Source organism: uncultured Psychrobacillus sp. (genome assembly GCF_938022135.1).
In the GTDB taxonomy this organism is placed as follows: domain Bacteria; phylum Bacillota; class Bacilli; order Bacillales_A; family Planococcaceae; genus Psychrobacillus.
In genome coordinates this window covers 1-57,360 of the sequence record NZ_CALIED010000075.1, presented here as the reverse complement: position 1 = coordinate 57,360, position 57,360 = coordinate 1, and the positions used below count along the sequence as shown (strand labels likewise).

Annotated in this window: 72 protein-coding genes and 2 other annotated features (1 of these 74 only partly in view); all 72 genes read right to left on the bottom strand. The window is 39.2% G+C overall.

Features of this window, described 5'->3' with window-relative positions; all coding sequences use genetic code 11:
• Window positions 1–432: the beginning of a P-loop NTPase gene (locus Q0371_RS15410; protein WP_169359341.1), read on the bottom strand. Its footprint begins 621 nt before the window's first position; 432 of the gene's 1,053 nt are visible here — the first part of the coding sequence; its start codon is at window positions 430–432; its stop codon lies off the left edge, out of view.
• A gap of 77 nt (window positions 433–509) precedes the next feature.
• Entirely contained in the window at window positions 510–1,223 is a 714-nt protein-coding gene (locus Q0371_RS15405) for an N-acetylmuramoyl-L-alanine amidase (RefSeq protein WP_169359429.1), read from the bottom strand.
• 51 nt (window positions 1,224–1,274) lie between these two features.
• Window positions 1,275–2,459, bottom strand: coding sequence for an MFS transporter (locus Q0371_RS15400; RefSeq protein ID WP_169359342.1), 1,185 nt, complete (start codon window positions 2,457–2,459; stop codon window positions 1,275–1,277).
• Window positions 2,460–2,476: 17 nt separating this feature from the next.
• Window positions 2,477–2,980 (bottom strand): GNAT family N-acetyltransferase, encoded by a 504-nt coding sequence (locus Q0371_RS15395; protein WP_298472574.1) that lies wholly within the window; start codon window positions 2,978–2,980, stop codon window positions 2,477–2,479.
• Window positions 2,981–3,172: 192 nt separating this feature from the next.
• On the bottom strand, window positions 3,173–3,595 hold the full coding sequence (locus Q0371_RS15390) for a GNAT family N-acetyltransferase (protein ID WP_298472572.1): 423 nt from the start codon (window positions 3,593–3,595) through the stop codon (window positions 3,173–3,175).
• A 279-nt stretch (window positions 3,596–3,874) separates the two neighbouring features.
• Window positions 3,875–4,267 (bottom strand): 30S ribosomal protein S9, encoded by a 393-nt coding sequence (rpsI, locus tag Q0371_RS15385; protein WP_144512714.1) that lies wholly within the window; start codon window positions 4,265–4,267, stop codon window positions 3,875–3,877.
• Between the two features lie 22 nt (window positions 4,268–4,289).
• Window positions 4,290–4,727 carry a 50S ribosomal protein L13 gene (gene rplM, locus Q0371_RS15380; RefSeq protein WP_151112062.1) on the bottom strand — a complete coding sequence of 146 codons (438 nt, stop codon included), beginning with the start codon at window positions 4,725–4,727 and terminating at the stop codon, window positions 4,290–4,292.
• Between the two features lie 171 nt (window positions 4,728–4,898).
• A complete protein-coding gene (gene truA / locus Q0371_RS15375; protein WP_298472562.1) occupies window positions 4,899–5,645 on the bottom strand; it encodes a tRNA pseudouridine(38-40) synthase TruA in 747 nt (248 codons plus the stop codon).
• Between the two features lie 14 nt (window positions 5,646–5,659).
• Window positions 5,660–6,457: an energy-coupling factor transporter transmembrane protein EcfT gene (locus Q0371_RS15370; protein WP_298472559.1), complete on the bottom strand. Its 798-nt coding sequence runs from the start codon at window positions 6,455–6,457 to the stop codon at window positions 5,660–5,662.
• The gene (locus Q0371_RS15365) at window positions 6,451–7,326 is read right to left on the bottom strand and encodes an energy-coupling factor ABC transporter ATP-binding protein (protein WP_298472556.1); all 876 of its coding nucleotides are present in this window, start codon (window positions 7,324–7,326) and stop codon (window positions 6,451–6,453) included. Before Q0371_RS15365 ends, Q0371_RS15370 begins: the two co-directional genes overlap by 7 nt.
• Entirely contained in the window at window positions 7,302–8,150 is an 849-nt protein-coding gene (locus Q0371_RS15360; protein WP_298472553.1) for an energy-coupling factor ABC transporter ATP-binding protein, read from the bottom strand. Before Q0371_RS15360 ends, Q0371_RS15365 begins: the two co-directional genes overlap by 25 nt.
• 325 nt (window positions 8,151–8,475) lie before the next feature.
• Window positions 8,476–8,856, bottom strand: coding sequence for a 50S ribosomal protein L17 (gene rplQ / locus Q0371_RS15355; RefSeq protein ID WP_169359348.1), 381 nt, complete (start codon window positions 8,854–8,856; stop codon window positions 8,476–8,478).
• A gap of 52 nt (window positions 8,857–8,908) precedes the next feature.
• Window positions 8,909–9,853, bottom strand: coding sequence for a DNA-directed RNA polymerase subunit alpha (locus Q0371_RS15350; RefSeq protein WP_169359349.1), 945 nt, complete (start codon window positions 9,851–9,853; stop codon window positions 8,909–8,911).
• Between the two features lie 136 nt (window positions 9,854–9,989).
• Window positions 9,990–10,379 (bottom strand): 30S ribosomal protein S11, encoded by a 390-nt coding sequence (gene rpsK / locus Q0371_RS15345; RefSeq protein WP_169359350.1) that lies wholly within the window; start codon window positions 10,377–10,379, stop codon window positions 9,990–9,992.
• 25 nt (window positions 10,380–10,404) lie between these two features.
• Window positions 10,405–10,770: a 30S ribosomal protein S13 gene (rpsM, locus tag Q0371_RS15340; protein WP_090567879.1), complete on the bottom strand. Its 366-nt coding sequence runs from the start codon at window positions 10,768–10,770 to the stop codon at window positions 10,405–10,407.
• A gap of 23 nt (window positions 10,771–10,793) precedes the next feature.
• Window positions 10,794–10,907 (bottom strand): 50S ribosomal protein L36, encoded by a 114-nt coding sequence (gene rpmJ, locus Q0371_RS15335; RefSeq protein ID WP_003247619.1) that lies wholly within the window; start codon window positions 10,905–10,907, stop codon window positions 10,794–10,796.
• Between the two features lie 38 nt (window positions 10,908–10,945).
• On the bottom strand, window positions 10,946–11,164 hold the full coding sequence (gene infA / locus Q0371_RS15330) for a translation initiation factor IF-1 (protein ID WP_016429904.1): 219 nt from the start codon (window positions 11,162–11,164) through the stop codon (window positions 10,946–10,948).
• 452 nt (window positions 11,165–11,616) lie between these two features.
• Window positions 11,617–12,270, bottom strand: coding sequence for an adenylate kinase (locus Q0371_RS15325; protein WP_169359351.1), 654 nt, complete (start codon window positions 12,268–12,270; stop codon window positions 11,617–11,619).
• Window positions 12,271–12,335: 65 nt separating this feature from the next.
• Window positions 12,336–13,628 carry a preprotein translocase subunit SecY gene (gene secY, locus Q0371_RS15320; protein WP_169359352.1) on the bottom strand — a complete coding sequence of 431 codons (1,293 nt, stop codon included), beginning with the start codon at window positions 13,626–13,628 and terminating at the stop codon, window positions 12,336–12,338.
• Window positions 13,628–14,068, bottom strand: coding sequence for a 50S ribosomal protein L15 (gene rplO, locus Q0371_RS15315; RefSeq protein ID WP_169359353.1), 441 nt, complete (start codon window positions 14,066–14,068; stop codon window positions 13,628–13,630). The genes secY and rplO overlap by 1 nt, the downstream gene beginning before the upstream one ends.
• A gap of 32 nt (window positions 14,069–14,100) precedes the next feature.
• A complete protein-coding gene (gene rpmD, locus Q0371_RS15310) occupies window positions 14,101–14,283 on the bottom strand; it encodes a 50S ribosomal protein L30 (RefSeq protein ID WP_142538201.1) in 183 nt (60 codons plus the stop codon).
• Window positions 14,284–14,297: 14 nt separating this feature from the next.
• The gene (gene rpsE, locus Q0371_RS15305; protein WP_144541001.1) at window positions 14,298–14,798 is read right to left on the bottom strand and encodes a 30S ribosomal protein S5; all 501 of its coding nucleotides are present in this window, start codon (window positions 14,796–14,798) and stop codon (window positions 14,298–14,300) included.
• 21 nt (window positions 14,799–14,819) lie between these two features.
• Window positions 14,820–15,179: a 50S ribosomal protein L18 gene (gene rplR / locus Q0371_RS15300; protein ID WP_169359354.1), complete on the bottom strand. Its 360-nt coding sequence runs from the start codon at window positions 15,177–15,179 to the stop codon at window positions 14,820–14,822.
• Window positions 15,180–15,209: 30 nt separating this feature from the next.
• Window positions 15,210–15,749: a 50S ribosomal protein L6 gene (rplF, locus tag Q0371_RS15295; RefSeq protein ID WP_298472514.1), complete on the bottom strand. Its 540-nt coding sequence runs from the start codon at window positions 15,747–15,749 to the stop codon at window positions 15,210–15,212.
• Between the two features lie 30 nt (window positions 15,750–15,779).
• Window positions 15,780–16,178: a 30S ribosomal protein S8 gene (rpsH, locus tag Q0371_RS15290; protein ID WP_169359356.1), complete on the bottom strand. Its 399-nt coding sequence runs from the start codon at window positions 16,176–16,178 to the stop codon at window positions 15,780–15,782.
• 30 nt (window positions 16,179–16,208) lie between these two features.
• The gene (rpsN, locus tag Q0371_RS15285) at window positions 16,209–16,394 is read right to left on the bottom strand and encodes a 30S ribosomal protein S14 (protein ID WP_169359357.1); all 186 of its coding nucleotides are present in this window, start codon (window positions 16,392–16,394) and stop codon (window positions 16,209–16,211) included.
• An 18-nt stretch (window positions 16,395–16,412) separates the two neighbouring features.
• Window positions 16,413–16,952, bottom strand: a complete 540-nt coding sequence (rplE, locus tag Q0371_RS15280; RefSeq protein WP_169359358.1) for a 50S ribosomal protein L5 — start codon at window positions 16,950–16,952, stop codon at window positions 16,413–16,415.
• A 23-nt stretch (window positions 16,953–16,975) separates the two neighbouring features.
• A complete protein-coding gene (gene rplX / locus Q0371_RS15275) occupies window positions 16,976–17,284 on the bottom strand; it encodes a 50S ribosomal protein L24 (RefSeq protein ID WP_169359359.1) in 309 nt (102 codons plus the stop codon).
• 36 nt (window positions 17,285–17,320) lie between these two features.
• Entirely contained in the window at window positions 17,321–17,689 is a 369-nt protein-coding gene (gene rplN, locus Q0371_RS15270; protein ID WP_053591327.1) for a 50S ribosomal protein L14, read from the bottom strand.
• A gap of 43 nt (window positions 17,690–17,732) precedes the next feature.
• Entirely contained in the window at window positions 17,733–17,996 is a 264-nt protein-coding gene (gene rpsQ, locus Q0371_RS15265) for a 30S ribosomal protein S17 (protein WP_169359360.1), read from the bottom strand.
• 18 nt (window positions 17,997–18,014) lie between these two features.
• The gene (gene rpmC, locus Q0371_RS15260; RefSeq protein ID WP_053591325.1) at window positions 18,015–18,215 is read right to left on the bottom strand and encodes a 50S ribosomal protein L29; all 201 of its coding nucleotides are present in this window, start codon (window positions 18,213–18,215) and stop codon (window positions 18,015–18,017) included.
• Window positions 18,205–18,639, bottom strand: coding sequence for a 50S ribosomal protein L16 (gene rplP / locus Q0371_RS15255; protein ID WP_144540987.1), 435 nt, complete (start codon window positions 18,637–18,639; stop codon window positions 18,205–18,207). Before rplP ends, rpmC begins: the two co-directional genes overlap by 11 nt.
• A gap of 1 nt (window position 18,640) precedes the next feature.
• Window positions 18,641–19,297 (bottom strand): 30S ribosomal protein S3, encoded by a 657-nt coding sequence (rpsC, locus tag Q0371_RS15250; RefSeq protein ID WP_169359361.1) that lies wholly within the window; start codon window positions 19,295–19,297, stop codon window positions 18,641–18,643.
• Window positions 19,298–19,300: 3 nt separating this feature from the next.
• On the bottom strand, window positions 19,301–19,645 hold the full coding sequence (rplV, locus tag Q0371_RS15245) for a 50S ribosomal protein L22 (protein WP_144540983.1): 345 nt from the start codon (window positions 19,643–19,645) through the stop codon (window positions 19,301–19,303).
• A gap of 20 nt (window positions 19,646–19,665) precedes the next feature.
• Window positions 19,666–19,944: a 30S ribosomal protein S19 gene (gene rpsS, locus Q0371_RS15240; protein WP_090567829.1), complete on the bottom strand. Its 279-nt coding sequence runs from the start codon at window positions 19,942–19,944 to the stop codon at window positions 19,666–19,668.
• A gap of 60 nt (window positions 19,945–20,004) precedes the next feature.
• Window positions 20,005–20,835 carry a 50S ribosomal protein L2 gene (gene rplB / locus Q0371_RS15235; protein ID WP_169359362.1) on the bottom strand — a complete coding sequence of 277 codons (831 nt, stop codon included), beginning with the start codon at window positions 20,833–20,835 and terminating at the stop codon, window positions 20,005–20,007.
• 41 nt (window positions 20,836–20,876) lie between these two features.
• Window positions 20,877–21,161, bottom strand: a complete 285-nt coding sequence (rplW, locus tag Q0371_RS15230; protein ID WP_144512677.1) for a 50S ribosomal protein L23 — start codon at window positions 21,159–21,161, stop codon at window positions 20,877–20,879.
• Window positions 21,161–21,784, bottom strand: a complete 624-nt coding sequence (rplD, locus tag Q0371_RS15225; protein ID WP_169359364.1) for a 50S ribosomal protein L4 — start codon at window positions 21,782–21,784, stop codon at window positions 21,161–21,163. The genes rplW and rplD overlap by 1 nt, the downstream gene beginning before the upstream one ends.
• A gap of 26 nt (window positions 21,785–21,810) precedes the next feature.
• Window positions 21,811–22,440 carry a 50S ribosomal protein L3 gene (gene rplC / locus Q0371_RS15220; RefSeq protein WP_144540976.1) on the bottom strand — a complete coding sequence of 210 codons (630 nt, stop codon included), beginning with the start codon at window positions 22,438–22,440 and terminating at the stop codon, window positions 21,811–21,813.
• Window positions 22,441–22,485: 45 nt separating this feature from the next.
• Window positions 22,486–22,794, bottom strand: a complete 309-nt coding sequence (rpsJ, locus tag Q0371_RS15215; RefSeq protein WP_042478628.1) for a 30S ribosomal protein S10 — start codon at window positions 22,792–22,794, stop codon at window positions 22,486–22,488.
• Window positions 22,795–23,173: 379 nt separating this feature from the next.
• Window positions 23,174–24,490 carry a Na+/H+ antiporter family protein gene (locus tag Q0371_RS15210; RefSeq protein ID WP_298472476.1) on the bottom strand — a complete coding sequence of 439 codons (1,317 nt, stop codon included), beginning with the start codon at window positions 24,488–24,490 and terminating at the stop codon, window positions 23,174–23,176.
• A 176-nt stretch (window positions 24,491–24,666) separates the two neighbouring features.
• On the bottom strand, window positions 24,667–26,646 hold the full coding sequence (locus Q0371_RS15205; protein ID WP_298472473.1) for an ABC transporter permease: 1,980 nt from the start codon (window positions 26,644–26,646) through the stop codon (window positions 24,667–24,669).
• Window positions 26,636–27,397, bottom strand: coding sequence for an ABC transporter ATP-binding protein (locus Q0371_RS15200; protein ID WP_298472470.1), 762 nt, complete (start codon window positions 27,395–27,397; stop codon window positions 26,636–26,638). The genes Q0371_RS15205 and Q0371_RS15200 overlap by 11 nt, the downstream gene beginning before the upstream one ends.
• A gap of 98 nt (window positions 27,398–27,495) precedes the next feature.
• Window positions 27,496–28,527: a sensor histidine kinase gene (locus Q0371_RS15195; RefSeq protein WP_169359368.1), complete on the bottom strand. Its 1,032-nt coding sequence runs from the start codon at window positions 28,525–28,527 to the stop codon at window positions 27,496–27,498.
• Window positions 28,524–29,213, bottom strand: coding sequence for a response regulator transcription factor (locus Q0371_RS15190; protein WP_169359369.1), 690 nt, complete (start codon window positions 29,211–29,213; stop codon window positions 28,524–28,526). The genes Q0371_RS15195 and Q0371_RS15190 overlap by 4 nt, the downstream gene beginning before the upstream one ends.
• Window positions 29,214–29,303: 90 nt before the next feature.
• Window positions 29,304–30,491, bottom strand: a complete 1,188-nt coding sequence (gene tuf, locus Q0371_RS15185; protein WP_298472467.1) for an elongation factor Tu — start codon at window positions 30,489–30,491, stop codon at window positions 29,304–29,306.
• Between the two features lie 116 nt (window positions 30,492–30,607).
• Complete coding sequence (gene fusA / locus Q0371_RS15180; protein WP_298472463.1) at window positions 30,608–32,686, bottom strand: elongation factor G; 2,079 nt, start codon at window positions 32,684–32,686, stop codon at window positions 30,608–30,610.
• 50 nt (window positions 32,687–32,736) lie between these two features.
• Complete coding sequence (gene rpsG, locus Q0371_RS15175) at window positions 32,737–33,207, bottom strand: 30S ribosomal protein S7 (RefSeq protein WP_169359372.1); 471 nt, start codon at window positions 33,205–33,207, stop codon at window positions 32,737–32,739.
• A 41-nt stretch (window positions 33,208–33,248) separates the two neighbouring features.
• Window positions 33,249–33,668 carry a 30S ribosomal protein S12 gene (rpsL, locus tag Q0371_RS15170; protein WP_169359373.1) on the bottom strand — a complete coding sequence of 140 codons (420 nt, stop codon included), beginning with the start codon at window positions 33,666–33,668 and terminating at the stop codon, window positions 33,249–33,251.
• Between the two features lie 97 nt (window positions 33,669–33,765).
• Complete coding sequence (locus Q0371_RS15165; protein ID WP_169359374.1) at window positions 33,766–34,014, bottom strand: ribosomal L7Ae/L30e/S12e/Gadd45 family protein; 249 nt, start codon at window positions 34,012–34,014, stop codon at window positions 33,766–33,768.
• Window positions 34,015–34,144: 130 nt separating this feature from the next.
• Window positions 34,145–37,747: a DNA-directed RNA polymerase subunit beta' gene (rpoC, locus tag Q0371_RS15160; protein ID WP_298472457.1), complete on the bottom strand. Its 3,603-nt coding sequence runs from the start codon at window positions 37,745–37,747 to the stop codon at window positions 34,145–34,147.
• A gap of 134 nt (window positions 37,748–37,881) precedes the next feature.
• Window positions 37,882–41,436 (bottom strand): DNA-directed RNA polymerase subunit beta, encoded by a 3,555-nt coding sequence (rpoB, locus tag Q0371_RS15155; protein WP_169359376.1) that lies wholly within the window; start codon window positions 41,434–41,436, stop codon window positions 37,882–37,884.
• 228 nt (window positions 41,437–41,664) lie between these two features.
• Entirely contained in the window at window positions 41,665–42,267 is a 603-nt protein-coding gene (locus Q0371_RS15150; protein WP_169359377.1) for a class I SAM-dependent methyltransferase, read from the bottom strand.
• A gap of 77 nt (window positions 42,268–42,344) precedes the next feature.
• Window positions 42,345–42,707: a 50S ribosomal protein L7/L12 gene (gene rplL / locus Q0371_RS15145; RefSeq protein ID WP_169359378.1), complete on the bottom strand. Its 363-nt coding sequence runs from the start codon at window positions 42,705–42,707 to the stop codon at window positions 42,345–42,347.
• 70 nt (window positions 42,708–42,777) lie between these two features.
• The gene (gene rplJ, locus Q0371_RS15140; protein ID WP_169359379.1) at window positions 42,778–43,278 is read right to left on the bottom strand and encodes a 50S ribosomal protein L10; all 501 of its coding nucleotides are present in this window, start codon (window positions 43,276–43,278) and stop codon (window positions 42,778–42,780) included.
• Window positions 43,279–43,310: 32 nt separating this feature from the next.
• Window positions 43,311–43,454 (bottom strand) — a sequence feature (ribosomal protein L10 leader region).
• Window positions 43,455–43,496: 42 nt separating this feature from the next.
• Entirely contained in the window at window positions 43,497–44,189 is a 693-nt protein-coding gene (rplA, locus tag Q0371_RS15135) for a 50S ribosomal protein L1 (protein WP_169359380.1), read from the bottom strand.
• A 128-nt stretch (window positions 44,190–44,317) separates the two neighbouring features.
• On the bottom strand, window positions 44,318–44,743 hold the full coding sequence (gene rplK, locus Q0371_RS15130; protein WP_169359381.1) for a 50S ribosomal protein L11: 426 nt from the start codon (window positions 44,741–44,743) through the stop codon (window positions 44,318–44,320).
• Between the two features lie 165 nt (window positions 44,744–44,908).
• Window positions 44,909–45,442, bottom strand: coding sequence for a transcription termination/antitermination protein NusG (gene nusG / locus Q0371_RS15125; RefSeq protein WP_169359382.1), 534 nt, complete (start codon window positions 45,440–45,442; stop codon window positions 44,909–44,911).
• A gap of 101 nt (window positions 45,443–45,543) precedes the next feature.
• Window positions 45,544–45,729, bottom strand: coding sequence for a preprotein translocase subunit SecE (gene secE / locus Q0371_RS15120; protein WP_169359383.1), 186 nt, complete (start codon window positions 45,727–45,729; stop codon window positions 45,544–45,546).
• 40 nt (window positions 45,730–45,769) lie between these two features.
• Entirely contained in the window at window positions 45,770–45,919 is a 150-nt protein-coding gene (gene rpmG, locus Q0371_RS15115) for a 50S ribosomal protein L33 (protein ID WP_298472447.1), read from the bottom strand.
• 74 nt (window positions 45,920–45,993) lie between these two features.
• Window positions 45,994–46,665 (bottom strand): RNA polymerase sporulation sigma factor SigH, encoded by a 672-nt coding sequence (gene sigH, locus Q0371_RS15110; protein ID WP_169359385.1) that lies wholly within the window; start codon window positions 46,663–46,665, stop codon window positions 45,994–45,996.
• Between the two features lie 44 nt (window positions 46,666–46,709).
• The gene (locus tag Q0371_RS15105) at window positions 46,710–47,219 is read right to left on the bottom strand and encodes an NYN domain-containing protein (RefSeq protein WP_298472443.1); all 510 of its coding nucleotides are present in this window, start codon (window positions 47,217–47,219) and stop codon (window positions 46,710–46,712) included.
• Between the two features lie 4 nt (window positions 47,220–47,223).
• A complete protein-coding gene (gene rlmB, locus Q0371_RS15100; protein WP_169359387.1) occupies window positions 47,224–47,985 on the bottom strand; it encodes a 23S rRNA (guanosine(2251)-2'-O)-methyltransferase RlmB in 762 nt (253 codons plus the stop codon).
• The gene (locus Q0371_RS15095; protein ID WP_169359388.1) at window positions 47,985–48,422 is read right to left on the bottom strand and encodes a Mini-ribonuclease 3; all 438 of its coding nucleotides are present in this window, start codon (window positions 48,420–48,422) and stop codon (window positions 47,985–47,987) included. Before Q0371_RS15095 ends, rlmB begins: the two co-directional genes overlap by 1 nt.
• On the bottom strand, window positions 48,407–49,807 hold the full coding sequence (cysS, locus tag Q0371_RS15090) for a cysteine--tRNA ligase (protein ID WP_169359389.1): 1,401 nt from the start codon (window positions 49,805–49,807) through the stop codon (window positions 48,407–48,409). Before cysS ends, Q0371_RS15095 begins: the two co-directional genes overlap by 16 nt.
• On the bottom strand, window positions 49,788–50,462 hold the full coding sequence (cysE, locus tag Q0371_RS15085; protein WP_169359390.1) for a serine O-acetyltransferase: 675 nt from the start codon (window positions 50,460–50,462) through the stop codon (window positions 49,788–49,790). The genes cysS and cysE overlap by 20 nt, the downstream gene beginning before the upstream one ends.
• A gap of 250 nt (window positions 50,463–50,712) precedes the next feature.
• Window positions 50,713–50,930: a binding site (T-box leader), on the bottom strand.
• A gap of 54 nt (window positions 50,931–50,984) precedes the next feature.
• Entirely contained in the window at window positions 50,985–52,448 is a 1,464-nt protein-coding gene (gene gltX, locus Q0371_RS15080; RefSeq protein ID WP_169359391.1) for a glutamate--tRNA ligase, read from the bottom strand.
• Window positions 52,449–52,594: 146 nt separating this feature from the next.
• Window positions 52,595–53,074, bottom strand: a complete 480-nt coding sequence (gene ispF, locus Q0371_RS15075; protein ID WP_298472439.1) for a 2-C-methyl-D-erythritol 2,4-cyclodiphosphate synthase — start codon at window positions 53,072–53,074, stop codon at window positions 52,595–52,597.
• A gap of 1 nt (window position 53,075) precedes the next feature.
• On the bottom strand, window positions 53,076–53,768 hold the full coding sequence (gene ispD, locus Q0371_RS15070) for a 2-C-methyl-D-erythritol 4-phosphate cytidylyltransferase (RefSeq protein WP_169359393.1): 693 nt from the start codon (window positions 53,766–53,768) through the stop codon (window positions 53,076–53,078).
• Window positions 53,769–53,834: 66 nt separating this feature from the next.
• The gene (locus Q0371_RS15065) at window positions 53,835–54,926 is read right to left on the bottom strand and encodes a PIN/TRAM domain-containing protein (RefSeq protein ID WP_169359394.1); all 1,092 of its coding nucleotides are present in this window, start codon (window positions 54,924–54,926) and stop codon (window positions 53,835–53,837) included.
• 229 nt (window positions 54,927–55,155) lie between these two features.
• Entirely contained in the window at window positions 55,156–56,529 is a 1,374-nt protein-coding gene (radA, locus tag Q0371_RS15060; protein WP_298472435.1) for a DNA repair protein RadA, read from the bottom strand.
• 197 nt (window positions 56,530–56,726) lie between these two features.
• The coding region (locus tag Q0371_RS15055; protein WP_298472433.1) for an AAA family ATPase at window positions 56,727–57,360 on the bottom strand (634 nt) is incomplete at its 5' end.

Genomic DNA, 57,360 nt, shown 5'->3' with positions numbered 1-57,360 from the left:
ATCTACTAATGCAACTTTTTTACCTAATCTTGCTAGAGCAACAGCAAGGTTTACGGAAACTGTAGATTTACCTACTCCACCTTTACCCGATGCAATCGAGATGATTTTTACTTTACTGTTTGGAGAAAGAATATCTTCGCTATCGCTTTCTTTCCCTTTTCCTCTGAACTGCTCCAATACTTCTTTAGGAAGCTCCTCAAAACGAATACCTACAGTATTTGCACCAGCGTTTTTTAAGACTTCAACCACTTTTGTTTGTAATTGCATCTGCTCCGCAGAGTTGATCTTAGCGATTGCAAGCTTAACGCTAACATGATTCTTTTCTTCTTTTATTGAAACTTGAGAGATACCATTCGTTTCTTCAAGCGTTCTATGTAAAAACGGATCGTTTAATTCCCCAAGTAATGTACGAACTTGATTCTCATTAATCATTGTGTAGACACTCCCCTTTAGTTAACTATTCGCAATATAGTATACCATATACGAGTGTCTACCATCCCATCAACGGCTCAATAAATGCTTTCTTCTACAAATACACCTATCCCTTTAGCTATAGCATTTACCATCTCATTTTGATATTTGTCTGATGTAAGTAACTCTCTTTCCTCTGTATTACTTATAAACCCTGTTTCTACTAATACCGCTGGGGCTTTTGCTTTCTTTAAAATGTATACTTGTTTAATAGCTAGAGCTTCTCGTTCTGTGTTTCCTATATTTGTTCTAATGGAAGATTGAATAGATTTAGCCAACAGCTGACCACCCTCATGTCCTTCTGCATGGTAGAAAACTTGAGCACCTCTCCATCTTTCCTCTGGCACCGCATTCACGTGCATACTAATTACCATATCCGGCTCAGAGTTATTCATTATCTCCTCGCGAAGCAGAAGGTCAGCTCGTTTTCTAGCTCTTGTAGTTGGAAAGTCCTCATCTGGTGAATGTTCAGCTACAGCGTCTCCTTCTTTAGTTCTTGTCATAACAACGGTTGCACCTTGAGACTTCAATAACTTCTCTAGTTTAAGAGACATAGCTAATGTAATATCTCTTTCCACTATTTCTCCATAACTAGCGCCGCCATCCATACCACCATGGCCTGGATCAATCACAATCTTTACCCCACTCAAAGGCTCTGGCAGGAAGAAACCAATATCACTTGCTCTCGTACTGTACGTTACAGCTAATAGAGTGACAAAAAATAAAACCCCAATTGTTAACCATTTCTTCAGAATAATCGCCCCTTTTTCACTCATTATACGTACGAGGGACAAAGAGTATGATTAGATTCTAGGCTTCATTTTAGAACTTATCCAAAACGAGGGAACTGATAAAACTGTAATAATAGATATGATAAAGAACACGACTGCTCCAGCTCCTATGTTGTCTAAAAGTATGCCTCCCAAACTAGGAGCAATTATTCTTCCTATAGACTTAACTCCGGTTAGAGCGAAGTAAGTTCCTTTCTCATGATCCTCGCACATACTGTCTATATGTATATCTACCATTGTAAATACGAGCACCTCTCCAGCAGTGAAGATTATCATTGCTCCAATCAAAACAATAATATTAGGACTTTGGCCAAATATTAATAACCCTAAGGATAACATCCCACTTCCTATCATGAGAGAAGTAGTCGTACTAATCCGCTCTCCAAGCTTATAAACAAAATATTGAATGATAAGAACCGTAATAGCATTCGTAGTGATCAACCATGCAAAATATTGTACAGCAAGCTCAGCGTCAAACGTCCTTCCGAGATATTGGCTGAAGGTCGAATCAAACTGACTGTATCCAAAGGTTACAAAAATAAGAGCTAGTACAAAAATGCTAAACGCATAATCTTTTTTAAATACATAAAAAGATTGAAAAATAGATGATTTACTTGCACTAGCCACTGGCCTCACCATTGGATACTTCTTAAACAACACTAAAAATGTAATAATGTTAATTAAAAAGATAAAACCTACTCCAAAGAATATATTCTCTAGCCCAAAACGCTGAAAATAGACAGAAGTAAGGGGAGCTACAGCAGCAGAAATATTAATCAAGAAATATCGGATATTAAAAATTAGTCTTCTATTCTCTGGCTCCGTATAAAGACTCAATAGAACACGATAGGTCGGTTCTACAATCGATTGACTCATCCCAAGAACAATAGCAAAAATGATAAATCCTGCGTATTGATCTATAAATGGAAAATATATATAACACGCAAGATACCCAGCTAAGCCCGTAATGATTACTTTATTTTTAGGAAATTTATCAATATAAGGACCAATAAAAAAACTCATAATAAGTCCTGAAAATGCAAGAGTGGAAAGTATAGCTCCAATTTGCATGCCCGTATAGTCAAACTCATTCAATAAAAATAAAGTTAGGTATGGAATAACTAAAAATGTTCCAAATCTCGCTAAGAAAATGCTCACCAAAATGGTGGAGGTAACAACATTAAATTTTTTTCTCATTTCAACCCTGCTTCTCTCTATTTTTCGTATTCATATAAGCAAACTTGCTTGTCACCCAAGATTATTTCTTTTGCTAGTCTCATTCCTGTCTTCTCTGCTACCTTCCTAGATGCTAGGTTTCCCTTCTGAACAAGCGATATATATCTATCTTCTCCTAGCTGGCTCAACCCTCTTTCTAACAAAGATTTTGCAGCTTCACTTGCATAACCATTTCCCCAATGCTCTCTAGCAATCCAATAACCAACTTCTAATTCTTCTCTTCCCTCTATCACCTGTGGGACAATTCCTGCATGCCCAATAGGTACTCCATCCGTTTTACGGACAAGTAGCTTTAATCCATACTCCTTGTTTAGCTCATAATGTTGGAATATCCATTGTAAGAAATTTACGGATTCCTCCCGGTTTCTTGGCTTTCCACTCCCTATAAACCTCATCATTTTCTCATCCGATAGCATCGAATATAGAAATTTAAAGTCATCCTCTGTATAAGAACGGAACATTAATCGTTCAGATGAAAACAATTCCCCCACCTCCAATATGTATAATTGCTAACTTAATATACACCTTCGCAATTTATGCTACAATCACTATTTCGGCAGAAGATAAATTTTTCTTAATAATTTGTTATTAAATAATAATTTCCCAGGTAATAAATTTTTCCATTATGATAAAAAGGTAGATTAAGGTGCTGAAGACCCAATCTACCTTTCTCGTTAACCTATTTTTTTTACTAAGTAATATTGTTTACTATCCTTCGTAGGAAAATCATCCACAATCCCAATTTCTTCGTAACCAAATTTTTTATAAAAATTCGGGGCTTGAAAGCTAAAGGTATCTAATTGTATAAGCTTACAGCCATGTTCTATCGCAAATTCTTCTATCCTAGTTAGCAGCTCTTTACCGTGACCCTGCCCTCTCAATGAGTCATCCACCCATAGGAAGTCTATATGAAGGTGGTACCAAAAAATTGTCCCTGTAATTCCTCCGAGAATTTTTTGATGTTCATCACGCAGTATGTAACTGATCTGTTGTTTCGGGTGCTTCACTTCTTCAGGAACATTAACCATATTATGCTCGATAACCTTTTGTCGTATATAATCACTATCCGCCTGATTCCATTGCTTTATAATTTCCATGCCAACATTCCCCTCTCCACGTTCTTTGTTTTGTTTCATTTTATTTATATAATTACCTTTTTATATAAAACAATATAACAAGATTCCACTGGTGCTACTTCACGAGCATCTGACTCTGCTGTGTTGCGGTCAGTATATCAACAATTATTTTATTTGTCTCTAATTTATATTCTCCATCTTTAAACTCTTAGCATTCGTCCATACCTGTCGAATACGCCAATGTTTATTTTTCCACGAAAAAACCCTCTCCCAAATTGGGAAAGGGTTGTAAATTCGATATTAACGTTTTGAGAACTGAGGTGCACGACGAGCGCCTTTAAGTCCTGGTTTTTTACGTTCTTTCATACGTGGGTCACGTGTTAAGAATCCTGCTGATTTTAAAGCTGGACGGAAATCAGGATCTACTGTAAGTAGTGCACGTGCAATACCGTGACGGATTGCTCCTGCTTGACCTGTGAATCCACCACCATTAACGTTTACATGAACATCGTAGCTACCTAAAGTTTGAGTAGTTACTAATGGTTGTTTAATGATTTCACGTAAAGTTTCGTATGGTACGTAATCTTCTACGTCACGTTTGTTGATAACGATTTTTCCTTCGCCTGGTACTAAACGTACGCGTGCTACTGAGCTTTTACGGCGACCAGTGCCGATATATTGAACTTGTGCCAAGTGTATGTCCTCCTCTTAATTATTATCCGCGAAGCTCAAATGCTTCTGGTTGTTGTGCTGCATGTGGATGTTCTGCTCCAGCGTAAACGTGAAGTTTTCCGAACATTTGACGACCTAAAGTGTTTTTAGGAAGCATTCCTTTGATCGCTAATTCGATCATTTTTGTTGGGTACTTAGTACGCATTTCTAAAGCAGTACGTTGTTTAAGTCCACCAGCAAATTGAGTGTGACGGTAGTAAATTTTGTCGTTTAACTTGTTCCCAGTTAAATGAATTTTTTCTGCATTGATAATGATCACATGATCACCAGTGTCAACATTCGGTGTGAATGTTGGTTTGTTTTTTCCACGTAAAATAGCTGCTACTTCAGAAGCAAGACGACCAAGAGTTTGGCCTTCAGCGTCGATAACTAACCATTTACGTTCTACTTCGTGACCTTTAGCCATGAATGTTGTACGCATGTATTTTGTCCTCCTAATTCAATCATAATCGATCTATAATTTTCTATATCCTCATAACAATAAGTTTCGGGGCTTATATTGTGGGGCTAATGAAAATACCATACATCATCATAACCCGCCGTCGCTTAATAGTCAAGTATTTTTCCATAAACACCTGGAAAAGTTGCTATATCATGAATACTCTACTTTTTCTAGGTATAAACCGTGTGCTGGAGCGGTTTTCCCAGCTTTTTTTCTATCGCAAGATTGAAGAATTCCCGGTAGCTCGTCTACATTTTTTTTTCCTATTGCCACTTCCCATAAAGTGCCTGCAATAATTCGGACCATATTATATAAAAAACCACTGCCGTTAATCACCATATGCAGCTGATTAGATTCTTCTTTCCATTCAAAGTCTATCGATCGTACCGTTCGAATAAAATCTTTCACACTAGTTTTAGATGCACAGAAGCTTGAAAAATCATGCGTTCCTAAAAGGTGAACAGAAGCTTCCTTCATCAATTCTACGTTAGGCTTATATCTATCTACATGGACCGTATAGTTACGCTCAAAGGGACTTTGAATCTCTTCAAGCGACCATTTATAACGATACGTTTTACCCGCTGCATGGTATCTAGCATGAAAGTCGGCAGCCACTTCTTCTACGAAAAGTATTCGGATATCCTTTGGGAGTTGAACATTCAAAGCAGTTCTCCAGCTGTCCATAGATAAAGTAAAGGGACTATCAAAATGGATTACCTGCCCTGTAGCATGAACCCCAGCATCCGTTCGTCCACTTGCTACTACCTTTACTAGCTCTCCTTTATGGATTGTTTGTAGAACTCGTTCAAGCTCTAACTGTACGGTTCTTTTTCCCGGTTGGATTTGATAACCCGAAAATTGACTCCCGTCATAGCTTATTACAGCTCTTAAACGCATACGGTTACCTCCATTTACTGTCTAAAATAAACAAGGATAGCAGCCAGTAGGACAAGAACGACTAAAATTGACGTATCCTTCTTCCTCCACTCAAGCTTGCGATATCTTGTCCTTCCTTCTCCACCTTTATAGCCGCGAACCTCCATAGCTGTTGCTAAATCTTCTGCTCGCTTAAATGCACTCACAAATAGTGGAATGAGCAGCGGTACAATAGCATTCATGCGCTGCTTCATACTTCCTGACGTCATATCCGACCCTCTTGCCATCTGTGCTTTCATAATCTTGTCGGTTTCATCCATAAGAGTTGGGATGAACCTTAAAGAGATTGACATCATAAGCGCTAATTCATGCACTGGGAGCTTCCATTTCTTTAGGGGATTCAGAAGTATCTCTAAAGCATCTGTAATCGATATAGGGGTTGTAGTGAGTGTTAGAATGGACGTTAGTATAACAAGGACGAAGAAACGAATAGATATAAATATCCCTTGCTTCAAGCCTTCTTCATAAATCTTTATAAACTTCCATTCAAAAATAATAGCGCCCTCTCGGGTAAATATCATGTGCAGCAGGAACGTAAAGATAATTAGAAAAACGACCGGCTTTAATCCGTTGATTAAAAAGTATAATCTAATTTTGGACATACGAATGAATAAAAAAGTAAATAACACTAATATCCCATATGTAATCCAGTTATTTGCGATGAAAACTACGGCAATAAAAAGAAAAACAAAGATTAGTTTAGCTCGAGCATCTAAACGATGGATAAACGAATCTCCCGGAATATATCTTCCAAAAATCATTTTTTCTAACATTCATCCTCACACCCTTCCTTTAACAGGTGTGCCAATTCTTTCGCTAACACTTCCTCCGTTAAGCAGAGGTTCGGTAGCCTTCTACCCATCATTTGTTCTAGCTTCCGCTGAAACTTTACTGTTTGAGGTAGCTCTAAACGGTAGTCCTTTAATTGAGTTTCATTTTGAAATATTTCTTCTGGAGTTCCTTGAACTACACATTTCCCTTTATGCATAATTGCTATTTGATCTGCATATCTAGCTGCATCCTCCATGCTGTGCGTCACGAGGATGGTCGTGAGCCCCGTCTCTTGATGGATTTGATAGAAGAGGTCCATAATCTCTTTCCGGCCTCTAGGATCAAGTCCTGCAGTAGGCTCGTCTAACACAAGGACATCTGGGTTCATCGCCAGAACCCCCGCTATAGCAACTCGTCTCATTTGGCCTCCTGATAAATCAAATGGAGACTTATCCATGACTTCATCTGGTAGACCTAATAGTCGAATTAATTCGATGGCCCGAGCTTTGGCTTCTGCTTCTGATACTCCGTAATTCATAGGCCCAAACATAATATCTTTCAGAACAGTCTCATCGAATAATTGATGCTCTGGAAATTGAAAAACAATGCCTACCTTTTGTCTGACTGAGCGTAGCTGCTTATTTTTCTTGTCTGCCTTCACTTCTACGTTTCCTATTTTAACTGTGCCATCCGTAGGCTTTAACAATGCATTCAAGTGCTGTAATACAGTTGATTTGCCCGACCCTGTATGCCCTATAATTGCTTGATAAGAGCCAGATGAAATATGCATGTTTACGCTAAACAGGGCTCTCTTTTCAAAGGGCGTATCTTTAGCATAAGCGTAGCTTACTTGTTGAAGTATGATGTCCATAAATCATTCACCAACTCTTCTTCTGTCATATGTTCTGCAGTTAGGGATATCCCTTCAGCTTTTAGGAGCTTGGACATTTTCATGGCGAAAGGTAAATCTAAACCTAAATCCAACAATTCTTGACCGCGTTCAAAAATCCCTTTAGGAGTATCCTCCACATACTTTTGTCCTTGATTCATCATTATTACTCTATCCGCAAGCAATGTTTCCTCTAAATCATGGGTGATGGAGATAACAGTTAAATCTGTTTCTTCTCTTAACTGTCTGACAGTCGTTAGCACCTCTTCCTTTCCTTGCGGGTCTAACATAGAGGTTGCTTCGTCTAACAGTAAGATTCGAGGTTGCATCGCAATAGCGCCTGCTATCGCCACTCTTTGCTTCTGACCGCCGGATAGATGATGAGGTTCGCTATTCATAAAATCTTGCATATTGACCTTTGCTAGCGAATATCTAACTCGTTCTACCATTTCCTCAAAGGGGATTCCGTTATTCTCAAGGGCAAATGCTACATCATCCTGAACAGTAGCCCCGACGAATTGGTTATCAGGATTTTGAAAAACCATCCCCATTTTCGATCTTGTTTCCCAAAGATTGTCTTGTGACAAGGAGTCACCAAAAACACGTACTGTTCCCTCCTGAGGAAATAGAAGACCATTCATTAGTCGGGCTAACGTCGATTTACCAGAACCATTATGACCTACAATGGCGACCCATTCACCTTCCTTAATAGAAAATGACACATTATGTATAGCTGGCCGTATAATAGACTCCTCTTCAGCATATGTAAAGGTTACATTCTGTAAGGATATAATTTCTTTTTTCAACCACTTAACCTCCCTTAACTAAACTCTGCTCGGCTTAACTCTATCCTAACAAATTTTATGGACAAATTAAAAAAGCGCGCACCTCATTTGGAGAAATGCGCTCTTCTATAACTTATTTCTTGACTGGTTGCTCAAGACCAGTCAGAAAATGAGGTGCGTAGAGCTAGACGAGACGCCACTAATGAAAGTCCGCTCATCATAACACTCTGCTTTTATAATGTCGTATAAATCTGTTTGAAAAAAGAAGAGGGTGGTAGCAACACCAACATCCCTCTTCAGCTTTGGATTTTAATTTAGCAATCGATCAAACGACTGATCCATTAAATTAAACTAACTCAATTACTACAACTGGTGCTCCGTCTCCGCGACGAGGTCCAACTTTCATAATACGAGTGTAACCGCCTTGGCGATCTGCATAACGTGGTGCAACATCATCAAACAATTTTTGCAAAGCAAAAGTTGTTGATTCTTCGCCTTCTTCGTTTGTAGTAGTAACTACTTCACGACGAATGTAAGCAGCTGCTTGACGACGAGCATGCAAGTCTCCGCGTTTACCTAAAGTGATCATTTTTTCAACAACAGAACGTAATTCTTTTGCACGTGCTTCAGTTGTTTGAAGACGCTCATGAATAATTAGGTCAGTCGTTAAGTCACGTAACATCGCTTTACGTTGAGAACTTGTACGTCCAAGTTTTCTGTAACCCATGGATGTTTCCCTCCTTTGGTGAATATTCATATCTAGCTATATCAAAATTCGCTTAGTCTTCTTTACGTAATCCTAAGCCAAGCTCATCTAACTTAGCTCTTACTTCTTCTAAAGATTTACGTCCAAGGTTTCTTACTTTCATCATGTCGTCTTCTGACTTGCTAGCTAGCTCAAGTACTGTATTAATACCTGCGCGCTTCAAGCAATTATAAGAACGAACAGAAAGATCAAGTTCTTCAATAGTCATCTCTAAAACTTTTTCTTTTTGATCTTCTTCTTTTTCGACCATGATTTCAGCAGTTTGTGCCTCATCTGTCATCCCTACAAAAATGTTCAAGTGCTCTGTTAGTATTTTTGCTCCAAGAGAAATCGCCTCTTTTGGACCGGTGCTGCCATCTGTCCACACATCAAGAGTTAATTTATCGTAGTTAGACATTTGTCCAACACGAGTGTTTTCCACTTGAAAATTAACGCGTGAAACTGGAGTATAAATAGAGTCGATCGGGATTACGCCGATAGGAAGATCCTCACGTTTGTTTTGATCAGCAGGAGTGTAGCCACGGCCTCTCCCTGCGTACATACGCATACGGAAATGACCATTTTTGCCGATTGTAGCAATATAAAGCTCAGGATTTAAAATCTCCACATCGCTGTCATGAGTAATGTCAGCTGCTGTAATCGTTCCTTCTCCTTTAACATCTATCTCTATGACTTTTTCTTCATCAGAGTAGATTTTAAGAGCTAGCTTTTTCACATTCATAATAATAGATGCTACATCTTCCACTACGCCTTCAATAGTTGAAAACTCGTGTAAAACGCCATCGATTTGAATAGAAGTAACTGCAGCTCCTGGTAAAGAAGACAGAAGGATACGACGTAAAGAATTACCCAAAGTATTTCCATAGCCACGTTCAAGCGGTTCTACAACAAATTTACCAAATTTGGCACTTTCGCTGATTTCTACACTTTCAATCTTTGGTTTTTCAATTTCGATCATTCCAATTTACCCTCCCTCAAAACATCGAATGTATAGGTTCTTTCCATCATGAATTCGATCGTTTAACTGATTGCTGTGTTGCACAACCTCAGTCTGTACAATAAATGATGTTCTCAAACATATTGAGGATCACCTATTAAACGCGACGACGTTTTGGTGGACGGCAACCATTATGTGGTACTGGTGTTACGTCTTTAATTGCTGTAACTTCTAGACCTGCAGCTTGTAGTGCGCGGATTGCCGCTTCACGACCAGCACCAGGACCTTTAACAGTTACTTCTAAAGTTTTTAAACCATGTTCCATTGAAGTTTTAGCAGCAGTTTCAGCAGCCATTTGTGCAGCGAATGGAGTAGATTTACGAGAACCTCTGAATCCAAGAGCTCCAGCACTTGACCAAGAAATTGCATTACCTTGCATGTCTGTTATAGTCACAATAGTGTTGTTAAATGTTGAGCGAATGTGAGCAATACCGGATTCGATATTCTTTTTCACACGACGCTTACGTGTTTGTTGTTTACGTGCCATGTTAAGAAGAAACCTCCTTTACCGATTATTTTTTCTTGTTAGCTACTGTTTTACGTGGACCTTTACGAGTACGAGCATTGTTCTTCGTGTTTTGTCCGCGTACTGGTAAGCCGCGACGATGACGGATTCCTCGGAATGAACCGATTTCCATCAGACGTTTAATGTTTAGTGATACTTCACGACGAAGGTCACCTTCTACTTTGTATACACCGATTTGTTCACGGATTTTGTTAAGCTCGTCTTCAGTTAAATCACGAACGCGAGTCTCTTCAGAGATCCCAGCTTCCGCTAATACTTTTTGTGACGTAGTTTTACCAATTCCGAAAATATATGTTAATGCAATAACAACGCGTTTATCGCGTGGAATGTCAACACCAGCAATACGTGCCATATGTGTCGTGCACCTCCTTCTTATTATCCTTGTCTTTGTTTGTGTTTAGGATTTTCACAGATTACCATTACTTTACCGCGTCGGCGAATTACTTTACATTTTTCGCAGATCGGCTTCACAGATGGTCTCACTTTCATCTAACCCAACCTCCTTAGTAGTCCGGAGTGCAAAAGATTTATTTAAAACGGTACGTGATACGACCGCGAGTTAAATCGTAAGGAGAAAGTTCAATTGTGACTTTATCTCCAGGTAAAATGCGGATAAAGTGCATACGAATTTTACCCGATACATGCGCAAGTATCGTATGACCGTTTTCTAATTCTACCTTAAACATCGCGTTTGGCAAAGTCTCAACAACTGTTCCTTCGACTTCAATTACATCATCTTTCGCCATCAACCCTGTCTCCCTTCTATATACAAATCAGGTTCTCAACAATAATCAAACGTAATTTGCTGTAGTATAGCCTCAAAATAAACGAAACTATTCGTTTTAAGCATATGTTTGGAAATCATGAGAGATGTTCGAAAGACACTCGTAAGGTTTCGTTTAACGCAATCCACCGAGTAGACTGACTGGTAGAAACCTGTCTCCCTCATGTCAACATGTTCGTACGAATGTGTTGGATGAGTTCCATAGTACCCGTTCGATTAATGCTTTCCACGAAACCCATTATACCCTTTCAGAAATCAAAATGCACGTGGACTAGGGGGTCCTCGCTGTTAACACATTTTAAAATCATCCAGTTCGTATACCGGGCGCAATATGCTTTTGCAGCTCTCGAAAAAAACGTTTACGTTCTTTGCATACTACCCGGATATTCAGTCGTCTGCGACGGGCACCGGGCTTTAGATGCGGTTGCCCTGTAACAGAGCATCGATGTCAGCAAATACTACTTTAATATCCTGCTGGCCATCTAAATTACTTAAAACACCTTTGTTCTCATAAAAATCAAGCAAAGGTTGTGTTTGCTTCATATTTACTTCCAGACGGTTCGTCACCGTTTCGGGATTATCGTCCGCACGTTGATAAAGCTCTCCTCCATCTTTGTCACAAACACCCTCCTTAGCAGGTGGGTTGAACAGTAGATGATAAGCAGTGCCGCATTCTTTACAAATACGACGACCTGTTAGACGTTTAATCAATTCTTCTTGTTCTACTTGAATATTAAGCACATGCTCAATAGATTTCCCTAGATCCGAAAGTAAAGCATCTAATGCTTCAGCTTGAGGAACCGTACGCGGGAAGCCATCTAATAGGAATCCTTGATCGCAATCTGGTTTACTTAATCTTTCACGAACAATACCAATCGTAACTTCATCGGGTACTAATGCACCTTGATCCATAAACGATTTTGCTTTTAAACCAAGCTCCGTGCCTTCTTTAATAGCTGCACGAAACATGTCGCCTGTAGAAATATGAGGGATTGCGTACTTCTCAACAATTTTATCTGCTTGAGTGCCTTTACCAGCACCAGGCAGACCCATTAAAACGATATTCATACGAAAATGCCCCCCAGGACTATTTGTTGATTTTTAGGAACTCTTATCGTTCCTAAAAACCTACATTATTTCATAAAGCCTTTATAGTGACGTTTAACTAATTGGGATTCTAGTTGTTTCATTGTTTCAAGGGCTACCCCAACAATGATAAGCAGACTTGTTCCGCCAATTTGTATCGATTGTGGTAAACCAGCAAACTTTACAAATAATAGAGGCATAATAGAGATTACTGCTAAGAAAATAGCTCCAACAAAAGTTAAACGGTATAAAACGCTTGTTAAGTAATCTTGTGTGTTTATTCCTGGACGAATCCCTGGAATATATGCACCTTGCTTTTTCAAGTTATCTGCTACATTTTCCGGATTCACCTGAATGAATGCGTAGAAATAAGTAAAGGCAGCTATCAAAGCAACATAGATGATCATACCAACTGGCTGTGTGTAATCTAGCGTGTTTCTAATAAATTCTGTTGTTTTGTTTTCACCAAAGAACAAAATGATAGACTGCGGAGCCATAAGGAACGCAGATGCAAAGATTACTGGGATAACTCCCGCAGCGTTAACTTTTAAAGGTAAATGTGTTTGTTGGCCTCCAGTTTGTGAAGAACCAGCAACACGTTTTGCATATTGAATAGGAATTTTACGCAACGCTTGTTGAATATAAATAACTCCTACTGTAACAGCAATGATTGCCAATAAAAGCAAGATGATAATCACGATGTTGATGAATAATGCATCACCAGCATCTTGGATTTGTTGAGCATACAATTGGTTAACTCCGTTAGGGATAGCAGCAACAATACCTGCAAAGATAATGACAGAAATACCATTACCAACGCCTGAAGCAGTGATTTGTTCACCTAACCACATTAAAAATGCAGTACCGGCAGTTAATACAACCGCAATAGTTAGATACGTTAGAATACCATCGTCTTTTATCAAAGAACCACTATACATTTGGTTGAAACCGTATGACATGGCGATCGCTTGGATAAAAGCTAACACAATTGTGAAGTATCGAGTGAATTGAGCAAGTTTCCGTCTTCCGACTTCCCCTTGTTTTGCCCACTCAGTAAACTTCGGAACAACGTCCATTTGTAACAACTGAACGATAATTGATGCTGTAATGTATGGCATGATACCCATTGCTAAAATAGAAAAGTTAGCAAGAGCTCCACCACCGAATGTATTTAAGAAACCGATTAAACCTAGTTCATCTGTTTGCTTTAATACATCTGCATTAACGTGAGGTACTGGAACAAATGTCCCAATACGAAACACGATTAGCATTAATAATGTAAAAATGATTTTATTTCGAATATCTCTCACACGCATAAAGTTGGAGATTGTCTGAAACATTAAACCACCTCTGTTTGTCCGCCAGCATTCTCGATTGCTTCTTTTGCTGTTGCAGAGAATTTGTGAGCTTTTACTGATAGTTTCTTCTCAAGAGTTCCATTACCTAAGATCTTAATACCAGACTTTTCGTTACTCACAACACCTGTTTCTATTAATAGAGCAGGTGTAACTTCTGTGCCTTCTTCGAAACGATTTAATGTGTCAAGGTTTACAATTGCATATTCTTTACGGTTGATGTTAGTAAATCCACGTTTTGGTAAACGACGGAATAAAGGGTTTTGACCCCCTTCAAATCCTGGACGTACTCCTCCGCCTGAACGAGAATTTTGACCTTTATGACCTCTACCTGCAGTTTTACCGTTACCAGAACCGATACCACGACCTACGCGGTTACGTGTAGAACGAGATCCTTCTGCTGGTTTTAACTCATGAAGTTTCATATGGTGGCACCTCCTTATTCTTAAAATAAACCTTAAATTTCTTTCAAAGTTACTAAGTGAGCTACTTTGCCAACCATTCCGCGGATAGCGGCGTTGTCTTGGTGCTCAACTGTTTGATGAAGTTTACGTAATCCAAGAGCTTCTGCTGTTTTGCGTTGATTTGGTTTAGTACCAATCAAGCTTTTAGTAAGGGTGATTTCTAATTTAGTTGCCATTGTAATTTCCCCCCTTATCCTAACAGTTCTTCTACTGATTTACCACGTAATTTAGCAACGTCCTCAGCACGTTTTAGTTGATTTAAACCTTGTACTGTAGCACGAACCATGTTAATTGGTGTGTTAGATCCAAGTGATTTCGATAGAATATCAGTAATACCAGCTAACTCAAGAACCGCACGAACTGGTCCTCCAGCGATAACTCCAGTACCTGGTGCTGCTGGTTTAACTAGAATAGATCCAGCTCCAAAGCGACCAATTACTTGGTGAGGAGTAGTTCCGCCAACTCTTGGTACTTCGATTAGATTTTTCTTCGCATCTTCAACTGCTTTACGGATAGCATCAGGAACCTCTTGAGCTTTCCCAGTACCAAATCCTACATGTCCGTTTTTGTCTCCAACTACTACTAATGCAGTAAAGCGGAAACGACGTCCACCTTTTACAACTTTAGCAACACGATTAATTGTTACTACGCGTTCTTCAAGTTCAAGTTTGTTTGGGTCAATACCACGCATGAAATATGTCCCTCCTTCTTCTTAAAATTCTAAGCCGTTTTCACGTGCAGCTTCAGCTAACGCTTTAACACGTCCATGATATAAGTAACCGCCACGGTCGAATACAACAGATTTAATGTTCTTTTCAGTAGCGCGTTTAGCGATTGTTTCACCGATCAATTTAGCAGCTTCAACGTTTCCAGCTGTTCCATTGAAATCTTTGTCCATAGTTGACGCACTTACGATTGTTACACCTTGTGTATCATCGATAAGTTGAGCGTATAAGTGTTTATTAGAACGGAATACATTTAAACGAGGACGTTCAGTAGTACCCGTGATTTTTGTACGAACACGTGCATGACGTTTCTTACGAACTTGATTTTTGTCTTGTTTCGTAATCACAGTAGTCACTCCTTTCTAATGCGCAATGCATTATTTACCTGTTTTACCTTCTTTGCGGCGTACAACTTCACCTTCATAGCGAATACCTTTACCTTTGTAAGGCTCAGGTGGGCGAACTTGACGGATGTTAGATGCTAATGCACCAACGCGTTCTTTGTTAATACCGCGAACGATAATTTTTGTATTAGAAGGAACTTCAACTTCAAGTCCATCTTCAGGAGTGAATTCAACTGGATGAGAGTACCCTACGTTAAGTACAAGTTTCTTACCTTGTAATTGTGCACGGTAACCAACCCCAACTAATTCAAGTCCACGTGCAAATCCTTCAGAAACACCAGTAATCATGTTTGCTAATAAAGCACGAGTTGTGCCATGGATTGTACGGTGTTCTTTAGAATCTGAAGGACGAACTAAAGTAATAACATTACCTTCTTGTTCAATCTTGATATCTTGGTTAAAAGAATTTGTTAATTCACCTTTTGGTCCTTTAACGATCACAGAGTTATCAGCGTTAACTGTAACTGTAACGTTAGCAGGAACCTCTATTGGTTTTTTACCTACTCGAGACATTTTGTTGCACCTCCATTCGTTTGTTGATTATTACCAAACGTAAGCTACGATTTCTCCGCCAACTTGTTTAGCGCGAGCTTCTTTATCTGTTAATAAACCATTTGAAGTAGAAACTAAAGCAATTCCTAAACCGTTCAATACTCTAGGTACTTCGTTTGTTTTAGCGTAAACGCGTAGACCAGGTTTTGAAATACGTTTCAAACCAGTAATAACGCGCTCGTCATTTTGACCATATTTTAAGAAGATGCGGATGATTCCTTGTTTGCTATCTTCTACATATTCAACATCACGTACGAAACCTTCGCGTTTTAAAATTTCAGCGATTTCCTTTTTCATGTTTGAAGCAGGAACTTCTAATTTCTCGTGACGAACCATGTTAGCATTACGAATGCGTGTTAGCATATCTGCAATTGGATCTGACATTGTCATTACATTTACCTCCTTCCCAGTTATAGGGGATTACCAGCTTGCTTTTTTAACGCCAGGAATTTGTCCCTTGTATGCAAGTTCACGGAAACAAATACGGCAAAGCTTAAATTTACGATATACAGAGTGCGGACGACCACAACGCTCGCAGCGTGTGTACTCTTGCACTTTGAACTTTGACGTACGTTGTTGTTTAACGATCATTGATTTTTTAGCCACGTTTTCGCCTCCCTTATTTTACTTTTGGAATGGCATACCGAACTGTGTTAATAACTCACGAGCTTCTTCGTCAGAGTTCGCAGTTGTTACAATTACGATGTCCATACCGCGTACTTTCGAAACTTTATCATAATCGATTTCAGGGAAGATTAATTGCTCTTTTACTCCTAGAGTGTAGTTACCGCGACCGTCGAATGCTTTTTTAGAAACACCGCGGAAGTCACGTACACGAGGAAGTGAGATAGAGATTAATTTATCCAAAAAGTCGTACATACGCTCACCACGTAGAGTAACTTTTGCACCGATTGGCATACCTTCACGTAGACGGAATCCAGCGATCGATTTTTTAGCTTTCGTAACTACAGGTTTTTGACCTGAAATAATTTGTAATTCTTCAACAGCAGCATCAAGTGCTTTTGTATTAGATACAGCATCACCCACACCCATGTTGATAACAATTTTATCAACTTGAGGAACTTGCATTACTGAACTATATTCAAACTTGCTCATTAGAGCAGGAGAAACTTCCTTAAGATACTTTTCTTTTAGGCGGTTCATGTGTGTACCTCCTTTCTCTTTACTTATTTAATAATTTCACCAGATTTTTTCGCAACACGAACTTTTTTGCCATCTTCTACTTTATAACCTACGCGAGTCGGCTCGCCAGTTTTAGGGTCGATTAACATTACATTCGATACGTGAATTGCAGCCTCTTGGCTTACAATTCCTCCTTGCGGATTAGCTTGGTTGGGCTTAATGTGTTTTTTGATGATGTTTACACCTTCAACTAAAACACGGTCTTTCTTCGGGTAAGCAGTTAGGATAACACCTGTTTTCCCTTTGTCTTTACCTGAGATCACCATTACTTTGTCGCCTTTTTTAACATGCATTCTGTCGCACCTCCTTGATTGGCACTTTCATGATAATTAAAGAACTTCTGGAGCTAAAGATACGATTTTCATGAAGTTGCTGTCACGTAGTTCACGCGCAACAGGTCCGAAAATACGAGTTCCACGCGGTCCTTTATCGTCTTTGATAATAACGCACGCGTTTTCATCAAATTTGATATAAGTTCCGTCTTTACGGCGTACGCCGCTTTTAGTGCGAACGATAACAGCTTTAACTACGTCACCCTTCTTGACAACGCCACCTGGTGTTGCTTTCTTAACTGTACATACGACGATATCGCCGATATTAGCAGTTTTACGTCCAGTACCACCAAGTACTTTTATTGTTAAAACTTCACGTGCACCTGAGTTGTCTGCAACTTTCATACGAGTTTCTTGTTGGATCACTTAGGTTACCTCCCTCCGGAAATTAGTAGTTCCGAATTTATTATTAGATAATAACCGCTTTTTCTACAACTTCCAATAAACGGAAACGTTTTGTAGCTGATAGCGGACGAGTTTCCATAATACGGACGATATCGCCGATTTGGGCTACGTTTTGCTCATCATGAGCCTTAAATTTCTTAGAATATTTAACACGTTTACCATATAATTTATGTTTTTTATGTGTTTCAACTAAAACAGTGATTGTTTTATCCATTTTGTCAGAAACTACACGGCCAGTGTATACTTTGCGTTGATTACGCTCAGTCATGCCTGAAAACCTCCTTTATCAGTTGTTTGCACTGATTTCTCTTTCGCGAATTACAGTTTTCATACGTGCAATCGCTTTACGAACTTCACGAATGCGAGCTGTGTTTTCTAATTGACCAGTCGCCAATTGGAAGCGAAGGTTGAAAAGCTCTTCTTTCAGTGATTTTACCTTTTGTTCTATTTCTGCAGTAGTAAGTTCACGGATGTCATTAGCTTTCATTAGATTCACCACCAATTTCTTGACGTTTAACTATTTTACACTTAATAGGAAGCTTATGAGACGCTAAGCGCAATGCTTCGCGAGCTACCTCTTCAGATACGCCAGCAATTTCAAACATAATTTTCCCTGGTTTAACGACTGCTACCCAACCTTCAGGAGCACCTTTACCGGATCCCATACGAACCTCAAGAGGCTTTTTCGTATAAGGTTTATGCGGGAATATTTTAATCCATACTTTACCGCCACGTTTCATGTAACGTGTCATAGCAATACGAGCTGATTCAATTTGACGACTTGTAATCCAGCTAGCTTCAGTTGCTTGTAAACCAAATTCACCGAAAGCTATTTCTTTACCGCCTTTTGCTTCACCACGCATTTTCCCACGGTGTTCGCGACGATATTTAACGCGTTTAGGCATTAACATATTATTTGCCTCCTTCCTCAGAGTTCTTCTTAACTGGAAGGACTTCACCACGATAGATCCATACTTTAACGCCTAACTTACCATAAGTTGTGTCAGCTTCAGCATGTGCATAATCAATATCTGCACGTAGTGTATGAAGTGGTACAGTTCCTTCGCTGTAATGTTCAGCACGCGCGATGTCTGCTCCGCCTAAGCGTCCAGATACTTGAGTTTTAATACCTTTAGCGCCAGAACGCATTGTGCGTTGAATTGCTTGTTTTTGAGCACGACGGAAAGATACGCGGCCTTCTAATTGACGTGCGATACTTTCTGCTACTAATTTAGCATCAAGGTCAGCTCTTTTAATTTCTACGATGTTGATGTGTACACGCTTGCCAGTGATATCGTTTAAGTGTTTACGAAGTGCTTCGACTTCAGTACCACCTTTACCGATTACCATTCCTGGTTTCGCAGTGTGAATTGTAATGTTTACACGTTTAGCAGCACGCTCGATTTCTACTGTAGAAACAGAAGCATCTTTTAAACGAGTTTCAATGTACTTACGAATTTTTAAATCTTCATGAAGTAAGTTTGCATAGTCTTTGCCAGCGTACCATCTTGACTCCCAGTCACGAATGATCCCAACTCGCAATCCTATTGGATGAACTTTTTGACCCACGAATTATCCCTCCTTCTTCTCAGATACCACTACCGTGATGTGGCTTGTACGTTTGTTGATAGCACTTGCACGACCCATCGCACGTGGACGGAAACGTTTTAGTGTTGGACCTTCATCAACAAATACTTCAGAAACAACTAGGTTGTTAATATCTAAATCATAATTGTGCTCTGCGTTCGCAATAGCAGATTTTAAAACTTTCTCAACAACAGGTGATGCTGCTTTTGGTGTAAGTTGTAAAATTGCAACTGCCTCGCCAACTTGCTTACCTCTGATTAAATCAACGACTAATCTTACCTTACGAGGAGCAATGCGCACTGTTTTAGCAATAGCTTTTGCTTGTGACATTTGAATGACCTCCTCTCAAATTAGCGTCTTGTTTTCTTATCATCTGCACCATGACTTTTATAAGCGCGTGTTGGTGCAAACTCGCCTAGTTTATGACCTACCATATCCTCAGTCACGTATACAGGAACATGTTTACGTCCGTCATATACAGCGATAGTTAACCCGATAAAAGTTGGGAAAATTGTTGAACGGCGAGACCAAGTCTTAATCACTTGTTTTTTCTCAGAATCCTTTTGTGCATCGACCTTTTTCAATAAATGATCGTCTGCGAAAGGTCCTTTTTTCAAGCTACGACCCATGCTGAAACCTCCCTCCGTGATTGCACCACGGCTCGTTCTTTGAACCGTAGTAAAACCACTTTATTTTTTACGACGACGAATGATAAGTTTGTCGGATTTGTTTTTCTTGCTACGAGTTTTGTATCCAAGAGTTGGTTTACCCCATGGAGACATTGGAGACTTACGTCCGATTGGAGTACGTCCTTCACCACCACCATGTGGATGGTCGTTCGGGTTCATTACAGATCCACGTACAGTTGGGCGTTTACCTAACCAACGATTACGACCTGCTTTACCGATGTTTACAAGTTCGTGTTGTTCGTTTCCTACTTCACCGATAGTAGCGCGGCAAACTCCTAGGATTAAACGTACTTCACCAGACTGTAAACGTACGATAACGTACTTACCTTCTTTACCTAGTAATTGAGCAGATGTACCAGCAGAACGAACTAACTGACCACCTTTACCAGGTTTCATTTCGATATTATGGATAGTAGTACCCATTGGGATGTTTTGCAATGGAAGTGCATTACCTGCTTTAATATCAGCTTCTGGTCCTGACACGATTGTCATTCCCACTTCTAAGCCTTTAGGAGCTAGGATATAGCGTTTTTCCCCATCAGCATAATTTACTAATGCGATGTTTGCAGAACGGTTTGGATCATATTCAATAGTAGCAACACGTGCTGGAATACCGTCTTTGTTTCGTTTGAAATCAATTACGCGGTATTGGCGTTTGTGTCCACCACCATGATGACGAACAGTAATTTTACCTTGATTGTTACGGCCGCCTTTACGCTTTACAGGAGCAAGTAGTGATTTCTCAGGCTTGTTCGTTGTGATTTCAGCGTAATCAAGTGAAGTCATGTTACGACGTCCGTTTGTCGTTGGTTTATACTTTCTAATCGCCATTTTATTCCCTCCTTCTTGATTATTAATTCCTTATATAAGGATTAAATTTCGAATAACTCGATTTCTTTGCTGTCTTGAGTTAATGTAACAATCGCTTTACGACGTTTGTTAGTATAACCACCAAATTTACCTACGCGTTTGAATTTACCTTTGTAGTTCATGATGTTAACTTTCTCAACATCTACTCCAAAGATTTCTTCTACTGCATATTTAACTTGAGTTTTGTTAGCGCGAGTGTCCACTTCGAAAGTGTACTTTTTATCTGCCATTACTTCAGAAGAACGCTCGGTAATGACCGGACGTTTAATAATATCACGTGCTTCCATTATCCAAGCACCTCCTCTACTTTTTCTACTGCAGCTTTAGTCATCACTAATTTATCGTGACCAACTAAATCTAAAACGTTAATGCCTGTTGCAGACACAACTGTGATTCCAGGGATGTTACGAGCAGCTAATGCTACGTTTTCATCTAAATCAGCAGTTACTACTAACGCTTTTTTATTGATTGAAAGGTTAGTTAACACTTTCACGAATTCTTTTGTTTTTGGAGCATCAAATGCTAAACCTTCAAGTACTACGATGCTTTCTTCACGCACTTTAGATGAAAGAGCTGAAAGAAGAGCTAGACGACGTACTTTCTTAGGTAATTTATAGCTATAGCTACGTGGAACTGGACCGAATACAGTACCACCACCACGCCATTGTGGAGAGCGGATCGAACCTTGACGAGCACGACCTGTTCCTTTTTGCTTCCATGGTTTACGACCACCACCAGCTACTTCAGAACGATTTTTCACTTTATGATTACCTTGACGTAGTGAAGCACGTTGAGAAATGATAGCTTCAAATAGCACAGATTCGTTTGGTTCAATTCCGAAAACTTTATCGTTTAACTCGATTTCACCAACAGAAGATCCTGCTTGATTGAATAAAGACACCTTTGTCATTCCTGTTTCCTCCTTTCTTCAGAGAATTATTTCGATTTAATAGCAGCCTTAACAACTACTAGTGATTTACGAGAACCAGGAACATTACCTTTTACTAATAGTAGGTTACGTTCAGCATCCACTCTTACGATTTGTAAGTTTTGGATTGTTACTGTGTGCCCACCCATTTGACCAGGTAATTTCTTTTGTTTGAATACACGGTTCGGAGCAACTGGCCCCATTGAACCTGGACGACGGTGGTAACGAGATCCATGGGCCATTGGTCCACGAGATTGTCCGTGGCGTTTAATAACACCTTGGAAACCTTTACCTTTAGTAATACCTGTTACATCAATTACATCGCCTTCTGCAAAACTTTCTACGTTGACTTCTTGACCAACCTCGTAATTAGCTGTATCCAAGCCGCGGAATTCGCGGATGAAGCGCTTAGGAGCGGTGCTAGCTTTGGCTACGTGTCCTTTAGCAGGTTTGTTAGAAAGCTTTTCGCGCTTATCTTCAAAACCTAACTGAATTGCTTCGTATCCGTCTGTCTCAGCAGTTTTCTTTTGAAGTACTACGTTTGGAGTAGCTTCAATAACTGTTACAGGGATTAAGTCACCGTTCTCAGCAAATACTTGCGTCATACCGATTTTTCTACCTAAGATTCCTTTGGTCATCCGTCACACCTCCTATAATAATTTGTTGTTTTTTATCTTTTACCATTAAAGTTTGATTTCTATATCAACGCCAGATGGTAAGTCAAGCTTCATTAACGCATCAACAGTTTGTGGTGTTGGGTTAACGATATCGATAAGACGTTTATGCGTACGCATTTCGAATTGCTCACGAGAATCTTTATACTTATGAACAGCACGAAGAATCGTATACACAGATCTTTCAGTCGGAAGTGGAATCGGACCCGATACACTTGCACCTGAACGTTTAGCAGTTTCTACAATTTTCTCAGCAGATTGATCCAGGATTCTGTGATCATACGCTTTTAAACGAATACGAATTTTTTGTTTTGCCATTATTTTCCCTCCTTTTCGCCTATTTTCTAGACATTCTCCACGAAAATTTTCCGTACACTCGCCATGGCAAAGCGGCCGGGTGTGTCGGTAACCTCTCGTTTCATCGCAGTCAAAGACCAACATTCAACATTATATCCAATAAAAATAGAATATGCAAGTCTTTTTCTCAAATTCTTTTTATATGCTTCAACTTTATATATATTCATTTAAACAATACATTTTTTAGCCGTTTTCTAGTATATAAAATTATTACTAAAAATACAAATGAAATGAATGGTAGAAATTCCTTTATCCCTTGTTCCACAAGTGTCATCCATGCAAGAGACAGATTACCTTCTTCTATCCAAAAGAAAAAGAGCTCACTTAGGAGCTCTCTCTTCTATAGTATATATACAATTCCAAACCAACCAAAAATGATTAGCGGGATATTGTAGCAAATGAACGTAGGCACACAAGTATCCCAAATATGATTGTGCTGACCGTCTACACTTAATCCCGCGGTCGGACCCAGTGTTGAATCAGATGCTGGAGAACCTGCATCTCCTAATGCGCCAGCTGTTCCTATCAGGGCTATAATTGCCATAGTACTTAATCCTAACTCTAATCCTAGAGGAACAAAAATAGCTGCAATGATAGGAATAGTTGCAAACGAAGATCCTATGCCCATTGTTACGATTAACCCAATGACTAACATAATGAGTACGGCTAAGCTGACGTTACCTGCAAGCAACTTCGCTGAAGCTTCTACTAAATTTTCTACATCACCAGTTGCATTGATCACAGAAGCAAACCCATTTGCTGTAATCATAACAAAACCTACAAAGGCCATCATTCTCATACCTTCAGTTAATAGTAGGTCCGCTTCCTTCCATTTTAAAGCTCCTGTGATATACAGTACAGTAATACCCGCTAAAGCCCCAGCTATCATTGAGTCTGTTTCAATCTGAACATACAAGGCAGCAATCAATGAAATAATAGTGAAAAATACACTACTCTTCTTAACGTTCAATTGTAATTTCTCTACTTCAACTTCCTGTTGTTTGTATTGTCTTGGCTTTCTATATAATACAAACGCTATAACTAGTCCTGCCACCATTCCTAGCGCTGGTATTACCATTGCCCCAGGAATATCATCTAAATTGATTGCCAGACCAGATAACCCCATCTGAGTAGCTACGATCTCTTGGTAGATTGCACCGAAACCATATGGCAACAACATGTATGGTGTAATCAATCCAAACGCTAAAATAGTTGCAATCAATCTACGGTCAATCTGAAGCATATTTAATACTTTCAAAATTGGCGGAACTAATAATGGGATAAACGCGATATGGATTGGTATTAAATTTTGCGAGAATATAGCCATCATCAGTAATAACAAGAATATTAATGTCTTAGCTAGACCAGTCTTCTGGGAATCCCCTTCTCTTCTTACAAGCTTAAGAATAGCCGCTACTAATAGCTCTGGTATTCCTGTCTTGGAGATAGCCACCGCAAAGCCTCCTAAAAGCCCGTAGCTAAGCGCTATTGTAGCTCCAGCACCTAATCCACCCGTAAACGCTTTTATCGTTTCTGCGACCGATAAGCCTGCTGTGAGGCCTCCTACCAATGCACCTATAATCAATGAGAATACTACATTTATACGAAGTAGACTCAGAACTAACATAACTGCAACTGCAATTAGTACTGCATTCATTTTACACACTCACTTTCACACACTAGATTGCTAATATGATAGAAGTTTATATTCTTTTTTCCATATTGTCAATAGAATAAACTATGCCAATAGTTAACATCCAAGCATTTTACAGTGGCCCACTAGCTTCTATATAAAAAAAAGCCTGACTTCCAATTGGAAATCAAGCTTTTTCTTTATAAAGCAGCTTTGACTACTTTTCGATAGTACCCTGCAGAAAGAATTGCAAAGATGGAGTATAGAACAATATATATACCCATCGTGATCAATAGTGGAGCTACCAACTCGGTGCCAAATAAAATCCACCCCGATTTTACTGCAAAATAACTGTGTGCTAACCCTATGATTAATGGAAAGCCGAAGTTGAACAGCTGCTTACGTCGGATCCCACTCATAATTTCATTAGTAGTGAAGCCCATTTTTCGTAAAACTTTATAGGTACCTTTCTCTTCATCCGCCTCAGACATTTGCTTGAAGTACAGAATACTACCCGTAGCTATTAAAAACGCTAAGCCTAAAAATCCACTTATAAAAATAGTCATTCCAAGTGAGTCTAACATCTTTATACGATAATCTTCCTGAGATTCTACACTGACTGTGTTTGTTGCTCGGTCATTACCTGGAATAGGTATTTCCACTGACACTTTATTTGCTTCAAATACTTCTTGCGCCTTTATTAATTGATTTTCTTCCTTCAAATCCATACCAACTATTTTTTGATTCACAGTAAGAGGGTCATTAAGTAGCTTTTGAAAAAAAGAATCGGACACTACAACTGTAAATAAACCATAATTATGATAATCCGGTACTAACCGATCTTCTATCGCTTCTTTAATAAATATTTCCTCTTTACCTGTAGAAGTATTGAACTGGATAGGTTTTTGTGATTCTATTCTTATGTTTTCTGCACTCAAACTATCGTAACCCAGTATATAGCCTTCCCCTTCTTGTAATTGAATATTAGGAAGCTTATTTTGAATCGCCTTAAGGCTTACAACTTGTATGCCTAGCTCGGTGGATAAATTTTTATTTAATGCAGACTCCTTGACTAATAATGGGCGAACATCTGCTGGAACCTCTAATAAATCTATATCATACCTGGTATATTGAATACCTTCTTTATCAAATTCCTCGACCAATTCGAAGCCAGTATCCTCATACATTATATAATCATAAGGTACTGCCTCTTTTGCTACTGAATCCGTGGAATAGTAAGAGATATAGGTTAATGTTAATATTGCTAGCGTAGTCGCTGACAATACTGTAATAGTAGTCAGAGACATGGCATTAGCCTTCATTCGGTGCATGATTGTGGATAAAGACAATACATCTTGAATAGACAGTAAACCTTTTTTACTTTTTCTTACAAAATTTAAGATTAATGCTACCGAGAATCGAAATACAAAATAGGTTCCGCCAATCGTTAAAGCAAGGATAGAAACCATTTTGAATAACAGTACATTAGCAGATGGTAAGTTATCCAAATCTAATAGTGTCGTCGATAAATAATAGCCATATCCTATAGAAATCAACCCTATAAATCCTAAAAACATCTGAAAGGCATTAAACTTTTTGACTCGCTCGTCTGCGACTGCAGTAGTTGTAATGAGAGCTAGCAGAGTTACTCTTTTGATTCTTATTGCAGTTTGTAGAATAACTATCAATAATAGTACGGAGAAAACAACTACAGTAGTCATTAGTGCTTCTATAGAAAATGTGAGCTCGACAAATGCATCCTTTTCTACTATTTTTAAGAGAATCATGACAAATATTCTGGAGGAAAGTAAACCTACTAATACACCAATGACAATCGCACTGAACCAGAGAATAATGTTCTCTATTGCTATTAGTCTAGCCACTAGGCTCTTGGACATTCCGACTAGCTGGTACAAACCTATTTCCTTGCTCCGTCTGTTCATAAAAAGCTTATTAGCATAGAGTACAAAGAAAGTTACAATAAATAATAATAAATAGGAAGCTGTTTCTAATGCAGCTGCTGATCTTCCAGTCCCGATTTCATTAACGATTGCGGGATTATACTGTAATGTGACAAAGGAATAATATAATGAAACACTGAAGACTAAAGCAAAGACATAAAGATAATAACTCTTTATATTTTTCCTCATACTTCTTAGAACCAATTGATTAAGCGTCATAGCCATCACCACTTAATACACCTTGGGTATTCATGATCTCTTGGAAAAATTGCTTGCGATCCTTATCACCTTTATACAACTCCGAGTATATTTGACCGTCCTTTAGAAATAGAACACGTGAACAAAAGCTCGCAGCTACAGAGTCATGCGTTACCATCATAATCGTAACTTTCTTTTCTTTGTTTATTTTTTCTAGATTACTTAACAACGCCGTAGCCGATTTAGAATCTAAAGCTCCAGTGGGCTCGTCTGCAAATACAATTGAAGGATTACCAACTAGTGCTCTTGCCGCCGATGTTCGTTGCTTTTGTCCACCAGATATCTCATTAGGATATTTGTTTAGAATATCTTCAATTCCTAACAGAGTTGTAATCTCCTTTATCTTTTCCTCCCCCTCGCTCTTAGAGGATTTTCCTACAGATAATGGTAGATAAATATTTTCTTTAACTGTTAGTGTATCCAACAAATTATAATCCTGAAAGATAAAACCTAACTGTTCTCTTCTAAATTTGGAAAGCTTCTGTTCTTTCATTTTTTGAAGATTATTATTGTTAATCTCGATTAATCCAGATGTAACTTTATCAATGGAAGCTAAGACATTTAATAGCGTTGTTTTCCCTGAACCCGAAGGTCCCATAATTCCAACAAACTCTCCTTCTCGAACTTCTATGTCAATATCCTTTAATACTTCCTGAGTATTAGATTTTTTACCAAATACTTTTTTAATCTTGCGACCTCTTAAAATTACCATGGTCTACCTCCTACCTTTTATTAACTTCATTTTACCCATTAATTTAAGTAAAATCGTTCGTTTTAGGTGACAATCAAAGAAAGTAGATGACATTTTCGTCACCTACCTAGTATTTGTTGCATCTCATTTTGTAGTGGAAAGTGTAAGGAGAAGGTAGAACCCTGACCAATATCAGAAACAACGTTGATCCTGATCCCTAGCTTTTCAGCGGAATTCTTTGCTAAGTATAGACCCATTCCAGTTGAAGCAGCACTCTCTCGGCCAACCCTACCAGTAAAAGACTTTTCAAAAATTCTTGGCAAATCCGATTGCGCGATTCCTACTCCTTCATCTTGAATAGAAAGGATTAGGTGGCCTAAATCATCTGTAGAAGTAAAAATTCGAATTTCACTATTTTCATTACTATATTTCACTGCATTCGATATTAGCTGCCTTAGAATAAACGCTAGCCATTTCTGATCTGTTAGTATGACGTTTTCCAAGTCGCTAACCTCAAACCCTATATTTCGTTGTATACACCATGGCATCAACTCTTTAATTTCCTGAAATACTACTCTTTGTATAGTTACTTCCTCGATTACATTATCCTTTTCAATTGAAGGAAGTCGTGTTTTATGAAGCTGTTGATCTAAGAGCATATGCAGTCGAAGCCATTCTACTTCTAATTGCTTCTTAAGTGTTGGATCTTCTACATTGTCTATCATTAGTTTCATACTGGTTAGCGGTGTCTTCATCTCATGTATCCAGGAAAGAGTTTGATCCTTCTCTTCAAGAGAACTGGTATTGGAATCATTCAGTTCTTGTTTTCCGGTTAAAATTAGTACTTCTACCTCTTCTATAATCATTTTATCAAAAAGTGATTGTCCTTCTGGTAGTCTTGCTATAAGCTCATCGAAAGTCGGGTCACCCTGATTAATCTTTAAAATACTTTTTATAAACTTTGTTTCCCTAAAGTATCGCCATAAAAAGAATACTAAAAATAAAAGTAGGTTGGTACCATTCAAGTACACAATCGAAGTATTGGTAAAGGCAACGTCAACCGTCAGGAGAATATTGAGCCAAAGCTGGAAAAAGCCAAAAAATAAAATCCAGGCAATTCGCTCTCTAATATAATATAACAGTAACCTCATAGCTCCTCCTTAGTAACAGCTAGATAGCCTAATCCCTTCTTCGTTACAATAACCTCATCTAATCCAATTTGTTCTAACTTTAACCGCAATCTATTAACATTTACAGAAAGAGTATTATCATTTACAAACTTTTCATCGTCCCATAGCTTTCTCATGAGTTCATCTCTCGATACTATTTTATCTACAGATTGGACTAATACTCTAAGGATAAATAACTCATTTTTTGTAAGTTCAGCCTCTTGTTCCTCTTTGGAAATTGTACTTCTAGAGTAATCAATAATTGCACCATTCCAATGAACGATATCTGACTGTTCCTCTCCATAATCATACGTTCTTCTTAAAATAGCTTGAACCTTTGCTAATAAAACCTCCATATTGAAAGGCTTTTGAACAAAGTCATCCGCCCCCATCTGCATGGCCATGACCATATCCATTGGGTGATCTCGTGAGGAAAGAAATATAATAGGTACTTTAGAATGTCTTCGAATTTCTCGGCACCAATGGAAACCATCATATGCTGGCAGCTGTATATCTATCATAACTAACTCGGGTTTCTGTTCTAAAAAACTAGGAAGTACTTGTTGAAAATCAGTAGGGCCTATAACTTCAAATGACCATAGATGAAATTTTTCCTTTAATAAATTAAATATAGAAACGTCATCTTCTATTAGCATAATTTTTCGCATATAATTACCTCCTAATCCCAGTGTACACAATTATACACATAAAAAAAACCATCTCGTCGTCACGAGATGGTTTTAACAGTTTAAATAAGATTACTTAGTGATAGTAGCAACTACACCAGCGCCTACAGTACGTCCACCCTCACGGATAGAGAATTTAGTACCTTCTTCGATAGCGATTGGAGAGATTAGAGAAACAGTCATTTCGATGTTATCTCCAGGCATAACCATTTCTACGCCTTCTGGTAAGTTACAAACACCTGTTACGTCAGTTGTACGGAAGTAGAACTGAGGACGGTAGTTTGAGAAGAATGGAGTATGACGTCCACCCTCTTCTTTAGAAAGAACATAAACTTCAGCTTTGAAGTCTGTGTGTGGTGTAATTGAACCTGGTTTAGCTAATACTTGACCACGTTGGATCTCTTCACGAGAAACCCCACGAAGAAGAGCACCAATGTTGTCTCCAGCTTCAGCATAGTCAAGAAGTTTACGGAACATTTCAACACCAGTTACAGTAGTTGATTTTGCTTCTTCAGTAATACCGATAATGTCTACAACGTCACCGATTTTAACTTGTCCACGCTCAACACGTCCTGTAGCAACTGTACCACGACCAGTGATTGAGAATACATCCTCAACTGGCATCATGAATGGTTTGTCAGTTTGACGTTCTGGAGTTGGGATGTAGTTATCTACAGCGTCCATTAATTCAACGATTTTTTCTTCCCATTCTGGCTCTCCTTCAAGAGCTTTAAGAGCAGAACCTTTGATTACTGGAATGTCGTCGCCTGGGAAATCGTATTCAGAAAGAAGGTCACGAACTTCCATTTCAACTAATTCAAGTAATTCTTCGTCATCAACCATGTCACATTTGTTCATGAATACAACTAGGTATGGAACACCTACTTGTTTAGATAAAAGAATGTGTTCACGAGTTTGTGGCATTGGGCCATCAGCAGCAGATACTACTAAGATCCCGCCGTCCATTTGAGCTGCACCTGTGATCATGTTTTTAACATAGTCAGCATGTCCTGGGCAGTCTACGTGAGCGTAGTGACGAGTTTCAGTTTCATATTCAACGTGAGAAGTGTTGATTGTAATTCCGCGCTCTTTTTCTTCAGGAGCGTTATCGATGTCAGCGTAAGATTTCGCTACTCCACCCATTTTTTTAGAAAGAACTGTAGCGATTGCAGCAGTTAAAGTTGTTTTACCATGGTCAACGTGTCCGATTGTACCAACGTTAGCATGTGTTTTGGAACGGTCAAATTTTTCTTTAGCCATTAGAGAAATCCTCCTCAGTAATTGTTAGTTTTTTTTATGATAAAAGATAGGGACAAGTAGTCCCTATAATTCATACACTACAAGAAAGTTATGCTTGAATCAAGATGAAAAATTAATTATTCACCTTTATGTTTTTTGATGATTTCTTCAGCAATTGATTTTGGAACATCTTCATAGTGGTCAAATACCATCGAGAATACTCCTCGACCTTGTGTATTTGAACGTAATGAAGTTGCATATCCAAACATTTCTGCAAGTGGAACCATTGCACGTACTACTTGTGCGTTACCACGAGCGTCCATACCTTCAACGCGTCCACGACGAGATGTGATATCACCCATGATGTCTCCTAAATATTCTTCAGGAATAACAACTTCTACCTTCATGATTGGCTCAAGAAGTGCAGGGTTTACTTTAGATACAGCATTTTTCAATGCCATAGATGCAGCAATTTTAAATGCCATCTCATTCGAGTCAACATCATGGTATGATCCGTCGAATAATCTAGCTTTGATATCGATTAATGGGAATCCAGCGATTACCCCGTTGTCAAGAGAGTCACGAAGACCTGCTTCAACAGCTGGGATATATTCACGTGGTACTACACCACCAACGATAGCATTTTCAAATTCAAAGCCTTTTCCTTCTTCGTTTGGTGAGAACTCGATCCAAACGTGTCCGAATTGACCACGTCCACCAGATTGGCGAACGAATTTACCTTCAACTTGTGCCGATGAACGGAAAGTTTCACGGTAAGATACTTGAGGAGCACCTACATTAGCTTCTACTTTGAATTCACGACGCATACGGTCAACTAGAATATCAAGGTGAAGTTCACCCATACCAGCGATGATAACTTGACCAGTTTCTTGGTCAGTGTGTACGCGGAATGTTGGATCTTCTTCAGCTAATTTTTGTAGTGCTTGACCCATTTTATCTTGGTCAGCTTTTGTTTTTGGTTCTACAGAAAGTGAGATAACTGGCTCTGGGAATTCCATAGATTCAAGAATTACTAGAGACTTTTCATCACAAAGTGTATCACCAGTTGTTGTATCTTTTAAGCCTACTGCTGCAGCAATATCTCCAGCATAAACTTGTGAGATCTCTTCACGAGAGTTAGCATGCATTTGTAGGATACGTCCTACGCGCTCACGCTTCCCTTTAGTAGAGTTTTGTACGTATGAACCAGATTGAAGAGTACCAGAATATACGCGGAAGAAAGTTAATTTACCAACATAAGGGTCAGTCATAACTTTAAACGCTAACGCAGAGAATGGTTCAGAATCGTCAGAATGACGTTCTACTTCTTCTTCACTGTCAGGATCGATACCTTTCATAGCTGGAATATCAAGTGGTGATGGAAGGTAAGCAACTACTGCATCAAGAACTTTTTGAACACCTTTGTTTTTGAATGCTGTACCACATACTACTGGATAGAATTCTACGTTAAGAGTACCTTTACGGATACCAGCAACTAATTCTTCGTTCGTAACTTCTTCTCCACCAAGATATTTTTCCATTAGATCTTCATCAAGCTCAGCTACCGCTTCAACTAATTTTTCACGGTATTCTTCAGCTTGTGCTTTATATTCTTCTGGAATTTCAACTTCTTGGATATCAGTACCTAAGTCATTTCCGTATACAGTAGCTTTCATTGTCACTAGGTCAATGATACCGCTGAATTCGTCTTCAGCACCGATTGGTAACTGAATAGGATGAGCGTTAGCTTGTAAACGGTCACGAAGAGTTCCTACAGAATATAGGAAGTCTGCACCTGTTTTGTCCATTTTGTTTACGAAAACAATACGTGGTACGCCGTAAGTTGTAGCTTGACGCCATACTGTTTCAGTTTGTGGTTCAACACCAGATTGAGCATCTAGTACTGTAACCGCACCATCAAGTACACGAAGTGAACGTTCAACTTCAACAGTGAAGTCTACGTGTCCAGGTGTATCGATAATGTTTACACGGTGATTATCCCAAGCAGCTGTTGTCGCAGCAGAAGTGATAGTGATACCACGTTCTTGCTCTTGCTCCATCCAGTCCATTTGTGAAGCACCCTCATGAGTTTCCCCAATTTTGTGGATTTTACCAGTGTAGTATAGAATACGCTCCGTAGTAGTCGTTTTACCAGCATCGATGTGAGCCATGATACCGATATTACGTGTTTTGTCTAAGGAGAACTCTCTAGCCATATTGTATTTCTCCTTCCAATTTCGGATTAGAGTATGATTGTATTAGAATCTTACCAACGATAGTGAGCAAATGCTTTGTTAGCTTCAGCCATTTTGTGCATATCTTCACGTTTCTTAACAGAAGCACCAGTGTTGTTAGATGCATCAAGAATTTCATTAGCTAAACGCTCTTCCATAGTTTTTTCTCCACGAAGACGTGAATAGTTTACTAGGTAGCGAAGACCTAAAGTATAACGACGGTCAGGACGTACTTCAACCGGTACTTGGTAGTTAGCACCACCAACACGACGAGCACGAACTTCAAGAACTGGCATAATGTTAGTTAATGCAGCTTCAAATACTTCTAATGCATCTTTACCAGAACGTTCTTTCACAAGATCAAACGCACCGTATAGAATTTTTTGAGAAGTACCTCTTTTACCGTCAATCATCATTTTATTAATTAAACGAGTTACTAGTTTCGAATTATATATTGGATCTGGTAACACGTCACGTTTGGAAACAGGACCTTTACGAGGCATGTGTTTTCCTCCTTTCGACGAATGTCAATTTATTAAATAGATTATTTTTTAACTTTAGGGCGTTTTGCACCGTATAGAGAACGGCTTTGCATACGACCAGTAACACCAGCTGTGTCAAGAGCACCACGTACGATATGGTAACGTACCCCTGGTAAATCTTTTACACGTCCTCCGCGGATAAGTACAACACTATGTTCTTGTAGGTTGTGCCCTTCTCCTGGAATATAAGCTGTTACCTCTAACGTATTTGTTAAACGTACACGAGCGTATTTACGAAGTGCTGAGTTTGGTTTTTTCGGCGTCATTGTCCCAACACGAGTACAAACCCCACGCTTTTGTGGCGAGTTTAGATCTGTAGCAGATTTTTTAAAGCTATTGTAGCCTTTTCCTAATGCTGGAGACTTTGATTTCGTGATGTTGGATTTACGAGGCTTACGTACCAATTGGTTAATTGTAGGCATCGATTATTCCTCCCTTCATTTGTTCTTTTAATACCACACATCCAGGTGGTTCATTTTTTGGGTAAAAACAAAGTCTTTGTGCTTCACACAAAAACTGTTACACAGTAATAGCCACAACGGAAGCGCCTAAACGCAATCCACAGGCTCTACCAAGGTCTATTTTAGACTCGACATAGGTAATTGGTACATCATTTTCTGTTGCTGTCTGACGTGCTAATTCAATGATTCTCAATTCTACATCAAGTGCAATATATACTTCTTTGACAAGCCCTTTTTTCATTGCTTTTACTGCTTGCTTTGTACCTATGATCGTTTTGTCTGCTTGTTTTACTTTTTCATAAGACATTTACATATCCTCCAAAGCTACAAGTCCGATAACTATCAACCTTAAATATATTATCATTCCCTGCAAAAAGTGTCAACACTTAACAAGAAAATATTAGGGAGAATTATTATTAACTCTCCCTAATATAAAGTTATTCTGCGTTTACTGCTTCTTTTTGTGCATCTGATTCGTTTTTAGTTATTTGGATTTGACGGTAACGTTGCATACCAGTACCAGCAGGAACTAGTTTACCAATAATTACGTTTTCTTTCAATCCAAGTAACTCATCACGTTTTCCTTTAATCGCTGCATCTGTTAAGACACGAGTCGTTTCTTGGAATGACGCTGCTGATAAGAACGATTCTGTTTCAAGAGAAGCTTTTGTAATACCAAGGATAACTGGGCGACAAGTTGCAGGAATCTTACCTTGTAGTACTGCTTCTTTGTTCGCTTCAGCAAATTGATGAATATCTAATAGTGAGCCAGGAAGCAAGTCAGTTTCTCCAGCTTCAATTACGCGCACTTTACGAAGCATTTGGCGAACCATTACTTCGATATGCTTATCACCAATTTCTACCCCTTGCATACGATAAACTTTTTGTACTTCTTTTAACAAGTACTCTTGTACTGTGGAAACATCTTTTACTTTTAACAATTCTTTAGGATCTATAGAACCTTCCGTTAATACTTGCCCACGATGGATAACGTCATTAACTTGAACTTTTAGACGAGCATTGTATGGAGCTAAGTATTTACGAGTCTCTACATTACCTTGAATTGTAATTTCTTTTTGTCCTTCTCTAATCTCATCGATTTCAGTAACTGTACCTGTAATCTCTGAAATAACCGCTTGCCCTTTTGGATTACGAGCTTCGAAGATCTCTTGAATACGTGGAAGACCTTGTGTGATATCATCACCGGCAACCCCACCTGTATGGAATGTACGCATTGTTAACTGAGTACCTGGTTCCCCGATAGATTGAGCAGCGATAATACCTACCGCTTCCCCTACTTCTACCTTGTCACCTGTAGCTAAGTTTAAGCCGTAACATTTTTTACATACACCATGTTTCGTATTACAAGTAAATGCTGAGCGGATAGTTAATTGAGTAATTCCAGCATCTTCAATCAAACGCGCGATTTCATTAGTAATTAAGCCGTCTCTTTCTAAAATAACATGCCCTTTTTCAGGATGGAAAATTGTTTTCTTCGTATGACGACCAACAATACGTTCGCCAAACTCTTCAATAACTTCCGTTCCTTCCATAAGAGAACCTATTAGTAAGCCACGGTCAGTACCACAGTCATCCTCACGTACGATTACATCTTGCGCTACATCAACAAGACGACGAGTCAGGTAACCTGAATCGGCTGTTTTAAGTGCTGTATCGGCAAGACCTTTACGTGCACCATGTGTAGAGATGAAGTATTCAAGTACTGTTAAACCTTCACGGAACGATGACTTGATCGGAAGTTCGATAATTCGACCAGCCGGATTGGCCATCAGACCACGCATACCTGCAAGTTGAGTAAAGTTGGACGCGTTACCACGGGCACCAGAGTCACTCATCATGAAGATCGGGTTCATATTATCTAATGATTTCATTAGTTTTTCTTGAATAACTTCTTTTGCTCTACTCCAATGTCCAATAACGCTTGCATAACGCTCTTCTTCTGTTATTAGACCACGACGGAACTGTTTCAATACTTTATCTACTTTTCCTTGTGCTTCTTCAAGAATCTCACCTTTGTCTGGAAGTACGACGATATCAGAGATACCAATAGTTATACCAGCCTTAGTGGAATACTTAAATCCAAGTGCTTTCATACGGTCAAGCATTTTAGAAGTTTCTGTAATATGGAAACGTGTAAATACTTCAGCGATGATATTACCTAAAATTTTCTTCTTGAATGGTTGAACAAGTTCCATAGATTCAATATGTTTTTTCACATCTGTTGTAGTAGAGATGAAATATTTTTCAGGTGTTTCAATTTGTAAATTATAATCCGTTGGTTCGTTAATGTACGGGAACGTTTCAGGAAGTATTTCGTTAAAAATAACTTTACCTACAGTAGTTAATAACAACATCTTGTTTTGTTCTTCCGTAAACGTCGGATTTTTTAATGATGATGCAGCAATTGCAATACGAGTATGCAAATGTACATGACCAGTGTTATAAGCGATTAACACTTCTTCTGGACCGTAGAATGTAGAACCCTCACCCATTGCACCTTTACGCTCTAGTGTTAAGTAATAGTTACCTAATACCATATCTTGAGAAGGTGTAACAACTGGTTTACCATCTTTAGGGTTCAAAATGTTTTGTGCTGCAAGCATTAATAGACGAGCTTCCGCTTGTGCTTCTGCTGATAAAGGAACGTGAACAGCCATTTGGTCACCATCAAAGTCAGCGTTATATGCTGTACATACTAGAGGGTGAAGACGAATTGCACGGCCTTCTACTAATGTTGGTTCAAATGCCTGGATACCTAGACGGTGAAGAGTAGGTGCGCGGTTTAATAAAACCGGATGCTCCTTGATTACATCTTCTAGTACATCCCAAACCTCTGGATGCATGCGCTCGATTTTACGTTTTGCACTCTTAATATTATGTGCCAAGCCGCGTTCCACTAGCTCTTTCATAACAAACGGTTTAAATAACTCGATTGCCATCTCTTTTGGAAGACCACATTGGTACATTTTTAAGTTTGGTCCTACTACGATAACCGAACGACCAGAATAGTCTACACGTTTACCAAGTAAGTTTTGACGGAAACGACCTTGTTTCCCTTTAAGCATGTGAGAAAGTGATTTTAATGGACGGTTACCTGGTCCTGTTACCGGACGGCCACGACGACCATTATCAATCAATGCATCTACTGCTTCTTGTAGCATACGCTTTTCATTTTGAACGATGATGCTTGGAGCACCTAAGTCCAATAAACGTTTTAAGCGGTTATTACGGTTGATCACACGACGGTATAGATCATTTAAATCAGATGTAGCAAAGCGTCCACCATCTAATTGAACCATCGGACGTAATTCTGGTGGAATTACCGGAAGAACATCTAAGATCATCCAATCTGGCTTATTCCCTGAGTTACGGAATGATTCAACTACTTCTAAACGTTTAATCGCACGTGTACGACGTTGACCTTGAGCTGTTTTCAACTCTTCTTTTAGGTGTTCAGTTTCACTTTCTAGATCTATTTCTGATAATAGACGCTTAATAGCCTCTGCACCCATAGCTGCTTGGAATTTGCTGCCAAACTTATCTCGGTATGCACGGTATTCTTTTTCAGAAAGTAATTGTTTCTTTTCAAGAGGTGTATCCGCTGGTTCGATTACTACGTAAGAAGCAAAATAAATGACTTCCTCAAGTGATCTTGGAGACATATCCAAAATCAGACCCATACGGCTTGGAATACCTTTGAAATACCAAATATGTGATACAGGAGCTGCCAATTCAATGTGTCCCATACGCTCACGACGGACTTTCGAACGCGTAACCTCAACTCCACATCGATCACAAACTACGCCTTTATAACGAACACGTTTGTATTTACCACAATGACATTCCCAGTCTTTAGTTGGACCGAAAATACGCTCACAGAATAACCCATCTTTTTCAGGTTTTAGTGTACGATAGTTAATTGTTTCAGGTTTTTTTACTTCTCCATAAGACCATGAACGAATTTTATCTGGTGAAGCTAAACCAATTTTCATATACTCAAAATTATTAACGTCTATCAAGGAGCCTACCTCCCTTTAGTCTTGAGTCTTTAGAAAGACCTTCCAAGTAGCTCTGCATCATGCAATTTAATACGGAAATACGGACAGGCATCACCTGTCCGATTTTTTATCTAATCAATTATTCCTGCTTTGCCTTACTCTAAGTTTCCAACTGGCTCTTCTTCATTAGCTAGTGGTAATAAACCAAGCGCATCAGCTGCCGGAATATCGTCATCTTCATCTAAATCGCGAAGTTCAATTTCTTCTTCGTCAATCGTTAACATCTTAACATCCATACCTAAACTTTGAAGTTCTTTAATCAATACTTTGAATGATTCAGGAACACCTGGTTCAGGAACGCTTTCTCCTTTAACGATCGCTTCATATGTTTTCACACGTCCAACCACGTCATCAGATTTAACTGTTAAGATTTCTTGTAATGTATAAGCAGCACCATAAGCTTCTAGTGCCCATACTTCCATCTCCCCAAAACGTTGTCCACCGAATTGCGCTTTACCTCCAAGAGGCTGTTGCGTAACAAGTGAATAAGGTCCTGTTGAACGAGCATGAAGCTTATCATCAACCATGTGGGCAAGTTTGATCATGTACATAACCCCTACAGATACGCGGTTATCAAATGGTTCACCTGAACGACCATCATATAGAGTCGTTTTACCATCACGGTTTAAGCCTGCTTCTTCCATTGTGTTCCAAACATCTTCCTCGTTGGCACCATCAAATACTGGTGAAGCCATGTGTACACCAAGAAGTCTAGAAGCCATACCTAAGTGAAGCTCTAATACTTGCCCGATATTCATACGAGAAGGTACCCCTAGTGGATTTAACATAATATCTACTGGTGTTCCGTCTGGAAGGAAAGGCATATCTTCTTCCGGTAGGATACGAGAGATTACCCCTTTGTTACCATGTCGTCCGGCCATTTTATCCCCTACAGAGATTTTACGTTTTTGAACGATATAAGCACGTACTAATTGGTTCACGCCAGGTGATAACTCATCGCCATCTTCACGATTGAAGACTTTAACGTCTAATACAATTCCGCCTGCACCATGAGGTACACGTAGAGATGTATCTCGAACTTCACGCGCTTTTTCACCGAAAATAGCATGAAGTAAACGTTCTTCAGCAGTAAGTTCTGTAACCCCTTTAGGTGTTACTTTACCAACTAAAATATCTCCGTCTCTTACTTCTGCACCAACACGGATAATCCCACGGTCATCTAAGTTACGTAATGCATCTTCTCCGACGTTTGGAATATCTCTAGTGATTTCTTCTGGCCCAAGCTTCGTGTCACGTGATTCTGATTCGTATTCTTCTATATGCACAGAAGTATAGACATCATCTTTCACAAGACGTTCACTCATAATTACAGCATCCTCGTAGTTGTATCCGTCCCATGTCATGAAGGCTACTAGTACGTTACGTCCTAGTGCAAGCTCTCCTTGTTCCATAGATGGACCATCTGCAAGAATATCTAAAGGTTTAACACGATCTCCAACTTTAACAATTGGACGTTGGTTAATAGATGTACCATGGTTAGAACGCTCGAATTTGTGTACTTTATAAGTTGTTAAGTCACCTTTAACTTCTTTTCCGTCCACTTCTTCAATTCGACGCACGCGAATTTCCTTCGCTTCTACGTGTTCTACAATACCGTGATATTTCGCAATAACCGCTGCACCAGAGTCACGTGCATTGACGTGTTCCATACCAGTTCCGACAAACGGAGCTTCTGGGTTTAAAAGAGGAACCGCTTGACGTTGCATGTTCGCTCCCATTAGGGCACGGTTAGAGTCATCATTTTCTAAGAAAGGAATACATGCTGTCGCTGCAGAAACTACTTGCTTCGGCGAAACGTCCATGTAATCGATTTGATCTCTTCTAAATACCGTGTTATCTCCACGGAAACGACCAACTACTTCTTCGTTTTTGAAAGCACCATCTTCAGATAATGGCGAGTTTGCTTGCGCAACAACGTAGTTGTCCTCTTCATCAGCTGTTAGGTAGTCAATACGAGAAGTCACAAGACCTGTTTCAGGATCCACACGACGGTATGGTGTTTCGATAAATCCAAATTTATTTACTTTCGCAAAACTGGAAAGTGAGTTAATTAATCCAATGTTTGGTCCCTCAGGAGTTTCAATCGGACACATACGACCATAGTGAGAGTAGTGAACGTCACGTACTTCGAACCCTGCACGCTCACGCGTTAAACCACCGGGTCCTAAAGCAGATAGACGACGCTTATGAGTCAACTCTGCAAGTGGGTTTGTTTGGTCCATGAACTGAGATAACTGCGAGCTACCAAAGAATTCCTTGATAGATGCAATAACTGGACGAATATTTATCAGCTGTTGTGGAACAATTGCTTGTGTATCGTTAATAGACATACGCTCACGAACTACACGTTCCATACGAGAAAGACCAATACGGAATTGGTTTTGCAGTAACTCTCCAACTGAACGTAAACGACGGTTACCAAGATGGTCAATATCATCTGTGTTTCCAACGTTGAATAATAGGTTAAAGAAGTAACCAATAGATGAAACGATGTCAGCAGGCGTAATGTTTTTAACTTCTGTTTCCACATACGCATTACTAATTACGTTAATTTCTTTTTGCTCTTCATCATTTGGCGCATAAATTTTAATCGATTGAACCGTAATATCGTCTTCTAACACTCCACCTACTTGAGAGAATGTTTTAAAGCCAATTCCGTTTTCCAGATGTGGAATCAGTCTGTCTAATACACGACGATCAATCAGCGTACCAGCTTCAACTAAGATTTCACCTGTTTCAGGATCCACTAGCGTTTCTGCTACCGTTTGGTTGAATAAACGATTTTTAATATGCAATTTTTTGTTCATTTTGTAACGACCAACATTAGCTAAGTCATAGCGTTTTGGGTCAAAGAAGCGAGAGTATAGCAAGCTCTTTGCACTTTCCACTGTTGGTGGCTCACCAGGACGTAAGCGTTCATAGATTTCTAATAACGCTTTTTCAGTAGTTTCTGTATTGTCCTTTTCAAGCGTGTTACGTAAATACTCATTGTCACCGATTAAATCAATGATTTCTTGATCTGAACCGAAACCTAAAGCACGAAGTAAAACAGTTACTGGTAATTTACGAGTTCTATCAATACGAACATAGACTACGTCCTTTGCATCAATCTCGTATTCCAGCCATGCACCACGGTTAGGAATAACTGTAGCACCAAAGCCTTTTTTACCATTTTTGTCAGTTTTGTCATGGAAGTATACACTTGGTGAACGGACTAGCTGAGATACGATTACTCGCTCAGCACCATTAATTACGAAAGTTCCGGTTTCTGTCATTAGTGGGAAATCACCCATAAAGACATCCTGTTCCTTCACTTCATCCGTTTCTTTGTTATGAAGACGTACTTTTACGCGTAGTGGTGCTGCGTATGTTGCGTCACGTTCTTTTGATTCATCGACTGAATACTTTGGTTCATTCAAACTATAGTCGACAAATTCCAATGATAGATTGCCTGTAAAATCCTCGATTGGTGAAATATCTTTAAACATTTCACGTAAACCTTCTTCAAGGAACCATTCATAAGATGCTGTTTGAATCTCAATAAGATTCGGTAACTCTAGCACCTCACTAATACGCGCAAAACTTCTACGCTGGCGGTGTTGTCCGTACTGAACTAGTTGACCTGTCAACTCATTCACCCCTCAATTAAAGCGATATTAGGTCTTTTCGATATAGACATTTTGGTGTATGATATCGAAAGACAAAAAGAAAACGAGTTCTTAATAAGAGCTCATTTTTGATTCACCAAACTTTTCTCGGCCAGTATACCCATAAAGTATAGCTTTTATACAAAAGGGCATAAGTCCTCAAAATAATATTTTTGCATTTTATTATAATATCATAGCGATTTTGTCAAGTCAATCTTTTGTACCTTTTATAATCCAATAACCTTTTTCTTTGTTCACAACTTCTACTTGACCAAAAATCTCTTCTAAAAAACTAAAAGTAGATGGTGCCCCTTGTTTCTTTTGAATTACAACCCACAATTCTCCCCCTGAAACTAATTTTTCATAGGAATCCTTATAGAAACGAAATATAGTCTCTTTTCCAGCACGAATAGGTGGATTAGTTATAATAGCCGCAAAGTTTGCAGTTTCCACTGCTGACAACCCATCACTTTCATAGATTCGCACATTTTGTACCCCGTTAGCAGCCGCATTTTTTACTGCAAGTTGGATTGCACGTGTGTTAACATCTACTAAATGAACTGTTCTTTCTTCATTTGCTTTTGCAACGGCAAGTCCAATTGGACCGTACCCACAGCCCACATCCAATATATCTCCTTCGAGATCTGGGGCACTAAAAGCATCAATTAATACACGGGAGCCAAAATCTACTTCGCTCTTACTAAATACACCAGCATCTGTTTCAAACCGAAAATTATGACCAAGTAATTTAAAATTCCAATGTTGAGGCTTACTTTCCGTTTGAGGTTTTCTAGAATAATAATGTTCAGACACCGTTTAACCCTCCATCATACATACGAAGAAAAGCCCGTCGTATATAGACGAGCTTTTTCCCCGAGTTGTACCAGAAATTACTTAACTTCTACGTTAGCGCCTACTTCTTCAAGTTGAGCTTTCATAGCTTCTGCATCTTCTTTAGATACGCCTTCTTTAATAGCTTTAGGAGCGTTATCTACTACTTCTTTAGCTTCTTTCAAGCCAAGACCAGTGATTTCACGAACTACTTTGATTACTTTGATTTTTTGGTCGCCTGCAGATGCAAGGATTACGTCAAATTCAGTTTGCTCTTCAGCAGCAGCAGCACCGCCACCAGCTGCAGCAGCTACAGGTGCAGCAGCAGTAACACCGAATTCTTCTTCGATTGCTTTTACTAAGTCGTTTAATTCAAGAACTGTCATTGATTTGATAGCTTCTAAGATTTGCTCATTATTCATTTTATTTTCCTCCTATTATTGGGTATGTTAGGCTATTAGCCGGTTTTTTGTCGAAGAGTTGCATAATGAATTATGCGCCTTGCTCTTCTTTTTGTTCTGCAACAGCTTTTGTTGCAAGTGCGAAATTGCGCACTGGAGCTTGAAGTACAGATAAAAGCATTGAAAGAAGTCCTTCGCGTGATGGAAGTTCTGCAAGTGCTTTTACATCTTCAGCTGAAGATACGTTACCTTCGATGATCCCTGCTTTAATTTCTAATTGTTCGTTCTTTTTAGCAAAATCGTTGATGATTTTTGCAGGAGCAACTACGTCTTCGTTAGAGAATGCAACAGCATTTGGTCCAACTAAGAATTCGTTGATCGCATCAACACCCGCGATTTCAGTAGCACGACGTGTAAGTGAGTTTTTATAAACTTTGAACTCAACGCCAGCTTCACGAAGTTGTTTACGTAATTCCGTAACTTGTGCAACGTTTAAACCACGGTAATCAACAACTACTACTGAAGCAGCAGCTTTAAATTTACCAGCGATATCGTCTACAATTACTTTTTTTGTTTCGATTGCTTTGCTCATCTTGGCACCTCCTATAAGAATTGGCCATTTATACCGACAAAAGAAAAGCCTCTGATCTACGGATAGACACAGAGGCAGAAAGTCATCATCTAATTAGAATCTGAATTTACGTGTCCTCGGTAGGATATTAAGTGACAAGTCACTCCTACTGTCTTCGGTACAAATGTATATTACACAACAAAAGTCATCTTATCAGATAGACTATAGGTTGTCAATTATTATTTTACTGATTGAGCGTCAACTTTAATAGCTGGGCCCATTGTAGTTGTTACATTTACAGATTTCATGTAAACACCTTTTGATGCAGCTGGTTTAGCTTTTTGAATTACTTCAAATACTGCCATGAAGTTTTCTACTAATTTGTCGTCTTCGAAAGAAACTTTTCCGATAGGTGCATGAATAATCCCTGCTTTGTCAGCACGGTATTCTACTTTACCAGCTTTAATTTCTTCAATCGCTTTAGTAACATCAAATGTAACAGTACCAGTTTTAGGGTTTGGCATTAAACCTTTTGGTCCAAGTACTCGACCGATTTTACCAACTTCACCCATCATGTCAGGAGTAGCTACGATTACATCGAAGTCAAACCATCCTTGTTGGATTTTGTTGATATATTCCACGTCACCTACATAGTCTGCACCTGCAGCTTCAGCTTCTTTAAGTTTTTCACCTTTAGCAAAAACTAATACGCGTTGAGTTTTACCAGTTCCGTTTGGAAGTACTACTGCTCCACGGATTTGTTGGTCGTTTTTACGAGTATCAATTCCTAGACGGAAAGCAACTTCAACTGTTGCGTCAAAATTAACTGTGCTAGTTTTTTTAGCAAGTTCAATTGCTTCTTTAGCTGAATACGTAGTATTTTTGTCAACTAATTTAGCAGCTTCTTGTAACTTTTTACCTTTGTTAGCCATTTTAAAATGTCCTCCTTGATAGTGGTTTTAGCGGAATAAACCTCCCACGTGTAAAGGTTGCAGTTATTCTAAGGAACAACTACAACCTTCCAAAAAACAATTGCTTCATATCAAAATCACATAAAGTATTAGTCTTCGATCGTAATACCCATGCTACGTGCTGTACCTTCAACCATCAACATAGCTGTTTCAACAGATGCAGCGTTTAGATCTGGCATTTTTTGTTCAGCGATTTCGCGAACTTTTTCACGTTTAACTGTCGCCACTTTAACGCGGTTCGGTTCACCTGATCCAGATTGAATTCCTGCTGCTACTTTAAGTAACACTGCTGCCGGCGGAGTTTTTGTAATGAAAGTAAAAGAACGATCTTCAAATACAGAAATTTCAACCGGAATGATTAGACCTGCTTGATCAGCAGTACGTGCGTTGAACTCCTTACAGAATCCCATGATATTAACACCTGCTTGTCCTAATGCAGGACCAACCGGTGGAGCTGGATTAGCTTTACCAGCAGGAATTTGTAATTTAACAACTTTAATCACTTTTTTAGCCACGAGACACACCTCCTTAAGTCCGTGATGTGGTAATTGGGTTGCCCCTCCCACTCAAATATCTGTCTCTCAGCTCTGCGCTGATAACATTTAGAAAATTCATGCAGACTTTTTTTCAGTCTGACCTTTGAAATGATACCACTTATCCATTTTTTTAGCAAGTATAAATTATACTTTAATTACTTGTTCGAAATCTAGCTCCATATTCGTTTCGCGTCCGAACATATCTATAGAAACAGTAACTTTTCCTTTTTCTGCCTCGATTGCTTCTACTTTACCTTGGAAATGAGCAAATGGCCCTTCTAGTACTTCTACTAATTCTCCAACTGAGAAATCTACCTCGACTTTGCGATCGTTCATACCCATTTGCTTCAGCATAGATTGAACCTCTTCTGGAGCAAGCGGTGTAGGCTTTGTCCCTCCACCTGATGAACCTAGGAATCCAGTAACTCCTGGTGTGTTACGTACTACATACCAAGCGTCGTCAGTCATGATTAACTCTACAAAAACATACCCAGGGAATGTTTTTCTTGTAACCACACGTTTTTTTCCATCTTTAAAATCTGTTTCTTCTTGTTCCGGGATGAACACTCGGAATATCTTGTCAGACATCCCCATTGTTTCTACACGCTTTTCTAAATTTGCTTTTACTTTATTTTCATACCCAGAGTACGTATGAACGACATACCAATTTTTTTCCATAGTGTCAGGACTAGACGTCCTTCCCTCCTTTTCTAAGACAAATGAAAAAACCCGTTCGTTGACTAAGACGGGCTATTTTCAGATATTTACATGCTACAAACTTATAACTCCAAGTACCAACGGAACAATTCAGAAATACCTAAGTCCACTACTGCAAAGAATACAGCCATTACCGCTACTGTTGCAAGCACAATGATTGTGTACCGTGTTAGCTCTTTGCGTTTTGGCCAACTTACTTTTCTCATTTCTGACCCTACGTTTTTAAAAAACCCACTAATATTAGCCATTTAGTTGAACCTCCACATGAATATCTATCTTCTTACATACTCATAATGTTTGTTTGTGTACTGTATGAGCATTACAATGCGTGCAGTATTTTTTTCTCTCTATACGAACAGAACCGCTATCTTTAGACGCTGGAACTGTATAATTGCGATTACCACATTCTACGCAACTCAAGACGATTTTTTTAGTCATAATCTCACCTTTTTGGTGTATAAGTCTTTTTCAAGATTATCACCTTAGACTTACTGTGTCAACAAAATCCCAAATTATGCATAATTACTTCCAATCTCCATATAACGCTCTAGCTTACGCTTTACTCTTTGCAAGGCGTTATCGATAGACTTAACATGTCTATTCAATTCCTCGGATATCTCTTGATAGGATTGGCCATCTAGATATAAGGAGAGCACCTGCTGCTCAAGCTCGCTTAAAATTTCACCCATTTTACCTTCCATGTAATCATAGTTTTCTCTGTTTATGATTAACTCCTCTGGGTCGTCTACCACAGATCCTGCGATAATATCCATAAGTGTACGGTCCGATTCTTCATCATAGATCGGCTTGTCCAAGGAAATATATGAATTGAGCGGAATATGCTTTTGCCTGGTAGCTGTTTTAATAGCAGTAATGATCTGCCTTGTAATACATAATTCAGCAAATGCCCTAAAAGAAGAAAGCTTTTCCTCTTTGAAATCACGAATCGCCTTATATAGTCCAATCATTCCTTCTTGAAGTATATCTTCCTTATCCGCACCTATTAAAAAATAGGATCTACCTTTCATTCTCACAAATGAACGGTATTTCGTTATTAAATAATCTAGCGCTTCGGTGTTTCCTTGATGAACCATTTCTACAAGCTCTTCATCTAGTAAACTATCCAATTGTTGTAGATTCAGCTCTGTCTTTTCCAATGAAGTCACCTCAGCTAAATTAGACATATTTACCATCAGTATACAGGATTCAAATTTATAGCGTCAATGAGTCATTTCATTCCTCTTCGCCATTTTTCGAAAATTTCCGCTACTTCTTCTGATAAATCAATGGTCGAAGACGGCTTAGCTTCTTGGATATTCTTCACTTTTTTCGTAATATTCGAGGAAATAGAAATCATTTCAATTTCTAACTCTCTTGCAGATTTTCTTAGCGCACCTTGTCCAAATATGACTCGTTGCTCTGTCATATCAGAGGTAGCAACATAAATTTGTACGCGTCTACCACTTAACTCCCGAGTCATCTTTTCAATTCGCTCGTCTGCTGTTTCATTTTTTCTTGTAAAGATAATTTCCACATCATACTGTTTCTTTTTGTTTTCTATACCCGGTACTAGGTGGGCATCAAACACTACAATTACTCGTATACCAGTAAATGCTTTATATTCTGCCATTTGCTCGATTAGTCTATCTCTAGCATCTAGTAATTTATCATTTTTTAGTTTTCTTAACTCGCTCCATGCGCCGATGATATTATAACCATCGACAAGTAGAATCTGCATGATTTTATTGTTTAAGCGGGTTTCTTACGCGCAAAACTTCGTATAGAAGGATTGACGTAGCAACGGACGCATTCAAGCTAGTTACATGACCAACCATCGGCAAATGGTAAAGAAAGTCGCATTTATCTTTTAATAATCGACTCATCCCTTTTCCTTCACTTCCAATAATGAGTGCTAACGGGAGGGTAGCATCCATATTTCTATAATCTGTTGACTTCGCAGCATCTGTTCCTGCAATCCACACTCCGCGCTCTTTAAGCTCGTCCACTGTTTGAGCCAAGTTCCCGGCACGATAAACTGGCACATGCTCAATTGCACCTGTAGATGCTTTGGCTACTACTGCTGTTAACCCAACAGCTCTTCTCTTCGGAATGATAATACCATGTGCTCCTACTGCATCCGCAGTACGCATAATAGAACCTAGGTTATGTGGGTCCTCAATTTCATCTAAAATGATAAAAAGTGGATCCTCTTTTTTACTTGCAGCTAGATTAAATAAATCATCTAATTCTGCATATTTGTAAGCAGCAACTGAAGCTACAATCCCTTGATGATTTGCATCGGTTAGATTATCCAGCTTTTTCTTTGGGACAAACTGAACGATAATTCCTGCTTCCTTCGCCAATTGTATGATTTCTGTAACGCCACTTTTTTGAATACCTTCAGCTATCCAGACCTTATTCATGTCTCTTCCAGAGCGCAGTGCTTCTACGACTGGATTTTTACCAGCAATAATTTCACCAGTTTGTTCGGATTTCTCTATCATTATTTTTTCTCTCCCTTTTGCCCATCGATAAATTCAATGGAAAATCGCAGCACCTCTTGCAAACGATCTGCTTGCTCACTTAAGTATAAGCTACCAATAACAGCTTCAAACGCTGTACTGTAATGATACGTCAAAACATCTGTATTTTTAGGAACCGTTCCAGATTTGGCATTTCTTCCTCTTCTTAAGACAGCCTCTTCTTCCTCAGTTAAGAAATTAGTGTTTAACATTTCTTTAACGATTGTTGCTTGTGCCTTGGCAGACACGTAATTTGTTGCTTCTTTGTGAAGGATGTTTGGTCTAACCCGCCCTGAGCGGATGAGGTGTTCTCGAACTACTTGTTCGAACACCGCATCACCCATATAAGCTAAGGCTAAAGAGTTAAGTTGCTTTACATCAGATAATTTAAATTCCACGAGGGTCACCCACGCTTCCATCGGATACCTTGGGCAGTATCTTCTAAAATAATATTCATTTCCTTCAGCTGATCTCTAATTTCATCCGCACGAGCAAAATTTCGATCTTTTCTCGCTTGGTTACGTTCTTCGATCAGCGCATCAATTTCTTCATCCAACACCTCTTGCTCCTTTGAAAGAGTAATTCCAAGAACTGCAGTTAATAAATCCAAAACGGATATAAATTGATTTAATACTTCTTCAGATGTTTGCTTTTCTAATAGATAAGTATTCGCTAGCTTAGATAATTCAAATAATGCAGCTATCCCATTGGCAGTATTAAAATCATCATCCATTGCCATTTCAAATTGTTGCTTAACCTCTTGTATTTTGTGCAGCCATATATCATGCTGGTCACCTAAATCCGCTGTTGTATTCAAACGGTGAAGTACATTTTCATATGAAGTACGAATACGTTCTAATCCTGCCTCTGCCTGCTCTACAAGCTCTTGAGAATAGTTAATTGGGTTACGGTAATGAACACTTAGCATAAAGAATCGGAGCACCTGCGGGTTAATTTGCTTGCGAATGTCATTCACCAATACAAAGTTACCAAGTGACTTAGACATTTTTTCATTGTCTATATTGATATAACCGTTATGCATCCAATACCTAGCAAAGGTTTTTCCAGTTCTAGCCTCAGATTGAGCAATCTCGTTTTCATGGTGAGGGAAAGTTAAATCCTGACCACCAGCGTGTATATCAATTGTGTCTCCTAAAATCTCACGTGCCATAACAGAGCACTCAATATGCCAACCTGGTCGACCTTGCCCCCATGGACTTTCCCAGAATATCTCACCAGGCTTTGCAGCTTTCCATAGAGCGAAGTCTAATGCGTCTTCTTTCTTCTCTCCACGCTCAATGCGTGCTCCTACCTTTAAGTCATCTACGGACTGATGTGAAAGCTTTCCGTACCCTTCAAACTTTCTCGTACGGTAGTAAACGTCACCTTGTGATTCATAAGCATAGCCTTTTTCTACTAGCACTTTAATAAAATCTATAATTTCATCCATATGTTCCGTTACACGAGGATGGGAGTCTGCCTTTGTGCACCCTAGTGCCTCTACGTCTGCATAATAAGCTTTAATAAAGCGATCCGTAAGCTCTGATACATCTTCACCGAGTTCGTTGGCCGCTTTAATAATCTTGTCGTCTACATCAGTAAAGTTACTTACGAATGTCACATCGTATCCACGATATTGCAAATACTTTCGGACCGTGTCATATACGATAACCGGTCGTGCATTACCGATATGAATGTAATTGTATACCGTTGGACCGCATACATACATTTTTACCTTTCCTTCTTCTATTGGCACAAATGGTTCCTTCTCACGTTTTAGTGAATTAAAGATTTGAATTGTCATGGCGTTTGGCTCTCTCCTTTTCCTCTAGCAATCGAACTATTTCTTCCTGTAGCTGCTTAATCTTATCTTCCATTTCCTTGCACCGATCTGCAAATGGATCAGGAAGATCTTGATGATCTAAGTTTCTTTTTACCTTTTTACCATTTTGAATAACGACTACACCAGGTATGCCAACTACCGTAGAATCTTCTGGTACATCCTTTAGGACGACGGAGCCTGCTCCTACCTTACTGTTGTCGCCGATTGTGATAGACCCCAACACCTTAGCTCCAGTAGCTACTAAGACATTATTCTTAAGAGTAGGGTGACGCTTTCCTTTTTCTTTACCAGTTCCCCCTAAGGTAACACCTTGATAGATCGTACAATCGTCTCCTATCTCACAGGTTTCTCCAATAACCACCCCTGAACCATGGTCGATGAAGAAGCGTCTGCCTATCACCGCTCCAGGATGGATTTCTATACCTGTAAAGAACCTGCTGATTTGGGAGATTAGCCTTGCAAGGAAAAACCATTTCCTCTTATAAAAGACATGTGCTAACCTATGGCTCCAAACTGCATGTAAACCTGCATAGGTTAATATAACCTCCAACTTACTAGTAGCAGCGGGATCCTGTTCAAACACTACCTCTATATCTTCTTTCATCCGCTCAAACACGATAATCACTCCTTTTTTCCATAAGAAAAGCGCAAGCGCCTATGTTTGCCCCGACAGGCAAATGGAGAAAAGCGAGGAGGCAGTTCCTCAGCCACCGCAAACGCTTTTGTTTGCGACGAGCTCGCGCAGGAGCAGCTTTTATCCATTTGCCCCCGAGGGGCAAGGCGCTGAAGCTAGACATCTATTTATCCACAAGTTCAGAATTTTATAATTTCCTAAACAATAAAAAAAGTCTCTGTCTATAAATATAGACAGAGACGCTGTTTTGCGCGGTTCCACTCTGATTGGAAAGATGTTTATCTTTCCCGCTTCACATCTTTAACGCAGATGATACGTCCAGCCTACTAATCGTTCGGCTTGGCGCTCCGAGGTGCATTTCCATAACTCATAGGTTCAGACCACTTTCAGCCGGTGATGGTCCTCTCTAAGGAACTTGCGTTACGTACTTCTCCTCTTCTTAGCTTTCTTTACTTCGTTCATGAATTACACTCATTTTCACACCTTGTAGTGGAAAAGTCAATTTTATTGTTTAGCGTATTTGGAAACTCTTGCAATTACTTTTTCTTTACCGATTAAGCTAATTGCATCCGCTAATTCCGGACCATGTGTTTGGCCAGTAGTTACGACACGGATAGGCATAAATAGGTTTTTCCCCTTATGACCCGTTTCCTTTTGCACTGCTTTAATCGATGCTTTAATTTCTGCTGGTTCAAATGTTTCTAGAGCCTCTAACTGCGCTTTAAAGGCAGCCATAACCTCTGGTACTTGTTCACCAGTCAATACTTCAAGAGCTTCTTCATTATATGCAACATCGTCGTTAAAGAACAATGATGACAACTCAATAATTTCTGCTCCAAAGCTCATTTGATCATGGTAAAGCCCTATTAAATTTGTAGCCCATACTTGTTGCTCCTCAGATAATTCCTCTGGAAGAAGTCCTTCTTTTTGTAGATGTGGCAACGCAAGCTCTACTACTTTTTCTAGTGGAAGTTGCTTAATGTATTGATTGTTCATCCAAGTTAGTTTTTGCTTATCGAACATTGACGGTGATTTGGAAAGACGAGCTACATCAAATTGTTTAATGAATTCCTCTTTAGAGAAGATTTCTTCTTCTCCTTCAGGAGACCAGCCTAATAGAGCAAAGAAGTTGAACATTGCTTCTGGAAGATACCCTAGGTCTTTATATTGTGCTACAAATTGTATGATTGATTCATCACGTTTAGATAATTTTTTACGGCTTTCGTTGATGATTAACGTCATGTGCCCGTACTTAGGATATTCCCAGCCGAAAACGTCAAATACCATTAATTGTTTTGGAGTATTGGATAAATGCTCTTCACCTCGGAATACATGCGTAATCTCCATTAAGTGATCATCTAATACTACTGCGTAGTTATAGGTTGGAATGCCATTTGCTTTGACAAGAACCCAGTCACCAACGTCTTTGGATTCAAAGGACACAGTTCCACGAACTAAATCGTCAAACTTATACGTTACATTTTCAGGCACACGCATACGAATCGTATAAGGTGTTCCTGCCGCTTCCTTCTCTTGTACTTCTTCTTTGGATAGATGTCGGCATTTTCCGTTATACATCGGAGCAGCTACACCATTTTCTTTTTGTTGCTCACGGTCAGCTTCTAATTCCTCAGAAGTACAGAAACATTTATAAGCATGGCCTTTTTCTAGCATTTCCTCTGCGTATTTCGTGTAAATATCTAATCGCTCCATTTGGCGATAAGGTGCATAAGGTCCACCGATATCTACTGATTCATCGTATTCCATTCCTAGCCACTTTAAGTTATCCAGCTGTGATAATTCTCCGCCTTCAATATTTCGCTCAATATCTGTGTCTTCAATACGAACGATAAATTTCCCATTATGGTGGCGAGCATATAAATAATTGAATAATGCAGTACGTGCTCCTCCAATATGAAGATTTCCTGTAGGACTTGGTGCATAGCGTACGCGAACTTCTTGTGTCATTATAAATCCTCCTAATTATCTTACGTTTAAATTAAACCGTTATCTGGAAAGTGGAATTAAACCGTTGATAGACAACGTGATTGTTGCCTGTTTCGCTAAAGTAGTAAACTTTATCTATTCTACCACTGCGTGTAGCATTTTTAAAGCTAGTCTTTTTTCATTAAAAGGATAGTTGCCATCGAAGCAATCCCTTCCCCACGCCCAGTAAACCCAAGCTTTTCGGTAGTTGTTGCCTTTACATTGACCTGAGAGACATCAGCTTGCAGAAGCTCTGCTACTTTTGAGCGGATTTGCTCTATGTACGGGGCCATTTTAGGCATTTGAGCTATTATCGTACAATCTACATTTCCAAGCTTATAGCCTTTTGCATCTACTAGCTTCCAAATATACTCGAGTAATTTCGCCGAATCTGCATCTTTAAATTCAGGATCCGTATCAGGGAAATGTCTTCCAATATCTCCTTCTCCAATTGCTCCTAGCGCTGCATCTGTAATGGTATGGAGTAACACATCTGCATCCGAGTGACCTATTAAACCTCTTTCATAAGGGATCGTTATCCCACCTATGATTAATGGGCGGTTATCTGCAAATTCATGTACATCAAAGCCTTGTCCTATTCTTAACAATTTATTTTTCCTCCTGCTTTCGTTTATTTAAAATTACTTCTCCTAACAATAAGTCCTCTTGAGTGGTTACCTTTACATTATCATAGGTACTCTCCACGATGTGAACATTTCCACCTTGCTTCTCTACTAGCATAGCCTCGTCTGTCCCTAAAAAGGATTCCTGCTCAGCGAGTCTTTCGGCTTTCTCCAATACATCATATTGAAAAGCTTGAGGTGTTTGGATAATCCAAAGACTCTCTCGATCAACCGTTTCCTGTATTATACCATTGTGAACCTTTTTCATCGTATCCTTTGCCCGTACTGCAGCAACTGCTGCGCCAAATTTTTCAGCTGCTTGGACTAGCTGATGAATGATTTCCTGCTGAATGAACGGTCTAGCAGCATCATGCACCAATACAATCCCTTTAGCAGGACTAGCCTTCAAGCCCGCATATACACTATGCTGTCTTTCAGAACCGCCTTCTACAATGGCTGACACCTTTTGGATGGAATATTGCTGAAGCAGCTGTTCTATATATGATTTTTCTTCTTTTTTTATCGCTAAAACAATATGAGCGCAGTCAGGGTCTTGTTCAAAAACTCTAAGCGTATGTATTAAAACTGGTATATTACTTAATTCGATAAAAAGTTTGTTGTGACCTGCTCCCATCCTTTTTCCACTTCCCGCGGCAGGTAATATTACTGTATACAACATTATTTACGTACCTCCTATATTACAAAGAAAAAGGGTATGCTCCACAAAGGAAACATCCCCTCCTACTTATTTAGTTTCTTGGGGTTTCGCAAAGATCATTCGTCCTGCTGATGTTTGGAGAACACTCGTAACTTCTACATTAATAGCTTGTCCGATATAAGCTTTACCGCCTTCTACAACAATCATCGTCCCATCGTCTAAATAAGCTACCCCTTGATTATGCTCTTTACCATCTTTAATCACAACTACATGCATTATTTCCCCGGGAATAACTACCGGTTTAACGGCATTTGCTAAATCATTAATATTCAATACACGAACCTGATGCAGCTCACATACCTTGTTTAGATTAAAGTCATTTGTAACTACTATGCCACCCATTTTTTTAGCTAGACGCATCAATTTTAAATCAACTTCTTGGACATCCTCAAAGTCTTCTTCCACTATTAAAACTGCCGTACTTCTTTCATCCTTTAGTTTGTTTAGAACGTCTAAGCCTCGGCGACCTCTTGTCCGTTTAAGTGTATCAGAAGAATCTGCAATATGCTGAAGCTCCGTTAGCACAAATTGAGGGACAACAAGTACCCCTTCCATAAAGCCGGTTTCAGAAATATCAGCTATTCTTCCATCAATGATCACACTTGTGTCCAAGAGCTTGTAAGTCCCCAATGGTAGAGCTTGTTCTTCTTCCTCTGCTGTTTTTTTCTTCAATGCAGGGAGCTTAGAAGATGGAGTAAACACGTGTAGCAATTCATCTCTCTTTTTATAACCTACCTGGAATCCTAAATACCCTAAAATGATGGTCAATAGAACTGGAGCAACAGACCGAATGACTGGAAATTCAATACTCGATACCGCTGACCCTAAAAAGAAGGCTACGATTAACCCGATGACCATCCCTAACGTCCCAAACAACAAATCACCAATGGGTGCCTTTAATAGTCTTTCCTCCATCCATTTAATGAAATGAATTAAATAATCTGTTAAAAATAGCGCAGCTACATACAGCATGATTGCTCCGATTAATACAGAAACATATACATTGTTAATAAAAGAGTTGTTGGATAAATTAATCAGTTCATATAAGTGCGGTAAGAATAGCAACCCTAATGTACCACCTATTAATACAAAAGCAATTTGAATAATCCACTTTAACAAATATTCCACCTCCGTTTAAATTTTATTATACTTCCTTTTATGGCTCTATGCCTATTTTGACGTATGAGCAAGGCTAACCAATGCAGCAATACAATACTAGTATCAAAAGTTTACTTATACATAGTTTACATTACCACTCAGAAGTATACGTATTTTAGAAAGCAGGTGGCAGTTCCCCACCACCGTATCTTCTCTATTATTACCTCGAGTAGTTTGTCCTACTAGTCAGTTAAGAAAAAGCTTCCTTCATCACTTCATTTACTGATTCTACACCAATGACCTGAAGTCCCTTTGGATAGTCCCAGCCTCCCATATTCGATGCTGGGATGATTGCTCGTTTAAAGCCGAGCTTTGCAGCCTCTTGCACTCTTTGTTCAATCCTCGAAACTCTTCTTACCTCACCAGTTAATCCGACTTCTCCTATAAAACAGTCAGTTGAAGCAACACCTATATCTCTAAAACTAGAGACAATACTTACTAGGACGGCTAAATCGATGGCAGGTTCGTCTAATTTTACTCCACCGGCAACTTTTATATAGGCGTCTTGTGTTTGAAGTAGCAGTCCCATGCGTTTTTCTAGCACTGCCATTAACAAGGAAATTCTATTTTGGTCAATCCCTGTAGCCATTCTTTTTGGGTAGTTAAAGCTCGACTGTGTGACTAGCGCTTGAATCTCTACTAAAATCGGTCTTGTCCCTTCCATAGAAGCGACGATTGCAGAGCCTGCTGCTCCATGAGAACGCTCCTGCAAAAATAACTCAGAAGGATTTAGTACTTCCTTTAGGCCCTGTTGTACCATTTCAAAAATAGCAATCTCATTAGTGGAACCAAATCTATTTTTTTGTGAACGCAATATACGATGATTGTGATGACGCTCACCCTCAAAATATAAAACCGTATCTACCATATGCTCGAGAATCCTTGGTCCGGCGATTTGCCCTTCTTTAGTTACATGACCAACTAAAAAGATCGCAATATTTTTAGTCTTCGCGATACGCATCAGCTCAGCAGTACTTTCACGTACTTGAGACACGCTACCTGGTGCACTCGTTACTTCTGGGTGATGCACAGTTTGTATAGAATCCACGATTACAAAACGCGGACTTACTTGATCGATTGTTTCATTTATCAGCTCTAGATTAGTTTCCGAATAGATATAAAGTTCGTTTGAAGTAACTCCTAGACGTTCTGCTCGGAGTTTCGTCTGGCGGATGGATTCTTCTCCGGAAATGTAGAGGACTCTTTCTCCCTTATTCGCAAGAAGTGCAGAAACTTGTAAAAGAAGCGTTGATTTACCTATACCTGGATCTCCCCCAATTAAAACTAGGGAGCCTGGCACAATTCCTCCACCTAAGACCCGATTCAATTCTACTAAATCCGTCTGTACACGAGGCTCATCGATCGTTTCAATAGATATAATGGGCGTTGCTTTTTGAGTGACTCCAGAGGAATGCTGAAAAGAATGTCTAGGCCCCTTAGAAACAACCTCTACCTCTTCGACCATCGTGTTCCATTCTCCACACCCTGGACATCTACCCATCCATTTCGCAGCCTCATAGCCACATGAGTTACACATAAATTTCGTTTTCTTCTTTACAGCCATAAATTACTCCTCTTCCTTTGGAAAAAATATCTATATTAAGGATATTATATCTCTGTTTTATTTAAACCTTCTTAAGGCTAAGTTTTTTAAAAAAATATTCACCCTACTTGTCCCATTTATACTCATATCTACCTATGGATAAAAAACAGAGGTACACTGCAAAAGAATCTGCGTGTACCTCGAAGTTTAGAATCAGATTATTCACTTACGTTAACAGGCTCGCCTTGTCGGATTGCAAACTCATTATTCACGACATCCATTACGACCGTTTGCCCTTTTTTCACGTTGCCCTTAAGTAACTCTTCGGATAGATAATCTTCTACATGCTTCTGAAGCGCCCTGCGGATTGGTCGTGCCCCATATTCCGGATCAAAACCTTCCGTAGCAATTTTTTCTCTAGCCGCATCTGTCAGCTCCAAGTATATTTCCTGTTCTTTCAAACGGGTAGTCAGCTGATTAGACATTAATGTAACAATTTGTTTCAAGTGATCTTTCTCTAACGCGTGGAACACGATGGTTTCATCAATACGATTCAGGAATTCCGGACGGAATACATGCTTGATCTCGGACAGAATCTCGTTCTTAATCTCTTCATTGCTTCCCTGGTCACTCTCATTTCCAGTCTTAAAGCCAAGTTTGCGGTGTATATCGTGGTTCTGGACGCCGGCATTAGAGGTCATAATTAAAACCGTATTCTTAAAACTTACCCTTCTGCCCTTCGCATCCGTCATATGACCATCTTCCAAAACCTGAAGCAGCATATTAAATACGTCCGGATGGGCCTTCTCAATCTCATCAAAGAGCACAACCGAGTAAGGTTTGCGCCTTACA

Bases quoted from the DNA above. Each gene is read 5' to 3' on its own strand.
- Q0371_RS15400 (WP_169359342.1), bottom strand. From the start codon at position 2,459: ATGAGAAAAAAATTTAATGTTGTTACCTCCACCATTTTGGTGAGCATT.
- Q0371_RS15390 (WP_298472572.1), bottom strand. From the start codon at position 3,595: ATGGAAATTATAAAGCAATGGAATCAGGCGGATAGTGATTATATACGA.
- rplM (WP_151112062.1), bottom strand. From the start codon at position 4,727: ATGCGTACAACATTCATGGCTAAAGGTCACGAAGTAGAACGTAAATGG.
- truA (WP_298472562.1), bottom strand. From the start codon at position 5,645: ATGCGTTTAAGAGCTGTAATAAGCTATGACGGGAGTCAATTTTCGGGT.
- Q0371_RS15370 (WP_298472559.1), bottom strand. From the start codon at position 6,457: ATGTTAGAAAAAATGATTTTTGGAAGATATATTCCGGGAGATTCGTTT.
- Q0371_RS15365 (WP_298472556.1), bottom strand. From the start codon at position 7,326: ATGGACATCATACTTCAACAAGTAAGCTACGCTTATGCTAAAGATACG.
- rplQ (WP_169359348.1), bottom strand. From the start codon at position 8,856: ATGGGTTACAGAAAACTTGGACGTACAAGTTCTCAACGTAAAGCGATG.
- Q0371_RS15350 (WP_169359349.1), bottom strand. From the start codon at position 9,853: ATGATCGAAATTGAAAAACCAAAGATTGAAAGTGTAGAAATCAGCGAA.
- rpsK (WP_169359350.1), bottom strand. From the start codon at position 10,379: ATGGCACGTAAACAACAAACACGTAAGCGTCGTGTGAAAAAGAATATC.
- rpsM (WP_090567879.1), bottom strand. From the start codon at position 10,770: ATGGCACGTATTGCTGGTGTTGACATTCCACGCGATAAACGCGTTGTT.
- rpmJ (WP_003247619.1), bottom strand. From the start codon at position 10,907: ATGAAAGTGAGACCATCTGTGAAGCCGATCTGCGAAAAATGTAAAGTA.
- infA (WP_016429904.1), bottom strand. From the start codon at position 11,164: ATGGCGAAAGATGATGTAATTGAAGTCGAAGGAACAGTTGTTGAGACT.
- Q0371_RS15325 (WP_169359351.1), bottom strand. From the start codon at position 12,270: ATGAATATCGTTTTAATGGGTCTGCCTGGTGCTGGTAAAGGCACTCAA.
- secY (WP_169359352.1), bottom strand. From the start codon at position 13,628: ATGTTTCAGACAATCTCCAACTTTATGCGTGTGAGAGATATTCGAAAT.
- rplO (WP_169359353.1), bottom strand. From the start codon at position 14,068: ATGAAACTTCATGAGTTAAAACCAGCAGAAGGATCTCGTTCTACACGT.
- rpmD (WP_142538201.1), bottom strand. From the start codon at position 14,283: ATGGCAACTAAATTAGAAATCACCCTTACTAAAAGCTTGATTGGTACT.
- rpsE (WP_144541001.1), bottom strand. From the start codon at position 14,798: ATGCGTGGTATTGACCCAAACAAACTTGAACTTGAAGAACGCGTAGTA.
- rplF (WP_298472514.1), bottom strand. From the start codon at position 15,749: ATGTCTCGAGTAGGTAAAAAACCAATAGAGGTTCCTGCTAACGTTACA.
- rpsH (WP_169359356.1), bottom strand. From the start codon at position 16,178: ATGACAATGTCAGATCCAATTGCAGATATGCTAACACGCATTCGTAAT.
- rplE (WP_169359358.1), bottom strand. From the start codon at position 16,952: ATGAACCGCCTAAAAGAAAAGTATCTTAAGGAAGTTTCTCCTGCTCTA.
- rplX (WP_169359359.1), bottom strand. From the start codon at position 17,284: ATGCATGTTAAAAAAGGCGACAAAGTAATGGTGATCTCAGGTAAAGAC.
- rpsQ (WP_169359360.1), bottom strand. From the start codon at position 17,996: ATGACTGAGCGTAATCAACGCAAAGTATACACTGGCCGTGTAGTTTCT.
- rpmC (WP_053591325.1), bottom strand. From the start codon at position 18,215: ATGAAAGCTAATGACATCCGTGAACTTACTACTGCAGAAATAGAACAA.
- rplP (WP_144540987.1), bottom strand. From the start codon at position 18,639: ATGTTAATGCCTAAACGCGTTAAATATCGTCGCGAACACCGTGGGAAA.
- rplV (WP_144540983.1), bottom strand. From the start codon at position 19,645: ATGTCACAAGCAAAAGCTATTGCTAAAACAGTGCGCATTGCTCCTCGT.
- rpsS (WP_090567829.1), bottom strand. From the start codon at position 19,944: ATGGGTCGTAGCTTGAAAAAAGGACCTTTCGCAGACGATCATTTATTG.
- rplB (WP_169359362.1), bottom strand. From the start codon at position 20,835: ATGGCGATTAGAAAGTATAAACCAACGACAAACGGACGTCGTAACATG.
- rplW (WP_144512677.1), bottom strand. From the start codon at position 21,161: ATGGAAGCACGTGATATTATTAAACGTCCGGTCATTACCGAGCGTTCT.
- rplD (WP_169359364.1), bottom strand. From the start codon at position 21,784: ATGACAAAGGTGTCTTTATTCAATCAAGCAGGATCTTCTGTTGGTGAA.
- rplC (WP_144540976.1), bottom strand. From the start codon at position 22,440: ATGACCAAAGGAATCTTAGGTAGAAAAATCGGTATGACGCAAGTATTT.
- rpsJ (WP_042478628.1), bottom strand. From the start codon at position 22,794: ATGGCAAAACAAAAAATTCGTATTCGTTTAAAAGCGTATGATCACAGA.
- Q0371_RS15210 (WP_298472476.1), bottom strand. From the start codon at position 24,490: ATGAATGCAGTACTAATTGCAGTTGCAGTTATGTTAGTTCTGAGTCTA.
- Q0371_RS15205 (WP_298472473.1), bottom strand. From the start codon at position 26,646: ATGACGCTTAATCAATTGGTTCTAAGAAGTATGAGGAAAAATATAAAG.
- Q0371_RS15200 (WP_298472470.1), bottom strand. From the start codon at position 27,397: ATGGTAATTTTAAGAGGTCGCAAGATTAAAAAAGTATTTGGTAAAAAA.
- Q0371_RS15195 (WP_169359368.1), bottom strand. From the start codon at position 28,527: ATGAGGTTACTGTTATATTATATTAGAGAGCGAATTGCCTGGATTTTA.
- Q0371_RS15190 (WP_169359369.1), bottom strand. From the start codon at position 29,213: ATGCGAAAAATTATGCTAATAGAAGATGACGTTTCTATATTTAATTTA.
- tuf (WP_298472467.1), bottom strand. From the start codon at position 30,491: ATGGCTAAAGAAAAATTTGACCGTTCCAAAACACATGCTAACGTTGGT.
- fusA (WP_298472463.1), bottom strand. From the start codon at position 32,686: ATGGCTAGAGAGTTCTCCTTAGACAAAACACGTAATATCGGTATCATG.
- rpsG (WP_169359372.1), bottom strand. From the start codon at position 33,207: ATGCCTCGTAAAGGTCCTGTTTCCAAACGTGACGTGTTACCAGATCCA.
- rpsL (WP_169359373.1), bottom strand. From the start codon at position 33,668: ATGCCTACAATTAACCAATTGGTACGTAAGCCTCGTAAATCCAACATC.
- Q0371_RS15165 (WP_169359374.1), bottom strand. From the start codon at position 34,014: ATGTCTTATGAAAAAGTAAAACAAGCAGACAAAACGATCATAGGTACA.
- rplL (WP_169359378.1), bottom strand. From the start codon at position 42,707: ATGAATAATGAGCAAATCTTAGAAGCTATCAAATCAATGACAGTTCTT.
- rplJ (WP_169359379.1), bottom strand. From the start codon at position 43,278: ATGAGCAAAGCAATCGAAACAAAAAAAGTAATTGTAGACGATATCGCT.
- rplA (WP_169359380.1), bottom strand. From the start codon at position 44,189: ATGGCTAACAAAGGTAAAAAGTTACAAGAAGCTGCTAAATTAGTTGAC.
- nusG (WP_169359382.1), bottom strand. From the start codon at position 45,442: ATGGAAAAAAATTGGTATGTCGTTCATACGTACTCTGGGTATGAAAAT.
- secE (WP_169359383.1), bottom strand. From the start codon at position 45,729: ATGGCTAATATTAGTGGGTTTTTTAAAAACGTAGGGTCAGAAATGAGA.
- rpmG (WP_298472447.1), bottom strand. From the start codon at position 45,919: ATGACTAAAAAAATCGTCTTGAGTTGCGTAGAATGTGGTAATCGCAAT.
- sigH (WP_169359385.1), bottom strand. From the start codon at position 46,665: ATGTCTAATTTAGCTGAGGTGACTTCATTGGAAAAGACAGAGCTGAAT.
- Q0371_RS15105 (WP_298472443.1), bottom strand. From the start codon at position 47,219: ATGCAGATTCTACTTGTCGATGGTTATAATATCATCGGCGCATGGAGC.
- rlmB (WP_169359387.1), bottom strand. From the start codon at position 47,985: ATGATAGAGAAATCCGAACAAACTGGTGAAATTATTGCTGGTAAAAAT.
- Q0371_RS15095 (WP_169359388.1), bottom strand. From the start codon at position 48,422: ATGGAAGCGTGGGTGACCCTCGTGGAATTTAAATTATCTGATGTAAAG.
- cysS (WP_169359389.1), bottom strand. From the start codon at position 49,807: ATGACAATTCAAATCTTTAATTCACTAAAACGTGAGAAGGAACCATTT.
- gltX (WP_169359391.1), bottom strand. From the start codon at position 52,448: ATGACACAAGAAGTTCGCGTACGCTATGCACCAAGTCCTACAGGAAAT.
- ispD (WP_169359393.1), bottom strand. From the start codon at position 53,768: ATGTTGTATACAGTAATATTACCTGCCGCGGGAAGTGGAAAAAGGATG.
- radA (WP_298472435.1), bottom strand. From the start codon at position 56,529: ATGGCTGTAAAGAAGAAAACGAAATTTATGTGTAACTCATGTGGCTAT.